At 47.2% G+C, this 57,671-nt stretch carries 56 protein-coding genes and 1 other annotated feature (1 of these 57 only partly in view); of the genes, 12 read left to right on the forward strand and 44 right to left on the reverse strand.

Features of this window, described 5'->3' with window-relative positions:
• The 9 genes from BLQ32_RS00590 to BLQ32_RS00630 form a co-directional block, all read right to left on the reverse strand.
• On the reverse strand, positions 1-34 hold the 5' portion of the coding sequence (locus tag BLQ32_RS00590) for a sugar ABC transporter ATP-binding protein (protein ID WP_074508691.1). Its footprint begins 1,469 nt before the window's first position; only the first 34 of its 1,503 coding nucleotides appear in the window; its start codon is at positions 32-34; its stop codon lies off the left edge, out of view.
• Between the two features lie 17 nt (positions 35-51).
• Positions 52-438, reverse strand: a complete 387-nt coding sequence (gene rbsD / locus BLQ32_RS00595; RefSeq protein ID WP_074508692.1) for a D-ribose pyranase — start codon at positions 436-438, stop codon at positions 52-54.
• Positions 435-1,316 carry a ribokinase gene (gene rbsK, locus BLQ32_RS00600; protein ID WP_074508693.1) on the reverse strand — a complete coding sequence of 294 codons (882 nt, stop codon included), beginning with the start codon at positions 1,314-1,316 and terminating at the stop codon, positions 435-437. Before rbsK ends, rbsD begins: the two co-directional genes overlap by 4 nt.
• Entirely contained in the window at positions 1,313-2,296 is a 984-nt protein-coding gene (locus BLQ32_RS00605; RefSeq protein ID WP_074508694.1) for a LacI family DNA-binding transcriptional regulator, read from the reverse strand. The genes rbsK and BLQ32_RS00605 overlap by 4 nt, the downstream gene beginning before the upstream one ends.
• 173 nt (positions 2,297-2,469) lie before the next feature.
• Positions 2,470-4,098, reverse strand: coding sequence for a M4 family metallopeptidase (locus BLQ32_RS00610; RefSeq protein ID WP_074508695.1), 1,629 nt, complete (start codon positions 4,096-4,098; stop codon positions 2,470-2,472).
• A gap of 262 nt (positions 4,099-4,360) precedes the next feature.
• Positions 4,361-5,611, reverse strand: coding sequence for a dicarboxylate/amino acid:cation symporter (locus tag BLQ32_RS00615; protein ID WP_074508696.1), 1,251 nt, complete (start codon positions 5,609-5,611; stop codon positions 4,361-4,363).
• A 250-nt stretch (positions 5,612-5,861) separates the two neighbouring features.
• A complete protein-coding gene (locus BLQ32_RS00620; protein ID WP_074508697.1) occupies positions 5,862-6,848 on the reverse strand; it encodes a quinone oxidoreductase family protein in 987 nt (328 codons plus the stop codon).
• Between the two features lie 39 nt (positions 6,849-6,887).
• Positions 6,888-7,472, reverse strand: a complete 585-nt coding sequence (locus tag BLQ32_RS00625) for a TetR/AcrR family transcriptional regulator (protein WP_074508698.1) — start codon at positions 7,470-7,472, stop codon at positions 6,888-6,890.
• A 140-nt stretch (positions 7,473-7,612) separates the two neighbouring features.
• The gene (locus tag BLQ32_RS00630) at positions 7,613-8,329 is read right to left on the reverse strand and encodes a YebC/PmpR family DNA-binding transcriptional regulator (RefSeq protein WP_036801785.1); all 717 of its coding nucleotides are present in this window, start codon (positions 8,327-8,329) and stop codon (positions 7,613-7,615) included.
• A gap of 195 nt (positions 8,330-8,524) precedes the next feature.
• Here BLQ32_RS00630 and BLQ32_RS00635 point away from each other — a divergent pair, with 195 nt between their 5' ends.
• Positions 8,525-9,268, forward strand: coding sequence for an SDR family NAD(P)-dependent oxidoreductase (locus tag BLQ32_RS00635; protein WP_074508699.1), 744 nt, complete (start codon positions 8,525-8,527; stop codon positions 9,266-9,268).
• Between the two features lie 50 nt (positions 9,269-9,318).
• On the opposite strand, the gene BLQ32_RS00640 is transcribed toward BLQ32_RS00635, so the two are convergent.
• Complete coding sequence (locus BLQ32_RS00640; protein ID WP_074508700.1) at positions 9,319-9,558, reverse strand: hypothetical protein; 240 nt, start codon at positions 9,556-9,558, stop codon at positions 9,319-9,321.
• Positions 9,559-9,571: 13 nt separating this feature from the next.
• Positions 9,572-10,675, reverse strand: a complete 1,104-nt coding sequence (locus tag BLQ32_RS00645; RefSeq protein ID WP_244890296.1) for a nitric oxide synthase oxygenase — start codon at positions 10,673-10,675, stop codon at positions 9,572-9,574.
• A gap of 137 nt (positions 10,676-10,812) precedes the next feature.
• On the opposite strand from BLQ32_RS00645, the gene BLQ32_RS00650 reads away from it, so the two are divergent.
• The gene (locus tag BLQ32_RS00650) at positions 10,813-11,598 is read left to right on the forward strand and encodes an HAD family hydrolase (RefSeq protein ID WP_074508702.1); all 786 of its coding nucleotides are present in this window, start codon (positions 10,813-10,815) and stop codon (positions 11,596-11,598) included.
• A gap of 496 nt (positions 11,599-12,094) precedes the next feature.
• Here BLQ32_RS00650 and serA read toward each other — a convergent pair whose 3' ends face one another.
• On the reverse strand, positions 12,095-13,681 hold the full coding sequence (gene serA / locus BLQ32_RS00655) for a phosphoglycerate dehydrogenase (protein ID WP_074508703.1): 1,587 nt from the start codon (positions 13,679-13,681) through the stop codon (positions 12,095-12,097).
• Positions 13,678-14,841, reverse strand: a complete 1,164-nt coding sequence (locus BLQ32_RS00660) for a pyridoxal-phosphate-dependent aminotransferase family protein (RefSeq protein WP_074508704.1) — start codon at positions 14,839-14,841, stop codon at positions 13,678-13,680. Before BLQ32_RS00660 ends, serA begins: the two co-directional genes overlap by 4 nt.
• A 66-nt stretch (positions 14,842-14,907) precedes the next feature.
• Positions 14,908-15,136: a binding site (T-box leader), on the reverse strand.
• Positions 15,137-15,373: 237 nt separating this feature from the next.
• Between BLQ32_RS00660 and BLQ32_RS00665 the strand changes: the two genes are divergently transcribed.
• Complete coding sequence (locus BLQ32_RS00665; protein ID WP_074509084.1) at positions 15,374-16,804, forward strand: M20 family metallopeptidase; 1,431 nt, start codon at positions 15,374-15,376, stop codon at positions 16,802-16,804.
• A gap of 249 nt (positions 16,805-17,053) precedes the next feature.
• Here BLQ32_RS00665 and BLQ32_RS00670 read toward each other — a convergent pair whose 3' ends face one another.
• The 15 genes from BLQ32_RS00670 to BLQ32_RS00740 all read right to left on the reverse strand — a co-directional run bounded on the left by BLQ32_RS00670 (position 17,054) and on the right by BLQ32_RS00740 (position 31,595).
• The gene (locus BLQ32_RS00670; RefSeq protein WP_074508705.1) at positions 17,054-18,229 is read right to left on the reverse strand and encodes an acyl-CoA dehydrogenase family protein; all 1,176 of its coding nucleotides are present in this window, start codon (positions 18,227-18,229) and stop codon (positions 17,054-17,056) included.
• 38 nt (positions 18,230-18,267) lie between these two features.
• Entirely contained in the window at positions 18,268-19,452 is a 1,185-nt protein-coding gene (locus BLQ32_RS00675) for a CaiB/BaiF CoA transferase family protein (RefSeq protein ID WP_074508706.1), read from the reverse strand.
• Between the two features lie 38 nt (positions 19,453-19,490).
• Entirely contained in the window at positions 19,491-20,912 is a 1,422-nt protein-coding gene (locus tag BLQ32_RS00680) for an SLC13 family permease (protein ID WP_074508707.1), read from the reverse strand.
• A 62-nt stretch (positions 20,913-20,974) separates the two neighbouring features.
• Positions 20,975-21,667 (reverse strand): class I SAM-dependent methyltransferase, encoded by a 693-nt coding sequence (locus BLQ32_RS00685; protein WP_244890297.1) that lies wholly within the window; start codon positions 21,665-21,667, stop codon positions 20,975-20,977.
• A gap of 265 nt (positions 21,668-21,932) precedes the next feature.
• Positions 21,933-22,997, reverse strand: coding sequence for a tartrate dehydrogenase (locus BLQ32_RS00690; protein ID WP_074508708.1), 1,065 nt, complete (start codon positions 22,995-22,997; stop codon positions 21,933-21,935).
• A 34-nt stretch (positions 22,998-23,031) separates the two neighbouring features.
• A complete protein-coding gene (locus tag BLQ32_RS00695) occupies positions 23,032-23,697 on the reverse strand; it encodes a GntR family transcriptional regulator (protein ID WP_074508709.1) in 666 nt (221 codons plus the stop codon).
• Positions 23,698-23,785: 88 nt separating this feature from the next.
• Positions 23,786-24,673 carry an NAD(P)-dependent oxidoreductase gene (locus BLQ32_RS00700; protein WP_074508710.1) on the reverse strand — a complete coding sequence of 296 codons (888 nt, stop codon included), beginning with the start codon at positions 24,671-24,673 and terminating at the stop codon, positions 23,786-23,788.
• Between the two features lie 36 nt (positions 24,674-24,709).
• Positions 24,710-25,264, reverse strand: a complete 555-nt coding sequence (locus BLQ32_RS00705) for a Fe-S-containing hydro-lyase (protein ID WP_074508711.1) — start codon at positions 25,262-25,264, stop codon at positions 24,710-24,712.
• Positions 25,265-25,279: 15 nt separating this feature from the next.
• Positions 25,280-26,122: a fumarate hydratase gene (locus BLQ32_RS00710; protein ID WP_074508712.1), complete on the reverse strand. Its 843-nt coding sequence runs from the start codon at positions 26,120-26,122 to the stop codon at positions 25,280-25,282.
• Positions 26,119-26,646: a PaaI family thioesterase gene (locus tag BLQ32_RS00715; RefSeq protein ID WP_074508713.1), complete on the reverse strand. Its 528-nt coding sequence runs from the start codon at positions 26,644-26,646 to the stop codon at positions 26,119-26,121. Before BLQ32_RS00715 ends, BLQ32_RS00710 begins: the two co-directional genes overlap by 4 nt.
• A gap of 29 nt (positions 26,647-26,675) precedes the next feature.
• A complete protein-coding gene (locus BLQ32_RS00720) occupies positions 26,676-28,016 on the reverse strand; it encodes an MmgE/PrpD family protein (RefSeq protein WP_074508714.1) in 1,341 nt (446 codons plus the stop codon).
• A gap of 47 nt (positions 28,017-28,063) precedes the next feature.
• Positions 28,064-28,858 (reverse strand): enoyl-CoA hydratase/isomerase family protein, encoded by a 795-nt coding sequence (locus tag BLQ32_RS00725; RefSeq protein WP_074508715.1) that lies wholly within the window; start codon positions 28,856-28,858, stop codon positions 28,064-28,066.
• Between the two features lie 41 nt (positions 28,859-28,899).
• Positions 28,900-29,826, reverse strand: coding sequence for a hydroxymethylglutaryl-CoA lyase (locus BLQ32_RS00730; protein ID WP_074508716.1), 927 nt, complete (start codon positions 29,824-29,826; stop codon positions 28,900-28,902).
• 241 nt (positions 29,827-30,067) lie between these two features.
• On the reverse strand, positions 30,068-30,463 hold the full coding sequence (gene pcaC / locus BLQ32_RS00735) for a 4-carboxymuconolactone decarboxylase (protein ID WP_074508717.1): 396 nt from the start codon (positions 30,461-30,463) through the stop codon (positions 30,068-30,070).
• 106 nt (positions 30,464-30,569) lie between these two features.
• Complete coding sequence (locus BLQ32_RS00740; RefSeq protein ID WP_074508718.1) at positions 30,570-31,595, reverse strand: DctP family TRAP transporter solute-binding subunit; 1,026 nt, start codon at positions 31,593-31,595, stop codon at positions 30,570-30,572.
• Positions 31,596-32,003: 408 nt separating this feature from the next.
• Here BLQ32_RS00740 and BLQ32_RS00745 point away from each other — a divergent pair, with 408 nt between their 5' ends.
• On the forward strand, positions 32,004-32,510 hold the full coding sequence (locus BLQ32_RS00745) for a TRAP transporter small permease (protein WP_074508719.1): 507 nt from the start codon (positions 32,004-32,006) through the stop codon (positions 32,508-32,510).
• Positions 32,498-33,760 carry a TRAP transporter large permease gene (locus BLQ32_RS00750; protein ID WP_074508720.1) on the forward strand — a complete coding sequence of 421 codons (1,263 nt, stop codon included), beginning with the start codon at positions 32,498-32,500 and terminating at the stop codon, positions 33,758-33,760. The genes BLQ32_RS00745 and BLQ32_RS00750 overlap by 13 nt, the downstream gene beginning before the upstream one ends.
• Before the next feature lie 51 nt (positions 33,761-33,811).
• Here BLQ32_RS00750 and BLQ32_RS00755 read toward each other — a convergent pair whose 3' ends face one another.
• The 12 genes from BLQ32_RS00755 to BLQ32_RS00810 form a co-directional block, all read right to left on the reverse strand.
• On the reverse strand, positions 33,812-35,110 hold the full coding sequence (locus BLQ32_RS00755) for an amidohydrolase (protein ID WP_074508721.1): 1,299 nt from the start codon (positions 35,108-35,110) through the stop codon (positions 33,812-33,814).
• 29 nt (positions 35,111-35,139) lie between these two features.
• Positions 35,140-36,669 (reverse strand): AbgT family transporter, encoded by a 1,530-nt coding sequence (locus tag BLQ32_RS00760; RefSeq protein ID WP_074508722.1) that lies wholly within the window; start codon positions 36,667-36,669, stop codon positions 35,140-35,142.
• 117 nt (positions 36,670-36,786) lie between these two features.
• Entirely contained in the window at positions 36,787-37,959 is a 1,173-nt protein-coding gene (locus BLQ32_RS00765; protein ID WP_074508723.1) for a M20 metallopeptidase family protein, read from the reverse strand.
• A 768-nt stretch (positions 37,960-38,727) separates the two neighbouring features.
• Entirely contained in the window at positions 38,728-39,306 is a 579-nt protein-coding gene (locus BLQ32_RS00770; RefSeq protein ID WP_036804945.1) for a TerD family protein, read from the reverse strand.
• 20 nt (positions 39,307-39,326) lie between these two features.
• A complete protein-coding gene (locus BLQ32_RS00775) occupies positions 39,327-40,409 on the reverse strand; it encodes a toxic anion resistance protein (RefSeq protein ID WP_074508724.1) in 1,083 nt (360 codons plus the stop codon).
• Positions 40,410-40,430: 21 nt separating this feature from the next.
• Positions 40,431-42,044, reverse strand: a complete 1,614-nt coding sequence (locus BLQ32_RS00780; RefSeq protein ID WP_074508725.1) for a YceG family protein — start codon at positions 42,042-42,044, stop codon at positions 40,431-40,433.
• A gap of 12 nt (positions 42,045-42,056) precedes the next feature.
• The gene (locus tag BLQ32_RS00785; protein WP_074508726.1) at positions 42,057-42,869 is read right to left on the reverse strand and encodes a hypothetical protein; all 813 of its coding nucleotides are present in this window, start codon (positions 42,867-42,869) and stop codon (positions 42,057-42,059) included.
• Positions 42,866-43,975, reverse strand: coding sequence for a cysteine protease StiP family protein (locus tag BLQ32_RS00790; RefSeq protein WP_074509086.1), 1,110 nt, complete (start codon positions 43,973-43,975; stop codon positions 42,866-42,868). Before BLQ32_RS00790 ends, BLQ32_RS00785 begins: the two co-directional genes overlap by 4 nt.
• A 5-nt stretch (positions 43,976-43,980) precedes the next feature.
• Positions 43,981-45,345 (reverse strand): phosphoribosyltransferase domain-containing protein, encoded by a 1,365-nt coding sequence (locus BLQ32_RS00795; RefSeq protein ID WP_074508727.1) that lies wholly within the window; start codon positions 45,343-45,345, stop codon positions 43,981-43,983.
• Positions 45,278-46,423 (reverse strand): HpcH/HpaI aldolase/citrate lyase family protein, encoded by a 1,146-nt coding sequence (locus tag BLQ32_RS00800; RefSeq protein ID WP_074508728.1) that lies wholly within the window; start codon positions 46,421-46,423, stop codon positions 45,278-45,280. The genes BLQ32_RS00795 and BLQ32_RS00800 overlap by 68 nt, the downstream gene beginning before the upstream one ends.
• 112 nt (positions 46,424-46,535) lie before the next feature.
• Complete coding sequence (locus tag BLQ32_RS00805; protein ID WP_036804956.1) at positions 46,536-47,114, reverse strand: TerD family protein; 579 nt, start codon at positions 47,112-47,114, stop codon at positions 46,536-46,538.
• A 14-nt stretch (positions 47,115-47,128) separates the two neighbouring features.
• The gene (locus tag BLQ32_RS00810; RefSeq protein WP_036804958.1) at positions 47,129-47,743 is read right to left on the reverse strand and encodes a TerD family protein; all 615 of its coding nucleotides are present in this window, start codon (positions 47,741-47,743) and stop codon (positions 47,129-47,131) included.
• Positions 47,744-48,090: 347 nt separating this feature from the next.
• On the opposite strand from BLQ32_RS00810, the gene BLQ32_RS00815 reads away from it, so the two are divergent.
• From BLQ32_RS00815 to BLQ32_RS00840, 6 genes are all read left to right on the forward strand, one after another.
• On the forward strand, positions 48,091-49,029 hold the full coding sequence (locus BLQ32_RS00815; protein WP_036804960.1) for a glycosyltransferase family 2 protein: 939 nt from the start codon (positions 48,091-48,093) through the stop codon (positions 49,027-49,029).
• Positions 49,019-49,429, forward strand: a complete 411-nt coding sequence (locus BLQ32_RS00820) for a GtrA family protein (protein WP_074508729.1) — start codon at positions 49,019-49,021, stop codon at positions 49,427-49,429. The genes BLQ32_RS00815 and BLQ32_RS00820 overlap by 11 nt, the downstream gene beginning before the upstream one ends.
• Before the next feature lie 4 nt (positions 49,430-49,433).
• Positions 49,434-52,022, forward strand: coding sequence for a YfhO family protein (locus BLQ32_RS00825; protein ID WP_074508730.1), 2,589 nt, complete (start codon positions 49,434-49,436; stop codon positions 52,020-52,022).
• Between the two features lie 114 nt (positions 52,023-52,136).
• Positions 52,137-52,718, forward strand: coding sequence for a superoxide dismutase family protein (locus tag BLQ32_RS00830; RefSeq protein WP_074508731.1), 582 nt, complete (start codon positions 52,137-52,139; stop codon positions 52,716-52,718).
• A gap of 117 nt (positions 52,719-52,835) precedes the next feature.
• Complete coding sequence (locus BLQ32_RS00835) at positions 52,836-53,714, forward strand: SDR family oxidoreductase (protein ID WP_074508732.1); 879 nt, start codon at positions 52,836-52,838, stop codon at positions 53,712-53,714.
• A gap of 120 nt (positions 53,715-53,834) precedes the next feature.
• Entirely contained in the window at positions 53,835-54,230 is a 396-nt protein-coding gene (locus BLQ32_RS00840; protein WP_051413759.1) for a DUF2512 family protein, read from the forward strand.
• A gap of 46 nt (positions 54,231-54,276) precedes the next feature.
• Here the strand turns inward: BLQ32_RS00840 and BLQ32_RS00845 are convergent, their stop codons facing one another.
• From BLQ32_RS00845 to BLQ32_RS00860, 4 genes are all read right to left on the reverse strand, one after another.
• Positions 54,277-54,969, reverse strand: a complete 693-nt coding sequence (locus tag BLQ32_RS00845; RefSeq protein WP_074508733.1) for a YqjF family protein — start codon at positions 54,967-54,969, stop codon at positions 54,277-54,279.
• Between the two features lie 56 nt (positions 54,970-55,025).
• On the reverse strand, positions 55,026-55,850 hold the full coding sequence (locus BLQ32_RS00850) for a manganese catalase (RefSeq protein ID WP_036804970.1): 825 nt from the start codon (positions 55,848-55,850) through the stop codon (positions 55,026-55,028).
• Between the two features lie 23 nt (positions 55,851-55,873).
• Positions 55,874-56,143, reverse strand: coding sequence for a hypothetical protein (locus BLQ32_RS00855; protein ID WP_053165134.1), 270 nt, complete (start codon positions 56,141-56,143; stop codon positions 55,874-55,876).
• Between the two features lie 159 nt (positions 56,144-56,302).
• Complete coding sequence (locus BLQ32_RS00860; RefSeq protein ID WP_036804974.1) at positions 56,303-56,722, reverse strand: organic hydroperoxide resistance protein; 420 nt, start codon at positions 56,720-56,722, stop codon at positions 56,303-56,305.
• Positions 56,723-56,907: 185 nt separating this feature from the next.
• Here BLQ32_RS00860 and BLQ32_RS00865 point away from each other — a divergent pair, with 185 nt between their 5' ends.
• A complete protein-coding gene (locus BLQ32_RS00865) occupies positions 56,908-57,612 on the forward strand; it encodes a type 1 glutamine amidotransferase domain-containing protein (protein WP_036804976.1) in 705 nt (234 codons plus the stop codon).
• Positions 57,613-57,671 lie beyond the last annotated feature (59 nt).

The raw sequence follows: 57,671 nt of genomic DNA on the forward strand, positions 1-57,671 counted from the left end.
TGAAAGATTTTGATATATTGGTCATTTTAATCATGGCGGCTCACCTCCCAGTTAAAAAATCACGCCAGAACGAAGGACAATATTGGCATAAGGCGTCGCTTCTCCTGTACGGATAATCAATTTTGCTTGTTTGCTTTGTTCTTTAAGTTCTTCGTGTGATATATAGTCTGCTTTAAGCTGCTCCAGAATCTTGTTCTCCACTTCCGGATTGCCTTCGGTTATTTCCCGGGCAATGAAAGCCGCTTCCGCTTGAAAATCGTCCAGCACCGCCTCAAGAACCGTTAGGAACGAAGGCTCGCCAATGCGGTAAGACAAATCGATGCATGGCACGCCTTTTGGAATTGGCAGACCGCAGTCGCCAATGACCAGCAAATCGGTATGGCCGAAAGAAGCAAGCGAAGCTGCGATATCCCGGTTGATCATTCCCAGTTTTTTCATAGCCCTCTTCCTCCTAAACGCGCCAATACTTCTTGCCGCTTCGGCATGCCGCCTTGAGCGCCAAACTTTTCTACCGACAAGGAAGCTGCAGCGTTGGCAAAGCGGACAGCTTCTTCAAATGGCATGTCTTCAGCCAATGCCACGCCGAGTGCTCCATTAAAGGTATCGCCTGCGCCCGTTGTATCAACTGCCTCGGTAGCAAATCCTTCTACAGTCACGTGGCGGGAGCCATCAAAATAACGGGCGCCTTTTTGGCCGATTGTGACGATCAGCCGGTTTGGGTACTGTTCAAGCGCCGCTTCCCAGTCCTTCCCGAACATTTCCTCGGCTTCGGTTTCATTTGGTGTTAAATACGTCGCATAAGGCATGAATTCATCTGTAAAAGCTGTAGCCGGAGCCGGATTTAAAATCGTCGGGACTCCGTGCTGATGGCAGATTTCCAAAGTACGCTGAATGACCGGAACCGGAATTTCAAGCTGCATGATCACCATTTGGCTGTTCGCCAGCCGGGATTCAAACGCTTCCATTTCCACTGCTGTCAATTGCTGGTTTGCACCTGGCACGACGATGATGCGATTGTCGCCTTCAGACAACAAAATGTTGGCGATGCCGCTTGTGCCTTCCACCCGCTTCACGCTATTTGCCTGAATGGATTCTGCTTTTAACCCCGCAAGAAGTTCATCTCCGAAAGCATCTGTCCCAACTGCTCCGATCATATGGACTTCACTACCGAGCCGAGCGGCTGCAACAGCCTGATTGGCGCCTTTGCCTCCAGGAACTGTTGTGTACAAATCGCCGAGCGCCGTTTCGCCTTGTTTTGGAAAACGGCTTGTCCGTACGACGAGGTCCATATTTATGCTTCCTACTACTGTAATCATTTTTCCACGCTCCTTGTGGTTCCACGGATTTTCAACTGGACCGGCACTTCAAAGAAGTGCTGCTCTTCCACTTGATTTTCAATCCGTTTGATCAAAACTCGGGTGGCAATGGCCCCCATTTTATAGACATCCTGAGCAACCGTCGTCAAGCCTGGCGTCAGCATTTCACCCATCGCGATTCCATCAAAGCCGACAACCTGCAGCTCATCCGGCACCGCGATTCCAAGTTTGGCTGCGGCTTTTAAAGCACCTGCCGCCGACACATCGCTGCTGGCAAAAATGCCGTCGATGTTTTTCTGCTCCCGCAGCACCCGGTCGACTATTTTTTCCGAATCGGCAAAATGGAACGGGCAAACCACTACATCATATTCAACACCCGAATTGCGGATGGCATCCATGAAGCCTTCATAGCGGTCATTTGCCGGATTCAATTCTTCCGGGCCCCGCAGAAAGAGGATTCTTTTGCAGCCCCGCTCTAAAAGAACACGGGTGCCCATCGCAGCGCCTTCTCTGTTATTCGATGCTACTGTCGGAATGTGCTCATTGATCGCCCGGTCAAGCGCCACGATCGGCAGCGCCATATTGGCGTAATGCGGAGCATCGAGCTGGTTGGATGTCACAATAAAACCATCAATGTATTTTTTCTTTAACGTCTCAAGGTAATTTTTTTCTTTTTCTGGGTTTTCATCCGAATTGCACAAAATGACGGTATAGCCATAGGTCAAAGCAACGTCTTCCACGGCCCGGGCCAATTCCGGAAAGAAGGGATTGGTGATGTCCGGCACGATGAGACCGATTAAATTGGTTTTTTTCGTGTTAAGAGACCGGGCAACAGGATTCAGCTCATACTTCAATTCTTTTACAGCGGCAGCCACTGCTTTCGCTGCATCTCCGCTGACATATCCGCTGTCGTTCAAATAACGGGACACTGTCGCTACGGAAACCCCTGCTTTTTTCGCCACGTCTCTAATCGTCGTCATACATATGCTCCGTTCTGCTCGAATGTGTAACCGGTTACACAAAATATACAACGCTGTTCCACCCCTTGTCAATGTGAAGATTTTCCATATTAAAAGGATTTTCATCGATAGATGAAAATCCTTTTGGGAAACTGTTTACCATATTTTAAGCAGGTACTTGTAAGATGATTGATTTATTCGTAAATGCCGACACTGTCAAACCCTTCAGCAGTGGCTTTCGCTTCAGCGCTCGCTTCCCCGTAGATATCAGCTGCGGACTGGACAATGGCCCGGCGTGCATCGCTGAAATCGGAAGTCGGCGTCAAATATACCGTCAGCGCCCGGTAAAAAATTTGCCCCAGCTTTTCTTTACCGATTTTTTCGCCGATCAAATACGCTGCATGGTTGGTTATAGACGAGTTGATATGCACACCGCCATTATCAAGGCTTCTTGGCAAATCATAGTATTCGTCCATATGCGCAGGGTAATTGCCTTTTCCATCTCCGTAAGGAACGTAGTCCGCCTTAACCGGGTATTTGCCCGGATTGCTCAAACTGCGGAGCGATACACGGCCGTCCGCTTTTGCCCCTGGACCCATAATATCTTCTCCGACTTCCCAGTCCTCACTGTCGATCAATGCCCCGAAGATGTCGGCGAACGATTCGTTCAATGCACCTGACTGGAAGCGGTACTGAAGGTTTGCAGAGTTTGTGATTACGCCATGCGTCATTTCATGGGCAGCTACATCAAGCCCGGCAGACAGGGGCACCATATAAGAGCCGTCTCCGTCTCCGTATGTCATCTGGCGGCCGTTCCAGAAGGCGTTATTGTACTTTTCTCCGTAATGAACGTAAGAGACGATCGCCATTCCTTTATCATCGAGTGAATTTCGTCCATGTTCCTCCAAATAATAATCATAGACGACTTCCGAATTGTAATGTGCGTCTACAGCGGCGTGCTGATATTCGTCTTTCCATGATGCACTGTTGTTCGAAAAGATCTTGCCGTCTTTTGCGTCATAAGTGAAAATCCCTTGAAGTCCAGCATGGGAAGTGTCCGATAAACTGAAAATCGTTCCCTGGCTTGGCAGTTGAGTCCGCGTAGTATGTATTTTCCGCTGCGCGCCAAGGACACCTGTTCCAACCGATTCATGATGGTTATCCACATGCATCAATGCATTGTACTGGTCGATGGTTTCCCCACTTTTTGCATCAATAAAGGCAAACCAGTTCCCTGGTTTTTCCCCGAGGAAGTTAACATTCACTTTATAAGCCAAATGGTTGGTTCCTTCAAAAGGATAAATCACCAATTCCGCTGAAGGGGTTTCTTCCAGTTGAGCCGGAGCGTTTACTGCCTGCTTGGCTGCTTCCACCGCTGCCGCTTCACTGACAGCCGCTGATGTGTCGATCTCCTCTGTTGCTTCCGGAACATGGCTGCCATTTACCGACACCAGTTCCTCTTGTTTGTTATAATGGACGACCACTTCGGCTCCTTCTACCGGAATGCCTTTTACGGTCTGGTTAAAGCGGACATGCTTCATGCCAAGTGAATCTTTCTGGATGTTTTTCACTTTCAAGTTTTTATCCGGATTGGCTACGCCAATCTGCTTTTCATTCTTTTTTAAATAATCCAGAGCATGGGCCGCTGTACTGCCAACCTGTTTTTCACCAAATTTCTCTTTTACAAAAACCGGTACGCTGCTCGTTTCATTCCACGGCTTAGCGGACTGGTCTGGTGGCGCAGCCAATACATTGGCTGCGGAAAATGAACTAAGTACAAGAGCCGAAGATAATAAGACTGGAACAAAATAATTTTTCTTCAAATTTATTCCTCCCTTTTCAATCTGACATTAGTATAGAAAAGAATTTCTCTTCTAACAATAATAAACTGAAAAGTTTTAATATTTGAATTATAATGCCTATTAATTCGAGATCCGAATTATATCCATCCACTCAATCCAAAAAGCTGGCAGTTTAAATTTACGGAACAATTGGGCCGTTACGCCTACTTCTTTCCATATAAAAACCTCCTTCTCGCTGCCCGGTAATCCGGAGCAGGAGAAAGAGGTTTTTTATTCTTTAAGCTTAAGCGTTCGCTTCTGCTTCTTCCGTTTTCAATATGCGTTTGCCTTCAGTTTCTGCTACATACACTGCACATGCTGCATCGCCTGTAATGTTAACAGCGGTTCTAGTCATATCAAGCAAGCGGTCAATACCAATAATCAAACCAATTCCTTCAACCGGCAAGCCTACGCTGCCAAGCACCATAGCAAGCATAATAAGGCCAACGCCCGGAACTCCAGCGGTTCCCACACTTGCCAATACTGCGGTCAACACAACTGTGGCAAGTTCCATGAGTGTTAACTCTATACCGAAAGCTTGTGCAATAAACATTGTTGCAACACCCTGCATAATTGCAGTACCGTCCATATTGATAGTCGCTCCTAAAGGCTGAACAAATGAACTGATGGATTTTGGCACGCCAAGTTCTTTCTGTGCTACGTCCATCGATACCGGCAACGTTGCGTTACTGCTTGATGTACTAAAAGCTACACTCATTGCAGGCGCAAATTTCTTGAAAAACCAGATTGGGTTTTTCTTCGCCAATACTGCAACTGTTCCTCCGTATGTAAACACCGAATGAATGAAAAGTGCCGCTAAAATGACAACCATATAAGAGCCCATAGCTTTCATAGCGGAGAACCCTTGAGACCCTACTGCTGTCGCTATTAATCCGAATGTACCATAAGGCGCAAACTTCATGACCAAGCCTACCAGGTACATCATAATTTCGTTTCCTTGCTCAACCAGATTAAAGATTCCTTTTGTCTTTTCGCCAAGAGCAGTCAATGCAAGACCAATGAATACGGCAAATACAATGATTTGAAGCATATTGCCTTCCGTCATAGCTGCCAATGGATTATCAGGAATAATATTTAAAAGAGTATCTGCCACAGAAGGAGCTTCTTCGCTCTCAAATGAAGCACTTCCAAGATCAAACTCGCCCGCAAGACCTGGCTGAATTAAGGCGGCCAGCCCAAGGCCAATGATAATAGCAATTGTTGTAGTTACTAAGAAGTATGTAACCGTTTTAAAACCGATGCGACCTAACTTAGCTGGATCGCCAAGTCCTGCTGTTCCCAAAATGATTGAAAACAGTACAAGAGGCACTACGAGCATATTAATCATACTTAAAAATATTTGGCCAAGTGGAACAAATAAGAATGTATTTAAATTTTCGAAAGCTCCAGGCGCAAATAAATTAATTAGTAAACCGACAATTGCACCGAGGACAAGTCCAGTTAATACCTTCACAGTCAAACTAGTTTTTTTCATGCATCTCTTCCTTTTTCTTCAGACTTAAACAATAGTTTAACCGAAATCTAAAATGATATACAAGTTTTAAATTTATTCCAATATAATGATAAGTCTTTATATTTAAAAAGAAAAAGTCAGTCCAGGTACTTTTCTACTGCAGCCAGCACTGCATTTAGTAAAATTATCGGGCTTGTAGTTCCTATTACTGAAATAACAAGTTGCGCTCTATTTGGCTTCGCTAATGAAGCAACACGAAAGCCGGAACTCTTTACGGCATCAGCAAAATCTTGCCAATGCTTTTCCGGCTTTCCATATGGGCATGGGCTTGTGCGGCTTCCGCCAAGGGAAAGCGTTTGGAAATGGCCATCTCCAATTTTTTCTCCAGCATCAAGTCTGTTATTTTTGCCGCTGCCTCCTGCAGAAACTCGGGACGCTGTTTCCGGTACGTCCCGGTGCTGTAGCCAAGGACGGACCGGCAGCTGGAATGCAGATCAGCGGTGGTAAGGGCGCCTGGTACAGAGCCCGTATTGCCGTGGCCGAATGAAACAATCCGGCCAAACGGCGCCAGACAGTTCATGCTTTTTTCGAAATTTTCTCCAGCGACTGTATCCAAAATGACGTCTGCTCCTTTGCCGCCGGTCATTTGCTTCACTTCTTCGACAAAATCGCCTGATACGTAATTAATGACGTGGTCTGCTCCAAAGCCCTTTGCGGCTTCTTTCTTCTCATCGCTTCCTACTGTTCCGATAATTTTGCCGGCGCCAAATAGCCGGGCCAGCTGGATGGCCGTCGAGCCGATGCCGCCCGCTGCTGCATGGATCAAGATGGTTTCTCCCGGAGCGAGGCGCGCCATTTTCTGAATGACATTATACGCTGTAATGCCCACCGTCAATGAAGCCGCCGCTGTTTCAATATCCAATTCGTCCGGAACCGCATAAGCCAACGCTTCATCCGCTGCCACATACTCGGCGTAGGACCCATTTTTCGGAAAAGCCATCACCCGCTGTCCTGCCTTGAACTTCGTCACTTCGCTGCCCACTTCAATGATTTCCCCAGCACAATCCAATCCCGGTGTGAATGCAGTTCCTGCCTCAGCCCCGTGATATTGCCCCTGGCGCGCTTTGATATCGGCAAAATTCACACTGATCGCCTGTACTTGGATCAGCACTTGATGCGGGGCAATTTCCGGTTTTTCCACTTCCTGAAGCTGCATTACTTCCGGCGCTCCCAGTTCCTTTACGACGATTGCTTTCATTTGCCCATCCTCCTCCGCTTAAAAAATTCAACTGCCTTTTTACGTTAAGATTTTCAATAAATAATCCGCGTAAACTTGTTCGATTTCCTCTTTGCTGAATTCTCCTTCGGGTGAATACCATACTTGAATCCAATTGGCTGCTCCTAAAATAATCATCCGGGCCATTTTCTTCTGGCTAACCGAAAATTCGCCTTTTTGGACCCCTTGGAGAATCAGCTGATCAAAAAGCTCCGCATATTCATCCAGCTTTTGGACAATAACATCTGCATAATCACCAGAGAAAATCTGTTCCGGCTTTACTGCCAGGTTGAATATTTCCCGTTCGCGGATAGCGGTATCCAAATGGATTTTGATGGCGGCTTTCATTTTTTCGCTGGAAGAAATGTCTTGTTGTTTAATTTTCCTCAGTTTGTCCAAAACAGTTGTCAAAATCTGTTCATGGCAATAAAACAGCAATTCTTCTTTGTTTTTAAAATAATAATACAGGGAACCTTTTGTCATCAGCAGTTCGGCTGCAATGTCTTCCATTGTAGTCTGGCGGAACCCTTTCCTCGAGATAACCAAACTGGCGGAACGAAGAATGTCTTCTTTTTTCTTGGCCGTTTTTCTTTCCCTCAGGTTCATCTCAACACCTCATACCATCAATTTTCTCGTCACTTGCTTCTTAAGCTTTTTCCCTAATCTAAAATCCCTAAAACAATTTCGAAATCTTTAGCGCATAAAAAAAGGCTCTTCATTTTAAAATGAAGAGCCTTCCGTTGCTATTAAGCTAAATCAACATTGTGGTAAACCTGCTGCACATCTTCCAAATCTTCGATGGCGTCGATCATTTTTTCAAATTGGGCTTGTGCATCTTCCGGCAATTCCAATTCGTTTTGTGCAAGCATCGTCAGTTCAGCCACAGTAAACTCCGTGATGCCGACATTCTTGAACGCTTCCTGGACAATATGGAATTGATCCGGTTCTGCATAAACGATCACTGAATCTTCTTCTTCGCTGATATCCCGTACATCCACATCTGCTTCCATCAGCAATTCAAGCACTTCATCCGCTGTTTTACCTTCGATGCCGAAAACGGCTGTATAGTCGAACATATAAGCAACCGAGCCGCTGACGCCCATGTTGCCGCCGTTCTTGCCGAACGCCGCGCGGACATCTGAAGCAGTACGGTTTACGTTATTTGTTAATGTGTCTACAATCACCATGGAGCCGTTCGGCCCGAAACCTTCGTAGCGCAGTTCATCATAGCTTTCTTCCGAACCGCCTTTTGCTTTTTCAATCGCCCGGTCAATGATAGCTCTTGGCACACTGTATGTTTTGGCGCGTTCAAGCACGACTTTCAGCGCCTGGTTCGATTCAGGATCCGGTTCGCCTTGTTTTGCGGCAACATAGATTTCCCGTCCGAATTTTGCGTAGATCCGGCTTGTATTTGCGTCTTTGGATGCTTTTTTCTCTTTAATATTGTTCCATTTGCGTCCCATTGGGTTTCCCACTTTCTTTCAACTTTGAATGTGAAGAACGTTCACTATCTCCTATTATATATAAACTCCGCTTTTCTATCGACTTATATACTCAAAAACTTCATCGCTTGTTTTAAATCGGGGCCTTTAGGGCAAGTATCTATTATAGAAGGAAATCTTTTTTAAATGCAGCAAAATCAAAAGGAGGACGTTAAAATGGACGAAAACAAAGTAATCATTATTACAGGCGGAGCCAGCGGCATCGGACGTGAAGCAGCATATCTATTAGCGGAGGCTGGCAATGCCATTGTCGTAGCCGACTTTAACGAAGAAGGTGCTAAAGAAACTGCTTCGAATATTGAAGCGCAAGGCGGCAAAGCGGCAACGTTCAAAGTGGACGTTTCCAAAGCGGAAGAAGTAGAAGCGATGGTGGATTTTGCGGTCGACACATTCGGTACATTAAACGGCATTTTCAACAATGCCGGCATCGGGCTTGTGAAGCCCTTGCTTGAAATGGATCCCGCTTCTTACCATAAAGTAATCGATGTCGACCAGCACAGCGTCTATTACGGCATTTATTACGGCGCAAAGAAAATGGTGGAACTTGGAGCCAAAGGCACAATCGTCAATACCGCTTCCATTTACGGATCTATGGCGGCAAAGGGCAGCTTCAACTACAACGCAGCAAAAGCCGCAGTGGTGATGATGTCCAGATCCGGCGCGCTGGAACTCGCCGAACACGGCATCCGGGTAGTCGGGGTCGCTCCCGGATTTATCGATACGCCGATTCTCGGAGAAGATGAAGAAATGAAAAAAGCCTTGTCTGCACTTCATATGCACAATAAACTGATTCAGCCTGAGAAAGTGGCCAGCGTCGTGAAGTTTCTGTTCTCCGAGGAAGCTGCAGCCATCAATGGATCCACCGTTGCTGTTGACGATGGATTCCTGAGCTTTAAATAAGAAGAAACTCCATTCAACGGGTTTTAATGAATAATCGAAAAAAGCCGCCTTCAATCCATGGCGGCTTTTTTGGCTTTGCTTTTATCCACTCGGAAATATTCCGAGATCTGGACGACGCGAACTTTTCCTGTATGCAGCTCATGGTAAATTCCTCTGCTGTCGGTAAACGAAATGTACTGATCCCGCTCACTGCGGATTAAGGCCTCTGCTTTTTCCTGCGACTCGACGTGGATAAAGCGGCGGATGTAATGCTCTTCATCAAAAAAATACGTGACCTTGAATTCTTTCATACTTTCTCACTCCTTACAAAGAATAGGGAGCCTTTTGGTAGAAGTAATTCGGTTTTACGACATCGTTTTTGTAAGGTTTATGGAAAATATGCGTCGTTGCCGGGGACATCGGCGGAATCAGCCAAGCCCAGTTGCCGGTCAAGTCCCGTCCGGCCGTTTCCTCTTTTTTCTCGAAGCTTTTGAATTGTTTTGCAGCGGTATGGTGGTCAACAATGGTGACGCCCGCTTTTTGGAACGAATCCAGCACCGCAATATTCAATTCCACCAAGGCTTTGTCTTTCCAAAGCGAACGGTTGGAATCGGTATTCAACCCCATGATTTCTGCTACAGCCGGCAGCAGATCATAGCGGTCTTCATCCGCTAAATTGCGCGCCCCGATTTCCGTCCCCATGTACCAGCCATTAAACGGCGCCATTGTGTAATGGATGCCGCCGATTTCCAATTTCATTTCTGAAATGATCGGCACACCGTACCATTTGGCTTTCAGCTCTTTAAATCGGCTGATTTCCGGGTGTTCCAGTTCCACTTCAATGACGGATTCTTTCGGAACCTCAAAATAACGGGGTTCTTCCCCTTTCACTTGAATGACCAATGGCAAAACATCAAAATGAGTGCCTTCCCCTTGCCACCCCAATTTTTCACATTGCCTCGTGAACTCCAAGGATGTTGAATCTCCAATAATTTCTCCACCCTTTTCGTAGCCCGCGTAGCGGATCAATTGATGGTTCCAGATGCGCATGGCATCTTCCCCGTTTTGCGACGGCCGAAACACCGTAATCGCCGGGCGGATTTTACCGCCATTCGATGCAAATTCAATGTGGTTTACCAGGGCGTCAAAGGCGCCTTCGGCAGTAGATTGTTGGCGTTCATCAAAGACGGCCAACGAATTCCAGAACAATCGGCCAATGCAGCGGTTGTTATTGCGCCAAGCCATCCGGGCGCCATGTTCAAGTTCTTCAAAGGTATGTGTATACGTATTTGTCTGTTCAATTTCCTTGGCAATTTCAGCAATACGGGTTTCTATTTGTTGTTCCTTTTTCCCTAATTCATAGTAGCAGACGGACAAAAACTCTATTGCTTCATCGAGTAAAGCATTGGGTGTCCCAACGGCAGTCAAGTTCATCACTCCTCGCCCATATCATATCATCCCCTAACCGGAATTTTCACTTCCCAACCTTTCGCCTGCTTTGTTTTTCGCGGCAGGTGCAGTACACTTGAATTGAGTGAAAATACAGTCACGAGGAGGCGGCACTGATCGTAAAAGCTATTTTTTTTGATTTGGACGATACTTTATTATGGGATAAGAAAAGTGTGGCTGAAGCGTTCCGTAAAACTTGCGAGCGGGCAGCGGATAAGAGCGGACAAGATTGCACAGGTCTCGAAGCAGCCGTCCGCACGGAAGCGACCGCGCTTTATTCTGCCTATGCCACTTACCCTTTCACCCAAATGATCGGCATCAATCCTTTTGAAGGATTATGGGGAACGTTTGATGACGAAGGCGCTGATTTTCAGGAAATGAAAATAATCGTTCCTGACTATCGGCGCGAAGCTTGGACACGGGGCTTGAAAAAAATCGGCATTGACGATCCGGAATTGGGCCAGGAACTGGCTGATTATTTTCCTGAAGCCCGCAGGCAAAGTCCGATTCTTTATGAAGAAGCGCTCGACGTGCTAGAAGAGCTGAAAGGGAAATATGAGCTTCTGCTGCTGACGAACGGTTCTCCTGCCCTGCAGAACATCAAACTTGAAATCACACCCGAAATTGCGCCTTATTTCGACCATATCGTCATCTCTGGGACATTTGGAAAAGGAAAGCCGGCTCCTGAGATCTTTGAACACGCCTTGGCGAAATTCGGCTACCGGGCAGATGAGGTTTTAATGGTCGGCGACAACTTACTGACGGATATCATCGGCGCCGAAAGAGCCGGCATCCGCTCCGTCTGGATCAACCGAGAACAAAAAGCTTCGCACGAAAGCATCACCCCTACATACGAAATCAGCCACCTGGAACAACTGCTTCCGATCTTGGAAGGGTTGTAAACTAGGAAGATACCCTCATTGTGGGCATCAAACTGTAAATAAATTTTAAATAAAATGAATACCCATGCATAAATCCAACCGGACCGGCCACTTCGCTTTCCGTGGGCTCAGCTTCAGTCTCCTCGTCGCTCTGCTCCTGCGGGGCCTTCAGCTTTCGCTAGTCCCACAGGAGTCTTCGTGCCCGGTCCGGTTGGGCATCTCTTTTGGATGTGAAAGTGAACAATCATCCAATCAAGCCCAACTATATGTTGTCGAAGAAAAGTGACACCTCCAGGCAGCCTCCACTTTGAGAATCCGAAGTGGAAGCCGGCGACTCCAGCGGGACAGCGAAGTGCCGAAATCCACTCGGGACGCAAGTCCCGAGTTAGTTCGGCGCGAGCCCGCGGAACGCGTCCGGCTGTAACGAAGGATTCGGCTTTTCCGGTTGTCTGTTTATTTACCTTTCACACCAAATTGAAAAAGAGACCCTTTTTGAAGGGTCTCTTTCAATTTCCACTTACATATTAATCGCCGTTACATGTTCAATTTCAGCTAGGCTTTCCAGTTGCGCCAGGCCGCTGTCTTCGGCTACTTTGTCGATTGACAGCATCATGATGGCGTCTCCCCCGGCATTCGAACGGAATACCTGCATCGTCGCAATGTTGACGCCTTCTTCGCCAAGCAAAGTCCCGACTCGTCCGATTACACCCGGACGGTCATTATGCCGGATGAAAACCAGATGGCCTTGGGGAACGATGTCCACCAAATAATTGTCCACTTTGACAATGCGTGCGCCTTGCCCGTTCAACAAGGTGCCCGCCGCTGTCCGGGTGCCGTTGGAGTTCTTCACTTCCATCGTAATCAAGTTCGTGAAGCCTTTGGCGGTAGTGGACTTGCTTTCATTGACCGTAATGCCTTTTTGATTGGCCAAATACAGGGCGTTCACGTCATTGACGTTATCCCCAAGATGGCGCTTCAGCAAACCTTTCAATGCATTGCGCGTCAACGGCCCGACTTCTATATTCGCCAATTCCCCTGAATACTGGATGTTCACTTCTTCGGCTGTCCCGTCGCTCAAGTCGGTCAGGAATCGGCCAAGGCGTTCCGCAAGATCGAAATACGGTTCGATTTTTGCCATGACTTCTTTCGGTACAGACGGCAAGTTGACTGAGTTGCGGACAGTGCCCGTCGTGAAGTAGCTGATGACGTCATTGCTGACATCCACTGCGACGCTTTCCTGCGCTTCAATCGTGCTGGCGCCCAGGTGCGGCGTTGCCACCACTTCCGGCAAGTCGAGCAAACGGAAATCGACCATCGGCTCCTGTTCAAACACGTCGAGCGCTGCACCGGCTACTTTTCCTGCTTTAATGGCGTCATACAGGGCGTTTTCGTCAATGATGCCACCTCGCGCGCAGTTGATGATCTGGACGCCGTCTTTCATCAGCTTGAATGCTTCCGCGTTGATCAAGTGGCGGGTTTCCTTCAACAGTGGGGTATGGACAGTGATGAAGTCCGCCGCTTTTATGACGTCTTCCACTGAACCGAAGTCGACGCCCATTTTTGCCGCCTTTTCAGCGGTCAGGAAAGGATCGTAAGCGATAACGTTCATGCGCTGCCCTTTTGCCCGTGCCGCTACTTCTGTGCCGATCCGGCCGAGTCCAATGACGCCGAGCGTCTTGTTTTTCAGTTCCACCCCAACATACGACTTGCGGTCCCAGTTCTGATTGCGCAGTGCATAGAAAGCTTGCGGAATCTTACGGGCCATTGACATCAGCATCGCAATGGTATGTTCAGCAGCAGAGTTCGTATTGCCGTCCGGCGCATTGACGACGATGATGCCGTGTTCCGTTGCCGCTTCCAAATCGATATTGTCCACTCCGACGCCGGCGCGGCCAATAATTTTCAAATGCTGCGCTTTTTCGATAATGTCCCGCGTCACCTGCGTCTGGCTCCGGACAAGCAAAGCATCAAAATCTTTGATGCGCTCTCCCAGCTGCTCGGGCGTCAAATTGGTTTCCATCACGATATTAAAGCCGTCCGCTTGGCGCAGCGGATAAATGCCATCTTCACTTAACGGATCACTGATTAGGATATTGTAAGTCATTGTGCCAACTTCCCTTCATTTAAATAGATTTGCTGGGCGGCTCTTACACCTTTGCCGAGTTCGATTTCTTTGCCGGCTTTCAGGACGCCAATTTCCATGATTGCAATGGCCTGCAGCATATCCGCCGGTGAACAATAGCCCATATGGCCAATGCGGAAGATGGTTTTCGCCAAATGCTGCTGGCCCCCTGCCACTTCAAAACCGAATTCCTGTTTCATGATTTTCCGGAACGCTTCTGCATCGAAGTCTGCCGGCTTAACCGCCGTAACCGTCGGAGAAGCGGCATCGTCTGTGGTCAGCAGCGGCACATCCAAAGCCTGGAATGCGGCTCGTGTCATCTTCATCATCAACTGGTGCCGCGCATATACTTGAGCGAGCCCTTCTTCCTCCATCAACTGCAGTACTTGCTGCAAACCGAACAGGATGGACAACGCCGGCGTAAACGGCGTGGTGTCTTTCAGGATATTGTCCCGGTGCTTTTTCAAATCGAGATAAAACCGCGGCTGCGGATTTGCTTCGATTTTCGCCCATGCGCGTTCGCTCGCCGCTACAAACGCGAGCCCTGCAGGAAGCATGAACGCTTTTTGCGAACCGGTGACGACGACATCGATTCCCCAGTCATCCATTTTCGTTTCGGTTCCTCCGACGCAAGAAACACCGTCGACAATAAACAAAGCATCCGATTCTTCTTTTACAGCTGCTGCAAGTTCCTGCACCGGATTCAGCACGCCGGTTGAGGTTTCGCAAAATGTAGAGAACACCGCTTTCACTTCCGGGTGTTCTTTCAGGAATGCTTTGACTGCTTCAGGGTCTGCTGCTTGCCCCCATTCCACATCCAACACATGGGTTTTTATTTCATAAGCTTTGCAGATTTTCGCAAACCGCTCACCAAAAGCACCGGTCACAACCACTAATGCTTCTTCGCCTGGCGCTACGGTGTTAACGACCGCCGTTTCCAGCCCCGCTGTTCCGCTGGCAGTTAAAATCATCACTTCCTGCTGTGTGCCGAAAACGCGTTTCAATTTCGGACGGATGTCCTGGATCATCGCGGAAGTGCTCTGTCCTCTATGGCCGATCATCGGTTGGCTCATCGCCCGGTTGACGCTCGGCGGGATGGGTGTAGGTCCTGGAATTCGCAAAATTTGTTGGTCAGTCAGCATATTGGTTTCCCCTTTCGTGTTTAGAAGCAGCAATTAAAAAAGACTCCACGCCCCTCACATAAAAATGCAAGGGGCGAAGAGTCTTTCGATTCGCGGTACCACCCTAGTTCACTGCCTCAAGATTAGATGCAGTCTCATTGGTTCACATGCGTAACGGGCACGAGCCGGATGAACCTACTGAATTTCAGTCCATCTATTCAGGAGTGCTGCAAAGGACCGGAACCGCTGATTCTCACCACCCATCAGCTCTCTTAAGATTCCTATGTGCTTCGCCTATCTCCATCGAAATAGTTTTTTGATATTTGAGTTGAATCCATCATATCAAATCCGAAAAAGTTGTCAATATAGAATAAATATTCAAACTAATTTGCAACCGTTTTCATCTTTAGCGATGCCAGTAACCATGCGCTTTTAAAAATTTTTAATATTTTTTTATTTCTTAACCGGAATTCAGAAAAAAACAATGATTAAAAATTTTTACGTTTTTTTTTGATATACTGAAGGTAAGATTTTTAAAGGAGGCTGCAATGTGATTAAAAGTTTTTCTGTAGAAGATTACTTATCAGCGAATAGAGAGCGCTTTGAAGCAATCAGCACCTACATATGGGAACATCCGGAAACGCGCTATCAGGAGTTCGAATCTGCCCGCTTTTTAGCAGATGAACTTGAAAAAGAAGGGTTCCACGTGGAACGCGGTGTAGGCGGGATTGAGACCGCTTTTATTGCAACATACGGTGAGGGCAACCCGGCCATCGGATTTTTAGGGGAATTTGATGCATTGTCTGGACTTAGCCAAAAAGCCAATAGCACCGAACAGGAAGCTTTGGCTCCGGGCGGCGTCGGCCATGGCTGCGGCCATAATTTGCTTGGCACCGGCTCTCTTGCTGCCGCTTATGCGGTAAAAGCTTATTTTCAGGAAAACGGCATCAAAGGCACATTGAAATTTTATGGCTGCCCCGCAGAAGAAGGCGGTTCCGGCAAAACATTTATGGTTCGGGAAGGCGTTTTTGAAGGGTTGGATGCGGCATTCACCTGGCACCCATCCTATTCAACTACCATTATGAGCTTATCAAGCCTTGCCAACTACCAGGTCTATTTCCGTTTTAAAGGCATCGCTTCCCATGCTGCCAACTCTCCTCATCTTGGCAGAAGTGCGCTGGACGCAGTGGAATTGATGAATGTCGGCGTCAATTATTTGCGGGAACACGTCGTGCAGGAAGCCCGCATCCATTACGCCATCACCAATAGCGGCGGCATTTCGCCGAACGTTGTCCAATCGGAAGCAGAAGTTCTGTATTTGATCCGGGCACCGAAAGTGGCACAGGTTGATGAAATCTACAAACGCGTCTGCAAAATTGCAGACGGGGCGGCATTGATGACGGAAACTGAAATGACGATTGTCTTTGATAAAGCTTGTTCGAATTACGAACCAAATCGTACGTTGGAAGAAATTCTGTATCAAAAACTAAAACAAGCCGGTCCGGTTCAGCCGACTGAAGAAGACATCGCCTTTGCCAAAGGCATCTGGGACTCTTTGTCCGACGGTGAAAAGAAAAACTTTGTCTCCGGAATGGAAAGCTTCGGCTATTTCGGCGACGGCAGCGAATTCGAAGGCAAATTCCTTTCGGATATTATTTCAGACTACGTCGCTTCCGACAAAGTTATGCCGGGATCCACTGACGTGTCCGATGTCAGCTGGGTCGTCCCGACTGCACAGTTAACGGCTGCCACAAGCGCTATCGGCACGCCGCTTCATACTTGGCAAATGGTGACGCAGGGCCTCAGCCCATTCGCCCACAGCGGCATGCTGTTGGCTGCACAGTCCATGGCAGCTGCTGCCATTCACTTACACGAAAACGAAGACGCTCTGCAGGCGGTAAAAGCTGAACACGAAAAGAAACGGGCAAAAGAGCCTTACTTCTGCCCAATTCCAAAAGACGTCAAACCTTCTGCTGTGAAGTAAATAAAGCCGCTTAGAAAGAAGGCCGTGCTTAAACTCATAAAAATAATAACAGGCAGAGAAAGATTTTTCTTTTCTCTGCCTGTTATTATTTTATCTAAAATTGTATGGACTAATTAGAATGAAGGCGGCGGCTCCAGCGGGAACAGTACGAGCTGAAGGCCCTGGAATGAGCAACGCGAATGAAGCGGCTGAAGCCGTACCCGAGGAAAGCGTCCGCCGGAATGGAGATTAGCCAAATCTCTTTTTACTTTAGTAAGATCTCGGCATGCCCAGCACGTTCTGTCCAAGGAAAGCCAGAATCATATTATTGCTGACCGGCGCCACTTGGTACATGCGGGTTTCTCTGAACTTCCGCTCCACATCGTACTGGTCCACAAAACCATAGCCTCCGTGCGTATCCAGGCAAACGTTCGCAGCCTGCCAGCTCGCTTCACTCGACAGATACTTAGCCAGGTTGGCCTGCTCTCCGTATTTTTCCCCTTCATCGTATTTCCGTGCCGCTTCGTAGCGCATCAAATCAGCTGCTTTGATGGCTGCATAAGCGCGGGCAATCGGAAACTGGATTCCCTGGTTCGTGCCGATTTTGCGGTCAAAGACTTCGCGTTCGTTGGCATAGCTGGTTGCCTTATCGATGAAGAAATAGCCATCTCCAATTGCTTCTGCTGCAAGCAAAGTACGCTCGGCGTTCATGCCGTCAAGTACGTAACGGAACCCTTTCCCTTCTTCTCCGATCAAGCATTCCGAAGGGATTTTCATATTCTTATAAAACACCTGGTTGGTGGCATAGTTGAACATCGTGCGCACCGGCTCCACGACAAAGGTTTCCGGCTGCTTTTCGCGGATTTCGCGCAAATCGACCAGGAACAAGCTGAGTCCCTCCGTTTTCTTTGCGCCCACTTGGTCCGCCGGAGTCGTTCTGGCAAGCAGCATCAATAGATCTGACTGCAAAACGCGGCTTGTCCAGTTTTTATGCCCATTGACGATATAACCCTCTTCCGTTTTTTCCGCAAAGGTCTCGATTGCCGTTGTATTGGAACCTGCTGATTCTTCGGTCACTGAAAAGGCTTGGAAGCGCAGGCTGCCGCTCGCAATTTCTGGCAGATACTTGCGTTTTTGCTCTTCGCTGCCGTGCTTCAGCAAAGCACCCATTGTATACATCTGGGCATGGCATCCGGCGGCATGGCCGCCTGAACGGTTGATTTCCTCCAGAATGATGGTAGCTTCTGTCATGCCGTAGCCTTTCCCGCCATACTCTTCGGGAATCAATGCCGACAGGTAGCCGCTTTTCGTTAAGGCATCCACGAATTCATAGGGATATTCGCGTTCGATGTCCAATTGTCTCCAATACTCATTTGGATAATCCGCACATAATTTCCGGATTTCTTCTCTTAACTGTTCTCTCTCCTGCACATTTAACTTGGCCACAAGCTTCTCCGTCCTTTCAATTTCGATTCAATCTTATTTTAGTTTTCAGCAGCATCTATCGATGTAAATGCCTGCATTTTCTCCGGATCAAATCCAAACTCTTTTAAAATGGCTGCTGTATGCTGCCCCACTTCCGGAATCGGTTTCATCACTGAACTGATTTCATCAGACGTGACTGGCGGAATCAAGGCTTTTAGCGGTCCTACCGGCGAATCCACTTCGCTCCAGCGGTTGCGTGCTTCTAATTGAGGGTGATCAACCAATTCCTTCAATGTGTTTAAGCGGGCATTGGCAATTTTCGCGCTTTCGAGAAGCTCGATGATTTGAAGGGACTCGCTTTGCTGAAAGACGTCTTCGATGATCTCTTTCAACGCCTCTTTGTTCACCACCCGCTTGGAGTTATTGTCAAACCGGCCGTCTGCCGCAACTTCAGGTTTTTTCAGCACTTCCTTGCAGAAACGCACCCATTCCCGCTCGTTCTGGATACCCATAAAGACGAACTTCCCATCTCCGGCTTTGAACGGACCGTACGGATAAATGGTGGCATGGCTCGCGCCGGTCCGTTTCGGTTCCTGTTCTCCATAAGCGGAATAATACAGCGGAAAGCCCATCCATTCCGCAAGCGCTTCAAGCATCGACACTTCGATGACGGCGCCTTTGCCGGTTTTCGACCGGGCAATCAATGCCGTTAAAACGCCGGTATACGTATACATTCCCGCTGCAATATCCGCAATGGAAATTCCTGCTTTCGACGGCGTGTCTTCAGTGCCGGTAACCGACACCAAACCCGCCTCGCATTGAATCAGCAGATCGTACGCTTTTTTGTTCGTGTAAGGCCCAAATGTCCCGTAGCCGGAAATGGAGCAAATAATCAGCTGCGGATATTTTTCTTTCAGTTCCGCCGCACTGAAACCGAGCCGGTCCACGGCGCCCGGTGCCAGGTTATGGATAAACACATCCGCTTTGGACAGCAGTTCCTCCAAGACTTTTTTCGCTTCTTCATGCTTTAAATCCAAGGCAATTGATTCTTTTGACCGGTTCGCCCAGACAAAGTGGCTCGACATTCCCTTCACCGTTTGGTCATAGCCGCGGGCAAAATCCCCGGGTCCCGGCCGTTCCACTTTGATGACGCGCGCTCCTAAATCTGCAAGCTGGCGTGTAGCAAAAGGCGCTGCCACAGCCTGTTCCAATGACACAACCGTAATCCCTTCTAATGGCAACATAACAGTCCCTCCTTCTATATTTTTCTTTAAACCGCTATTTAAACCAATCCGATCCAGGTCCACCAAGTCGATGCAACCAAGACAGTAGCTGCTATTGAAATGATGGTGGCGTATAAACCGGGTTTCAAAAAATCTTTTTGGGTGATCATGCCCGTACTATGTACAAGCAGATTCGGCATCGATTCCACAATCAACATGAAACCGAACAGGCAGCTGAGCCCTGTCGCAAAGCCGGTGACTGTCGGGTCGATACCGGCATTTTGCGCCACACTGATAATGATAGGTACCAGTACCACCACGGCTGTCGCCACATTTGAAATCAGTTTATGGAACACCTGCGCCAGGAATGTCACGATAATGACTGCAAGCAGCGGATTTTTGATCAGTGACATAAACCAGCTGACGCTTAAATACTCACTGATGGTGTCGGCTGCCCCTGAGTCAACAAAGGTATAGCCCATCGATAAGGTAACGCTAATTAATAAAATTGTATTATAATTGATCCTCACCACCGGCTCCCAGTCGGCAACACCGATTTTTGGCAATGTCATCAATACGACGCCGATCAATGCCGGGATGCTTGGATGCATGCCATGCAGCGGTTCGGCCAACCATAATGCAACAATAAACAGCAAAATGGCAAAGCAGCGGACTTCCCGCCGGTTGACTGGGCCAAGTTCCGCCAGTTTCTCCTGCATTTCGTCTTTGATCTTGGGAAAGTATTGCTGTTCTTTCGGCAAGGGAAAAATTTTAATCAGCAATAGCCAGATAGTCGGGATTAAAATCACCCATAGGGGAAAGGTATAGTAAAACCATTGAAAATACGTAATCTTAATTCCGGCAAACTGGTTCAGCAGTTCGACAGTCAGGATATTTCCAATTGCCGCAGTCATCACCGACGTGCCGCTGATGACGCCGCCGTAAGCCACGCCGAGCATAATCATTTTCCGCAGATTGCTGCCCGCTTTGGCTCCAGTCGTTTCGATAATCATACTGGAAACCGGCAAAATCAGAGCCGAACGCACCGCCGTAGAAGGAATAAAGAAGGCCTGCAGCTGCTGAATCATGATAATGCTGCCAAGCAGCCCTTTTGAATGGCTTCCCCATCTTTTCAGAATGATATAAGTCATTCTTTTGATAAGGGAAGTTTCATCAACCGCAGTTGCCAGCATCATCCCCCCGACAATCAAATAAGTGGCCGGCGAAGCAAAACCGCTGAAAACTACCGACGAATCAGCGACATTAAACAGCAGCATTGCCAGTAAAATCAGTAAAGCCGTCAGCCCCAATGAAATCGGTTCTAACGCCCAAAGAATCACTCCGGAAACGATGATTGCGGTCATGATTTTTCCTGAGTAGCTGAAGGCATCCGGCAATCCATAGTAAACAGCGATAAAGGCAAGAACAGCAAGTGCAAAAGAGCCGTATACTTTTATATCTTTACTGTCGAATCGTTTCATGCTCCCTGCCCCCTGTCTCAACCTCTTATTCGCCGCATATCATAGCAGAATCCGAACCGCTGTTACTTGGCGTAGCAAATCCAGCCGCCAAAATGATTGGTTTTGAAAAAGTTGGCAATCCGGTGGAATCCGGCTTCTTCCATCAATTCCCTTAGCCTTTTTTCGGGAATTACCGACTCTGTCAATGTCCCCTTCATCAACTCTTCCACTTTTTCTTCGGTCATCCGTGTATGATCCAGCCAGTAATTTTTCCAGAGCGACACCAACTCCTTAAATTCGGGGTCAGTCGGATCGCCAACTTTTGAAACCAGCACAAACGGCGACCCCGGCTTTAAATGAGAACGCACTCTCTTCAATAGTGCCAATTTGTCTTCCGCTTCAGCAATAAAGTGGAGCACCAGAATGCACGTCGCGCCGTCGTAAACCGATTCAGCAGGCACATTTACAATCGTTCCGCGGATAAATTCCACCCGGTCCTGCATTTCCAATTCATTTGCTTTCATAGCTGCCACTTCAAGCATGGCTTTTGAAGGATCCACTGCTGTGAACCGCCAGCCTGGATTTTCCGGGCCAAATGCTTTCAGTTCGCCCCCTCCGCCGCCTCCGACAACTAACAAAGAGGCTTCCGAATCCAAGTTGAAACGTAAAAATGTCTTCGCCAGACGGAGCATCGGATCGTAAGTCGGCAGTGTTCGCCGCACGCCTTTGTCATATTCTTTCGCAAGTTCCGTATCAAATTCCATCTTTTCGGCCATCATTTCAGCTCCTTGCCTTCCTCATTTGCTCTTTTCCATATATGGCAGCAATTCGTATATATTCTTCCTACTCGAATTTATTGAAACCGCTTTTTTCCAACGGTTCTTTAAACATCAACCAATCGATCAAACCACATAGGATATTGGATACAATATTTAACCAATTTAAACTCTATTAAAAATTCAGATAAAGGAAAGCGTAGGGAAGGGAATCTGAAGCAAAAAACAAAAACTGATCACCTTTTACTCGATCCCCAACTATTCATTATCTTATTTGTTCTTTCATAGCGGCAATAATGGCATCTGTCACTTCACCCGTTGTGGAGCTGCCGCCGATGTCCCCGGTTTTAATATTTGCTTCCAAGGTACGTTCAATTGCTTCTAAAACGATAGCTCCCATTTCCGGTTCACCTAAATGGTCCAGCATCATTTTCGCTGTCCAGATCTGGCCGATTGGATTGGCAATGCCTTTTCCGTAAATATCCGGAGCTGAGCCATGGACCGGTTCAAACATCGACGGATATTTCCCGTTAAGGTTGACGTTCGCTGCCGGTGCAATGCCGATGCTGCCCATGATGGCCGCACCTAAATCACTTAGAATATCGCCAAACAAGTTGCTCGCAACAACGACGTCCAGCGTTTCCGGACGAGTGACAAAAAAGGCAGAAAGCGCATCAATATGTTCGCTCCTTGTTTTGATATCCGGATAGCTTGCAGACAACTCGTTGAACACTTCATCCCAGAAAGGCATGGAATGGGCGATGCCATTCGATTTTGTCGCACTTGTGAGATATCCGTTTCTTTTCCCTGCTATTTCAAAGCCGTATTCCATGACACGGGACACACCTCTTTTTGTAAAGACGGCGTTCTGGACGACAATTTCATCTATTCCATTATGGACTCTGCCCCCGCTGCTGCTGTACTCACCTTCGCTATTTTCCCGCACGATTAGAATATCGAAGTTTTTGGGATTCGATAACGGCGATACCATCCCTCTAAGCTGCTTTGCTGGACGGACATTGATGACCTGTTCAAACTCCCGGCGGATTCTTAACAATAACCCACCCAACGAAACATGGTCCGGCACAAGATTTGGATCTCCGACAGCTCCCAAAAAGATGGCGTCACTCCCTTTGATCAGTTCAAGCCCATTTTCAGGCATCATCGTTCCATGTTCTACGTAGTATTCGGAACTCCAAGGATAATGAGTATAGTTAAACTTTAAGCCTCCATGAATATCAGCAATTGCATCCAATACACGAAGCGCTTCCGGTACCACTTCTTTCCCGATTCCATCTCCCGGTATGACGGCTATTTCCAATGTCTTCATGAACTGATCTCCCTTCGTTTTCCACTGTCAGCAGCTATTTGTTCCCAATCATTTGAATCAAATTTTCTTTTGTGCGAAGAATATGTTTGATGGTCACTTGTTTCAGTTTTTCCGCGTCTTTTTCTTTGATATATTGCAGCATCAAGCCATGCTCTTTATGGGACTCTGGCAAATGATTTGCAAGAAGGCTCGGTGTATACGGCGGAATGCCTTTCCATAAGGTTTCGATGAATCCCTGAATTCTTCTCCACGGACAACCTTCCCGAATAATCCGATGGAATTCCGTATTCAGCTTCATATAGGCTTCCATATCGGTCTCATCCGCTTTCAACTGAAGCATCTTATTGTAAATCGTTTCAAGCTCCTGGATCGTTTCTTCATCCAAAAATGGAAGGGATTTGACGACCGCCTCTCCTTCCAAAAGGGCCCGCAATTGATAGATCTCTTCAATGTCTTCCGTCGAAACTGGTGTTACGACTGCGCCTCTTCTGGGCTCGATACGAACCAGGCCTTCCACTTCCAGCTGCCGCAAAGCTTCGCGGAGCGGCATGCGGCTTACTCCTAATTTCTGTGCCCACTCTTCCTGCATCAGGCGTTCGCCCATTTTGAATTCGCCCTTTAAAATCAGTTCTCTTAGTTTGGTTGTGACTTTGAACTGCAAAGTGGCTCTGTCTTGTTCGGTCAATCTGATATTCTCCATGCTGCACCCCTTAAATACTTTTCTCTCAACAAAAGAAAGATGAAGTAATTTTAGCATTCTTTCGAAAAATCCGGTACGGATGAGGTGCTCATCCCTTTATTTCGACACCAAACATTTCTTCAATGTATTTGACGATGGCCGTATGGTCCTCGCTGCCGCCTCCCTGTGACCAGGCATGCTTCCACAGCTGGAAGGATGCGCTGGAGATAAACATCGGCACTTTTTCTTCTTCTGCCATGCTCATGGCAATTTTCAAATCTTTCACCATCAAATCCAGCGTAAACCCGACTTCGAAATTCCTCGTTAATACTTGGTTCGGAAATTTAAAGTCGCTTGAAAAGCTTCTTCCTGTACTGGAATTGATGACATCGAGCATTTTATTCGGATCCAGCCCTAGTTTCACGCCAAGCGCCATGGCCTCACCCGTAGCCGCTAAAGTTGTCGCAGAAATCATATTGTTGAGCGCTTTGATCGTATGGCCAGCCCCTGATTCTCCAACATGAAAAATACTCTGGCCGAGCAATGAAAGCAGAGGCTTCGCTTCTTCGAAATCATCTGCTTCGCCTCCTACCATAATCGACAAGCTTCCGTCTTCCGCTTTTTTCACGCCTCCGCTTACCGGAGCATCAATCATCCGAAAACTTTTCGTTTTCATCATTTCATTTAATTCTTTCGTAACAGAAGGGATGGACGTCGTCATTTCGATTAACAGGCTATCCGGTGTCATGCCTTCCATCAATCCGTTTGCTCCTGCCAGCGTTTCTTTGACGATAAACACATTCGGCAATACGGTGATGATGTAGGGAAACTTTTTAGCCAGTTCTGCGGGGCTTCCGGCTTCTTCAGCTCCCAATTCTACAAAAGAACGGACAAACTCTTTATTCACATCGAAAACGCCGACTTCAACCCCTTGTTCCAGCAGCCTTTTAGCCATTCGGCCTCCCATATTGCCAAGCCCTATAATTCCTGCTTTCATCCGTCATTCGCCCCCTTTTGTAATGGTCCGTTCATGCTAATGGTCTTGCCTGAATTGGGCAACGCCTTGTTCGTAAATATCGCCGCCGTGCACGTCATTGATGACAAACACCGGGAAATTCTCAATCGTCAGTTTGCGTATGGCTTCCGTCCCAAGGTCTTCATAAGCAATCACTTCCACCGCTTTTATTGAGCGTGCAATCAATGCTGCGGCGCCTCCCACCGCACCAAAGTAAACTGCCCGGTGCTTTTTGATGGCCGCCTTTACTTCTTCGTTCCGGTAGCCTTTCCCAATCATGCCTTTTAAGCCCTTTTCCAACAGCCTCGGCGTGTACAAGTCCATTCTTCCGCTTGTCGTCGGCCCCGCCGAACCAATCACTTCGCCCGGTTTAGCGGGCGTCGGTCCTGTGTAGTAAATCACTTGATCCGCTACATCAATCGGAAACGGAATGCCTTCTTTTTCCTGGTCCACCATCCGTTTATGGGCGGCGTCTCTTGCGGTATAAACCGTGCCGGACAATAACACCCGGTCTCCTGCTTTCAATGAGTCCAGGTCAGCATCCGTTAATGGCAGTATTATTTTCTTTTGCACAGTTGGCCCTCCTTACTATAATGTAGTCGTTTGGTGGCGGCTCGCGTGGCAATTCAAATTGACAGCCACTGGCAATGCAGCAATGTGGCAGGATTCCACTTCCACTTTCACGTCCAATGCCGTTGTGCTTCCGCCCATTCCTTGAGGACCGATTCCAAGCCGGTTAATTTCGTTCAGCAACTCTTCTTCAAGCTCTGCAACAGCCGGATCTTCATTCCGTTCACCTACAGAACGGAACAATGACTTTTTCGCCAAATACGTACAGCGCTCAAAGTTTCCGCCAATCCCGATTCCGACGACCAGCGGCGGGCAGGCATTCGGGCCTGCCACTTTGACGATGGATAAGATATAGTCTTTGACGCCTTCCATGCCGTCCGAAGGCTTCAACATTTTCATCGCGCTCATATTTTCTGCACCGCCGCCTTTTGCGGTCATGTGGAGAGTCAACTCGCTGCCTTCCACCAATTCGATATGGACAATGGCCGGCGTATTGTTGCCGGTATTTTTCCGGTTCAACGGATTGTAAATCATTGACCCCCGCAAGTATCCTTCGCCGTAGCCTTTTGATACGCCTTCGTTAATTGCATCGATTAAGCTTCCGCCTTTAATATGGCAATCCTGCCCCAGCTCGACGATAAAGACAGCCGTTCCTGTATCCTGGCACATCGGCACCCGTTCGGCTTTTGCGATATCGGCATTGTCGATTAATTGGGTTAAAACTTCTTTTCCGGTTTCCGACTTTTCAGCAGACAAGGCTTTTTTGAAAGCCGTGTACACGTCATCCCCCAGATCGTAATTGGCTCTCTTGCACATTTCGCTAACTTCTTCAACAATCGCCTGGTAGTGAATTTCTTTCATGATGTCTCCTCCTCACGAGCTTTCCGGGAGCTGGTGATATAAAAAGTGCCAAGTGCTTTTGCCACTAATCTTCCTTGTTCATCCATTACTGCACATTCCGAAACCACGGTGCTCCTTCCGCGGCGCAAAATGATTGGAGAAGCAATCAGCCGGGACCCTTGCCCTTTTTCGATAAAGTTGACTTTCAGTTCCAGCGTCAGCACTTTTTGCCCCTCTTCTACATCCTGCAAAATGCTAAACCCAATTGCGACATCTGCTAATGTATAAATGGCGCCTCCCTGGGCAACCCCGTACGTATTGGCGTTTTGCAGCCCCAGTTTCATTTCGGAAGTGCCGTCCTGATTTTGGGTAATTCCTAAAAATCGGCCCAAGAAATGCATCGGCACTGCATTGGGATGGTCTTCTGTAACGGTTTGATCTTGATAAAGGGACAGAAAATGCTCCATTTCTTCAAGTTCATGGTCTTTTAATGCATGAAGCTGTTTCTGGATTGCCTTTATTTGCTCAGTTCTTTTTTCAATCATCGTTTCTCCCTCTTTGCTATTGGGATAAGTTATAAAGCCACCATTACTTTTTCAACGGTTTCAAGCTTTTCCAGCTCCAGCAAATCATCAGCCAATTGTTGGCGCTGTTCTGTCGGGTACTTGCCTGTCATGTTCAGGAATTTGTCCCGGAGTTCTTCCGCCGTTACTGCATTTTCCGGGTCTCCTTTTGGAAAATCCGTTTGCTTTTTGATGGTTTCCCCGTCGGCAAAGCGGACTTCGACTGCCGCCCCCCATTGCTTCGGATACCCCGCGTCGATTTTCGGATCGGTGACCACTTTCACCTTTTTCAATAACTGGCGTATTTCTTCATCCCACAGCATTGATTCATTAAAGTCGTCCAATGTCGCACTGCCTTTCAATAAAGCAAGCGCCGAACAAAATTGCAGGCTGAATTTCGCGGCGTACTGCGTTTGCGGATTATCGTTGTCTGTAATATTCAACGCCACCTGGTAAGACTCGACCGTAACCGATTCAATATCCTCAAGTGCCGGATGCCGCTCATTGAAAATATCAATCAACAAATCGACTGCATGATGGGTATGCCGGCAGGAAGCATGGATCTTGAAGGAGTTCTCCATAATTTTAAATTCACTGCCAAGCCCTTCCGTAACACGGGAAACATCGTATTCTTCGCTCATCGCCTTAAAAAAGCCGCGATTCCCTTCCAGAATTTTTTGTGGCCCGGTAAAACCTTTTTGAGCAAGAAGCGCAGCCAATAATCCGTTCATAGCGGCTTTTCCTGTGTGCAGCTGTTTCGTCATTGCCCCGTCTTCGATAAATTCCCAAAGACCGGCCGCCTGCGTGCCGGCATTGCCGAGCGCTGCAATCGTTTGTTCCGTAGTCAAGCCAAGCAGTTTTGCTGCGGCAATGGCAGCACCGAATGTTCCGCAAGTTGCTGTGTTATGCCAGTAATAATAGTGGGAAGGCGAAACGGCTTCGCCGATTCTGTAGCATACTTCATACCCCGCAACGACTGCCGCAATCAATTCTTTTCCGGACAGCCCTTTCCATTCCGCTACGGCCAGTGCTGCCGGAATGACGACCGTTGCGGCATGGATAATCGATCCCTTATGGATATCGTCCAGCTCCACTACATGGCTCGCTGCCCCGTTCACCAAAGCGGCGTTTAAGACGGACGATCGCCCGCCGGTTACCAGATGCGCTTGTTCCGCTCCGCCCATTTCTTTCGCCAGCTCGCTGATCATCTGGACCGGCACTTTTTCCGAACCGGCAATCGCTGACCCGAAATAATCCAAGATGCAGAGCTTTGTGAACTCCACTACTTCTTTTGGCAAGTCTTCATAAGACAGCCCTAAGCTGTATTGTGCTAATTTTTGGCTAAGCTCCATCGTTTCCGCTCCTTTTCTAAAAAAATCCCGCTCTTTCTATCCCTTGCTTACTTTCCTTGCCACTGCGGTTTCCGCTTTTCATTGAACGCCAAAACGCCTTCTTGGCGGTCTTCCGAGTTTGCGCATTTATAATATTGGTCCAGTTCAATCGTCAAAGCGGTATTGAGATCGGTCTCCAAACCGGTATTGATGGATTTTTTAATGGATTTCAAAGAAAGTGGTGCGTTTTTCGCAATTTCCTTGGCAACTTCCAAAACGCCCGGCAGCAATTCTTCTTTCGAAAAAACGCCGTTTAGTATTCCAGCGGATAAGGCTTTTTCAGCCGGTATCTTATTCCCTCTGAACAGGAACTCTTTGGCCAATCCGACCGGAATGGCTCTTGGCAGCAGCTGCGTGCCGCCGACGCCCGGAATAATGCCGAGCGTCACTTCCGGCAGCCCCATTTTTGCATGGTCTGCAGCATAACGCAGGTCACAGCTCAACAGCATTTCCATGCCCCCGCCTAAAGCAAAGCCATTCACCGCAGCGATGACCGGAAACGGGAAGTTTCGAAGCTGCTCGTAAGCCTCTTCAAAAATGTCATGCTGCTCTTTCCATTGCTCATTGGTCATGCCTTTTCGTTCTTTTAAATCGGCCCCGGCACAAAAGCTTTTCTCTCCGGATGCCGTTAACACCAAAACCCGCAAGTCCGGCTTTTTCTGCAGGGATTTCAGGCATTCGATCAATTCAATGCCCATTAAAGTGTTCAAGGAATTCATCGCTTCCGGCCTGTTCAATTCCAGGATGTATACATTATCGGAAACGTATTCCTCATTTACTAAAATCGTTTGCCATTCTGCCATGATTCAGCCTCCATTTTGTAGGATTCAATTTATTTTTCTTTTTAACCGGCCGGCACCGGGTATTTGCGGTCAGAGGGCCCAGCCTTCAATAGGTAGCTCGGCGTTCGGTGTTCGACGATTTTTTCAAGCGCTGCCGATGCTTTTAAGAGCCCTTCCAGCGACAGGCCGGTATCAATGCCCATATTATGAAGCATATGAACAACATCTTCTGTGCAGACATTCCCGGTAGCGCCTGGGGCAAACGGGCAGCCGCCAAGCCCGCCAAGCGATGTATCGAAGCTGTCGATTCCTGCCTGCAGGCTTGCCAGGATGTTGGAAAGGCCCATCCCTCTTGTGTTATGGAAATGCAAATTGAATTTTTGTGATGGGAATTCACCTCGCAGCAATGAAAGCAAGCCGTAGACTTGTTTGGGATTGGCCATTCCGGTGGTGTCCGCTAATGTAATTACATCGATCTTCATCTCCACTAGCCGGTGCACCAAATTCTGAATCCTTGCCACCAGCACTTCGCCTTCAAACGGGCAGCCAAACGTTGTCGCGATGGAGACATTTAAGGTGATGCCATGCGAGTTGCAAAATTCCAATATGGTTGTTAGTTCGGTTAGTGATTCTTCTGTGTTTTTTCGCACATTTTGCTGATTATGGGTATCACTGGCAGAAAAAACAAAGTTGAGCCGGCTGACGCCATGCGACTGGGCATTTTCCGCTCCTTTTAAATTCGGGATCAGGGCGATTAAAGCGGGGCGTTGGATTTCTGCAGCAACAGCGTCAAAAAGCTCTCCGCTATTGGCCATTTGGGGAACTAGTTTAGGATGCACGAACGAACCGAATTCAAGAGTCTGTATATGAGCATTCACTAGCAGTTCATACAATTCCTTTTTTTCTTCCAAAGGAACGATTTTGGCTTCCAGCTGCAGGCCGTCTCTTAAGACCACTTCGTTTATTTGCACACGTTCAGGGAAATTCATGAAAATCCTCCTCCACTTTGATGAAACTATGCGACTTTCGCTCAAAAGATTCGTCTCTTCGACTGCGCCTGTTTTGTGTTTCTTTTTTACTCAAGCAAAGCTGTAAACAGAGTCTGGTTTGAATTACTCCTGCATCATATCTTTTCGTATTTTGTATCCAAAATTTGCGAAAAAATTTATATACGTATTTCCTTCAACCCAGATTCTGTTTCTTTGCTCCAACGGCTTGCCAATGCCGCGATTAGGACGGATTAATTTCTTCTTGGTCCATCTCGTCCAATACTTCTTTTGCTGTTCTAAAACTGTCGATAGCCGCCGGTACGCCGCAGTAGATGGCTGTTTGCAGAAACACTTCCTGAATTTCTTCCCGGGTCAGGCCGTTATTGATGGCCCCTCGGACATGCAGTTTCAGTTCGTGCGGCCGGTTTAATGCGGTGATCATCGCCAAGTTGATGATGCTGCGTGTTTTTCTTGATAAACCAGGACGTGACCAAATTTCTCCCCAGCAATATTCGGTGACTAATTCCTGCATCGGCATATTGAAATCTGTGGCATTTTGAATGGAGTTTTCAACGTATTCCGCCCCTAACACACTTTTGCGGATTTCCAGCCCTTGCTCAAACTTTTCTTTGTTCATCATCATTCTCCTTTTTAAAGCGGATGGATGCTGCGTTTTCATTAAACTGAAAAAGCCGGCTATGTACACAGCCAACTTTTTCAGTTAAAGATTTATGAAGAAATGGTTATTGGCCAGCTGCAGCCCGGGCTGCCTCGTACACATCTGCACCGATTTCATCTTCGAACTCATCGTAGATCGGCTCCAACGCCGTTCTGAATTCCTCGATTTGCTCTGGAGTCAATTCCGTGATTTCTGTTTCACCGCGTTCTTTGATCAGATCATAAGCTTCTTTATTCAAATTGATTGCTTCCTCGCGAGCCACTTTTGTTCCTTCTTCCAAGCCGGCTTCAACGATTTCTTTGGTTTCGGCATTCATGCCTTCCCAGAATTCCGTGTTGGTGAACACTGCATAATCAACGCGCGTATGGTTCATAACGGTCATATACTTTTGGACTTCATCGAATTTCTTGGACTCGATATTACTGAAGGTGTTTTCTTGTCCATCTACTACCCCTTGGTCAAGAGCTGTGTACAGCTCAGAGAAAGGTATCGACTCGGAGCCCGCTCCAAGCTCAGAGTAAAGAGCTTCCAGGACCTGTCCGCCTTGTGTACGGAATTTCAAACCTTTCAAATCATCCGGAGACTCAATCGGTCGTTCGTTGTTTGTTAAATGCTTTCCGCCGTTCGGCCACATTTTCAAGCCAAGAACACCATCGCCTTCAAGGCTGCTCAAGATTTCCTGCCCTTTTTCGCCGTCCCAGAAGGCAATTGCTTCTTCATCGTTTTCAAACATGAACGGAAGTGCTGGAACGTTAAACTGCGGGTTATTCCCTACAAACTTCGTCAAATCCGGTGCAATGAACTGCACATTGTTGGAAACTAAGTTCTGGTATTCATCCTGATCTCCGAATAACGAAGAGTTCGGATAAATTTCCACTTCAATCTTGCCGCCCGACTCTGATTCAATATACTCTTTCATCGCCAGGGCCCCTTGGTGCTTAGGTGTATTTTCTGCAACTACGTGAGAGAATTTGATGGTCATTTCCTCAACGCCGTCTGCACCCCCACCGCTTGCTGGTTCGTCACTGCCGCAAGCAGCCAAGAAAGCACTGGACGTCAGTAAAAATAAAGATAAGGCAAACTTCTTCATACACGATTTCCCCCTTAATTTGTTTTTGTGCATAAAACTAATCCAATACAGACGCTGCGTTTTGAAAGGGCTTTCATTCCAACTCGCATCCCTCCTGCTAAATTGAATTTTATGGCTGAATCAGAGTCGAATTCATCCATCTTGATTTTTGGATACAACTCACCCCAAAATTAGCACAGAAAAAACTTAATGTAAAGAAAAAATTTTAATTTTCTAACTATTAAATAGACTTAAAGATTTTGTTTTCTAAAACATTTTATAGTAGATTTCTGTCGATTAACCCAATTTTGTTTTTCTGTTTTTAGAATTATTTAAATATTTACTCTTGTTATCCTTTTCATCTTATATTATGATTTAGCTAATAATCTCGTATCCAAAATACATTGATAATGTAAGGGAGGAAAAAAGATGAAAGTTTTACGAGTTTTAGATTTGATTGAAAGCGCTTTCTCTTCTTTGTTTTTTTTGGTCGGCATTGGCATCAGTCTCTATTCCGTTTTCATGAGATATGTTTTAGGCAACTCTCAAAGCTGGGCTACGGAAATTTATACAATGCTTCTGGTATGGGCAATCTTTATCGGCTTTTCTACTGCATTAAAAGAAAACAAACACATTGCCATCGATATTCTGTATGACAAATCAGGGCCTGCTTTCAGGAAGTTTTCTCAGGTCATTACCCTTTTAGTAGGACTCTTTTTCAGTGCATTTATTTTCTGGACAGGCATGGATATGGTGATGACCGCCTATGATCAGCAAATCAAAACGATCGACCTTGGTTTCCCGATCTGGATCAACTACTTGATCATGCCGCTCGCCGGTCTACTGCTGTTCATTCGTTTTTGCGAAAAAGCTTATCGGTTCTTTGTTAAAAAAGAAGATGATACCGGGGGGGATGACATTCTATGGAAACAGTAATCGTAATTGGTTTATTATTCATTCTTGCTTTATTGCGGGTACCGATTGCCATAAGTTTGGCGGTTTCAAGTATTATCGGACTTTACCTGGTGGACTTTTCGCTTAATACGGTTATCCAGAGAATGTTTACTGGCGTCAACAGCACCACCTTAATGGCTATTCCCGGCTTCGTATTCGCAGGATTGATCATGGCGCAAGGCGGGATTTCGAAGTACCTGATTGAAGCCATCCGTTCATGGGTCGGCCATACAAAAGGCGGATTATCCGTCGTTACGGTTCTCACCTGTATGGTTTTTGCCGCGATTTCAGGTTCGAGCCCGGCAACTGCCGCTGCCATTGGCGCTATCATGATCCCAATGATGGTCAAGGCCGGCTACGATAAGAAATATTCCATGGGCTTGGTTGCCTCAGCCGGAACACTGGGAATTTTGATTCCCCCTTCTATTCCTTTGATCCTTTATGGATCTGTATCGGAACAGTCGACAGGAAAACTGTTTTCTGCAGGTATCCTGCCGGGCTTAGTATTAGGGTTTGCATTAATCATCTATGCCGTGATTGTTGCCCACAGAAAAGGCTATGGCGGACTGCCAAAAGTTCCAATAAAAGACCGGATCAGACCGACGATCAAATCCATTTGGGGTCTGATTATGCCCGTTGTTATTTTGGGCGGAATTTACAGCGGGATTGTCACACCAACTGAAGCTTCTTTCCTTGCTGTACTGTATGCGCTCATCATCTCTGTTTTTGTATACCGCGAACTGAATTTATTCCAATTCAGAAATATTCTTACCGAATCCATTAACACAACAGCCATGATTTTCCTGATCATCGCAGCAGCTCTTGTTCTCGGGACATTCTTAACTACCGAACAAGTGCCGCAGGATTTTGCCCAGTGGGTCAGCGACAGCGGGTTTAATAAGTGGACCTTCCTGCTGATCGTTTCGCTGCTATTCTTTGTTCTCGGCATGTTCCTTGAACCGACAGCCATCATTTTGATCACGCTGCCGATTCTCTTGCCGATCATTACAGCATTGGAAATCGACGTCATCCATTTTGCCATCATCATGGTTGTCAACATGGAGCTCGGGATGATTACTCCGCCGGTCGGTCTGAATCTCTTTGTTGTAAGCGGGATATCAGGCGAAAAGGTGGAAGAAGTCATCAAAGGCGTTGTTCCGTTTTTCGCGATCTTCATTATTGTGCTGGTGATTGTCATTATCTTCCCGCAGATTTCTTTATACCTCACGTAAACTAACTCGATAGACAGCAAAAAGACGGAGAGCTGAGCCTCCGTCTTTTTCTTATGAATTGCTTATTTTTACGGCCGACCGGTACAGTACATCAACCGCTGCGAGCATTGAATCTTCATCAAAATCGAAACGTTCGTTATGGTGCCCGGCCGCTAAATCGCTGCCGACGATGCAGTAAGTCGCAAGCCCGCCGAGCTCTTTTACGCGTTCCATGTAATAAGTCGCGTCTTCAGAGCCTGCCGAATCCGTCGACCATTCGACTGTTTTCTTCATCAGCGGCGACTTTTCCGCAGCCCTTGCTAAAGTTTCCACCAATTCTTTGCTGGGCATACTGCTTTTCGCTTCGCCGACAATCTCCACTTTGACTTCCACTCCGTACATTTTTGCAGCACCTTCTAAAACATTGAGGGCTTGAGAACGGATGTAGTCATTGATTTCCGAAGTTTCTCCGCGTGTTTCCACTTTCAGTTCCGCCAGTGAGGGAATGATGTTGCGGCCGGTTCCGGCATTCAAAACGCCGACATTCACCCGTGATGCGCCTGCCGAATGCCGCGGAATTCCGTATAAGCCGAGTACCGCTGAGGATGCTGCCATTAACGCATTGCGTCCTTCTTCCGGCTTTCCGCCGGCATGGGCCGCTGTTCCTTTAAAGGCGATATCCATTTTAGTCGTTGCCAAAAACCCGGAATTTCCAGCTACAAACTCACCGGATGGCACTCCGATGCCCAAGTGCATGGCGATAAAGAAATCGACGTCATCTACAACTCCCGCTTCCACCATCGACTTGGCTCCGCGCGTCCCTTCTTCAGCCGGCTGAAAAATCAGTTTGATCGTCCCGGCCAGCTGTTCTTTATTGTCCATTAGGGTTTTCGCAAATCCAAGACCAATGGAAGTATGGCCATCGTGTCCGCAGGCATGCATCTTAAACTCATTCAACGAAGTGAAACCTTTTTCAAACGGAATGTGGCCTGCAGACATGTCTTCCTGAATATCAAGCGCATCCATATCAAAACGGTAAGCAAGAACGGGACCTGGTTTGTTGGTCTTTAACGTCGCAACAATTCCTGTCATGCCATTTTTGAATTTCGGCAGCCAGTCGATATTGGCACCATTTTGTTCAGCCCACCTGTAATGCGCATCCAAAATATCTTGTGTCGGCACACCCATGCGCGCTTCTGCTTTCATAACTTCTTCCGCAGTGCTCAAGCCATAGCCAAGTGAGTCTAAATACGCTGCGACAAGAGAAGCTGTACGCATTTCCAAAAATCCGGATTCGGCATGTTTGTGCAAATCGCGGCGCCAGCGAGTCATCTGATCCTGCAATTTTTCATCCAAAAATTGCTCTGCCATCTTTTCTCCTCTTTTCCATTAATGATTGTTTAGAGATAAGGGGTAATTCCCGGTCCAAACTGAAGTTCCGCAAAGAAGAAGATCAGGAACATAATGATCCAGACGGCCAGGAAAGACAAGGTATAGGGAATCATTAAGGAAATCAACGTTCCCATTCCTGCTTTTTTATCGTATTCGCGCATGAAAGAAAGCACGACAATAAAATAGGGATTTAACGGCGTCACGATATTGGTCGAGGAATCCCCGATCCGGTAAGCCATTTGTGTGAATCCTGGATGATAACCGAGCTGCATAAACAGCGGTATAAACACCGGTGCTTCCAGTGCCCATTTCGCAGAACCGGAAGAAATCAGGAAGTTCAGCATTGCAGTAAAGAGAATGTAGCCGACAATCAGATAGATTCCTGTAAAATTGATTTGCGTCAACAACTCAGCGCCGTTTACAGCTACCCAGGTGCCGATATTGGTCCATGTAAAATAAGCGATAAATTGCGATGCAGCAAAAATCAGAACGATAAATCCAGACATATCTTTGATGGACTCACTCATAAATCCGACAGCATCTCTTGAACTTTTGATAGCTCCGACGGTTTTTCCGTAAGCTACGCCGAGTACGATGAAAAGACCGAAAATAATAGGTACGATTCCTGTCAAGAACGGCGAAGGAATTAAGCCGCCTTCTTCATTCCGAAGCGATGAACCCGGCAGGAAGATAAGCAATGCAAGCACCGCCAGATAAGCCAATGCGGCAAGGCCGGCGTTGCGCAGGCCCTTATTGGCTTTTGGATGCTCTTCTGCATCCACGTCAATGACCATATCGCCTTCATATTTTCCTAATTTAGGCTCGATGATTTTTTCTGTGATGAGTGCAGCAACTATGGTTAGAACAAAAACAGAAATCATATTGAAATACCAGTTGTCAGCCGGTGTGACAATAACAGAAGGATCAAGGATTGCAGCAGCTTCCGTTGAAATTCCCGAAAGCAAGGCGTCTGTTCCAACAATCAGCAAGTTTGCCGTAAACCCGGCGCCGGCACTTGCGAAACCTACTGCCAGACCCGCTAGCGGATGGCGTCCAATTTTATAGAATACCATTGCCGCGAGCGGCGGAATCAAAATCTGGGCAGCATCCGATGCGATATTCCCCATGATTCCGACAAAAGCAATGGCGTATGTAACAAGCGCAGGTGGTGCTTTTAAAATAGTTTTACGAATGGCAATTTCCAATAATCCGACTTTTTCGGCCAAGCCGATGCCAAGCATGATTGCCAATACCGTTCCAAGCGGTGCAAAGCCTGTAAAGTTTTCAAGCATGGAAGTTATGATGTATTGCAGCCCGGCCCACGACAGCAAATTTTGGATTGCCAGCGTCTCTCCAGTGCCTGGATGAACTACCGAAGCATTGAACATACTGAAAATAAAGGAAGCAATCATAACGGCGACTGCCAAGTACACAAAAATCATAAAAGGGTCGGGCAGCTTATTCCCTAATTTCTCGACGACGTTCAAAAAGCGTATAAAAAATCCCCGCTTCTCCACGTTCTGTTTTGGCTGTTTCATCTTTCTCCTCCTCTGATTGCATAATTACACAAATACCTTAATATTATATTCATAAATACATCGTTTTTTCAAGATATTCCGATAATTTTTAATAAAGTGACGTCTTAACGTTCGGAATTAACGTAATTCCTTCAATTTTTCCAAAGCATTGATCGTAACTTTCACCATTGTATCGACGCCGATTTCAATTGCATCTTCATTAAAATAAAATTCCGGATCATGGAGCGGTTTCGGAATTTCTTCTCCTTCTTTGGCACAGCCCAGCCAGTAAAATGCACCGGGATATTCTGCCAGAAACCGCGAAAAATCTTCTCCTGCCATGGAAGGATCTACTGTTGGCAATGCTTCTTCGCCGAGTGAGGCAATGGCAGTATCCCGGACCAGCTCTGCCCATTCCGGCGTATTGACGGTGGCATCATAGCCTTCAATATAGTCGTAAGCAATTTTGACTTCGTATGCAATTTCAAACCCTTTGACCAGATTTTCAATTCTCCGTTTAATGGTTGCCTTCGCTTGTTTACTGTAAGTCCGAACCGTGCCAGTCAGTTCTACATGGTCGGCAATCACGTTGTAGCGGTATCCCCCATTAATCGTGCCAATCGTAATAACTGCTGACTCCAATGGATTTGTGTTGCGGCTAACAATCGACTGAAGCGAAGAAATGAATTCTGCAGTGACCACAATTGCATCTTTTCCTTGATGCGGCATACTGGCATGCCCCGCTGCGCCTGTAATGGTAAACGATAGTCTGTCGGATGCCGCCATCATTTCTTTATCGCGAACCCCGATTTTCCCGACTGGCAAGTCCGGCCATACATGCTGTCCAAAAATGACATCCGGTTTGTATTCATCAAAAACACCGTCTTCCATCATCGGCCTTGCACCGCCAATTGGCGTCGACTCTTCATTTGGCTGGAAGACAAGAAGGACACGGCCAGGCAATTGATCCTTCATTTCCTGCAGCTTGAATCCTGTACCAAGCAGCATGGAAGTATGTGCATCGTGTCCGCACGCATGCATTTTTCCTGCGACCGCCGATTTGAATTCGACATCCGTTTTTTCGGTAATCGGAAGCGCATCAATATCTGCACGCAAAGCGACAGTCCCGCCGCTTCCGCTCCCCTCAATTATTCCGAGGACCCCTGTTCTGGCAAAACCGGTTTTGAAAGGAATGCCGGCTTTCTCCAATTCGGCCTGAATGCGTTTAGAAGTTTCCCATTCCTCGCCGCCAAGTTCCGGATTCCGGTGCAAATCTCTTCGAATCTCTTTGACACGTTCAGTGATTGTCATGCGTATTCATCCCTTCTATGTATCAACTTTTCTTTTCGAGCTTAGCATAAAATAAAAAGCGGATGTCGAATTAATGAAATAAAGAGAATTTTTTGATACTATAGTATGATAATTAAATTCATCGTAAATTGGTTTTTGTAAAAATTTATTATCCTTCCCTTGAAGCCATATCCAAGCATAGAATTCCTTCGCTTCTTCTTCCTCATCTATATCCAACCGTTAAATTGCAAACAAAAAACGTCCATCAATTTCTTGATGGACGTTTTTGCAGGCTGTCGAGAAACCTTGACAGTCCTCTTTATTCCGCTTCAGGCGGACGCTTTTCGCGGGCTCGCGCCGAGCCGCTTCGTCGCTTTGCGACTCCAGGGTCTCGGCTGCTTCGCTTTCCCGCAGAAGTCGCCGCCTTCCGCTTCATTCCGTTTTCCAGCTTCTTTACAAGGATTGTTTGAAAAGTGAGAACAAAAATGAAGCGCACACTGGGTTCATGCCTTCTCTTGATATGGAGCAAAACAGCGGAGACTCCCGTGGGACAGCGCCGTGCCGAAATCCACTCGGCTGCCGGGCCGAGTTAGTTCGGCGCAAGCCCGCAGGAAAGACATTAGCCGAAGCCTGCGAGGCTAAGTCTTTGCGATGAAGCTAGCGAAGCGATGCAGGAGCATATGTTTTCAGCGGAGCTATTTTGCGGAATATCAGTTTAGATAATTTTCTTTCTCAACAAGCTGAAAAAACGTCCATCAATTTCTTGATGGACGTTTTTGCGTTCATTTATTAGCTTAAGCCAAAGTCGCTGACAAGGGCTGCTAAGCCGCCTTGGTAGCCGCTTCCGATGGCGTTGAATTTCCATTGGCCTGCATGGCGGTATAATTCGCCGACGACAAGCGCAGTTTCAATCGAAAAATCTTCGCCTAAATCGTAGCGCAGAATTTCTTCGTTGGTGCTTTCGTTCAATACACGGATAAAGGCGTTGGATACCTGTCCGAAGTTTTGGCCGCGGCTTTCGCCTTCGTGGATTGTTACCGTGAAGACCACTTTGTGGACATCCGCAGGAACATTCGGCAAATCAACGAGCACTTGCTCGTCGTCTCCGTCGCCTTCGCCGGTCAAGTTATCTCCAGCATGGACAACGGAACCGTTGCCGCCTGACAGGTTGTTGTAGAAGATGAAATCTTCCGGGCTGCGGGATTTCCCATTTTCCGCGACTAAGAATACAGATGCATCCAAGTCGAAATCTCCGCCGCCGCTGTATTTGTTTGTATCCCAGCCAAGGCCGACAAGCACTTTTGTCAATCCCGGGTTGGTTTTCGTTAAATCGATTTTCTGGCCTTTTGTTAAGTTAATTGTAGACATATACTGATTTCCTCCTCCGATTAATTCGCTTTTCGTTGGGTGTCTTCGTATTTCTTCTGCAATTCCTCAATGCGCAAACGCCCTTGCTCACGCATTTTGCGGTTTTCCGCTTCGATTTCACGCGTGTCGTTCATGCCTTGCATAATCGTTTCCCATGTCTGTTCGATGGTCTCGATTTTGATGCTTGGCTGGCCGGACATGCGGGCAATATCCACGCTTTGGCGCGAAATATCGTTTGCGTTATTCAGCAGCATTTCATTGGTGCGGCGATCCAGTTCATTCATGCCTTCAGCCACCAGGTTCTGGCGTTTAGCCGCAATGGCATTGATCAAGCCGGTTTTAAAGATTGGAATCGTTGTGACAAACGCAGAATTGATCTTTCCGATCAATTTGGTGTTCCCGCGCTGCAGCATACGGATTTGCGGAGCCGACTGATAGGAAACCTGCTTCGCCATTTCCAAATCATAGACGCGCTGTTCCAGCAATTCGATGGCATTTTGCAGGGAATTCAATTCCATTAAAGCCATCTGGTTGCCGGATTCCGCCCGTTTGCGCACTTCCGGTTCTTGTGCTTTCAGTTCCTGGACTTTGATGTCTCCAGCGGCGATGTACTTTTCCAGTTCCATGAAATAATTGAAGTTCTGGTCGTACAGCTCTTCCAAAGTCGATGTCGACTTTTTCATTTCGGTTTCGTATTTTGTAATTTCGACGTAGACTTTGTCGATTTCCGTCCCCATGGTCTGGTACTTATTGAACAATTGTTCAATCACTTTATTGCCTTTATTGAAGATTTTGTTGAGGAAGCCTTTCTTTTCAACAAAATCTTTTTTGTCGAATTTGTCCATGATTTTGCCGAGCTGCTTTAAAAGTTCACTTGATTCTTCCATGCTGTTGGCCTGGACCGAATTCAAGACTTTGCCGGTGAAAGCGGAGATTTCATTTGCGGGTTCACGCCCGAACTCCAGCAATTCAATCTGGTTTTTCGGGTTGATTTTTGAAGCCAGCGCCAGCACTTCAGGGTCTTTCTTCAACTGGACTTTCAAGTTGTTTTCATCTTGCATGACCAGTTCTTGCTGCTCGATTTGATTTGGCAATGTACTCATTGGTATCCCTCCCTGTAATGGTTAAAGCCATTTTCTGAATAACTTTTTGACCACTGACGGTTCACGGTATGGCTCGTTGTAGCTGCGGTCATCCAGCCAGTGTGTATCGATCGATTCGGCATCGATCCAGCGTTCAATGTCCTGATGCCCTTGCGGATTAATGATGATGACATCGAGTCCGAATATATGGATGAGTGCAATGGCATTGGCATCCGCACGGCTCAATTCGCCGTCTTTTTCTTCATTGTAAAACAGCAAAGTCGGCACAAACTGCGGATAATCAAACTGCTGGATCAGCTGAATGACAGCGTCCGGCATCGACATCGACTGGGAAAATTGATAAAGCTGGAGGTCTTCAAATGATTCTCCGTTCTGCGGAGTGAGCATCGGCTTTTCAACAAGCCGCGCAATCGCTTCGCAAAGGGCCGTTTGCAGGCCGTCCGGCAAGCGTCCGTATTTCCACCAATTGGCCGTTTTCATCTTCTCGGGATCCAGCCGTCCATTTTTCCCAAGCGCTGCCCGGTAATGGAATTGCTGGTTCCCTTTGCGTTCTTCGATAAACGGAAAACTCCGGATCAATAGCGTGTCCTCGCGTTCGGTCAATCCATGGATATTATCCCAGAAGCGCTTCCGGTCTTTTTCAATGCCCATGATTTTGGCAAACACAACCGGGATGTTGACGCTTCCCCGTTCCACGCCAAATGATGGGCGGACCATGGCCCGTTCTTTTGCGAGCATGAATGCTTCATCAATGGTCGTTTTCAGCCGGATGGATTTGGTTAAATAGGATTTAAACTGATAAGGCTTATACAGGCCCGAATCATCATGGTGCAGCAAGCGGTCCACTTCCTGTGTCGCCCGGTATGCAACCGTTCCGACCCGCTCCGGCTTTTCTTCCGGAAACGGCAGAACCGCATCCCCTGTCACCTGAAAACTGTGGGTCGGCAAATCTTTTTCTTCCAGTACTGTTTCCAGCCAATGCTTTCCGGTCGGATCAAAAACGATGACATGAAAACCGAAAGCCGCAGAAAATTTGAGAAACCATTTTTCGCTTTCTGTCGTATCGCCGTACCAGAGGAAGGCAGGCAGCCCTTTTTCCAGGTCCAGCTTTTCCAGCTCCGGCTCGATGTGGTTGAACGTCCATTTGACCAAGTCTGTTGCAATGCGGCGGAAAGAGGAATGGGTTGTGCTTCCGCCGGATTGGGTTTGGAAAGCTTTCAATATATCGATCATGACCAGGCGGATCCGCCGATTCAGCCCTGCGTCTTTCAATCTTGGCAGCAAGCCTTTGCCGTCAAGAAAAGCCACAATCCGGTTTGGAGACAGCCCCCGCTCTTTATTGTTCATTTCAAACAAATCCTGCAGGCTGCGCAGGCGTTCAGCCGCAATCTGCTTGTTCAAGCGGTCGGATAGCCGTATGAGCCGCCCCTTTGACTCTTCCAACAGATCGTAAATTGAAGCAAAATAATCGTCGGCATCGAGCGGCATTCCGACAAATTGGCCGAGCAGCTGCGGATAAGTGATGGCATCTTCTTCGACTTTCGTTTCCGGGTGATTAACAAGCGGCTTCGTCAGCCAGTCGCCCAGTTTTTCCGGATCCCACGTTCTCACGCGGACCGGATGCAGTTGAACCATGGGATTTCCTCCTTATTCAAACTCCCGGGAAATACTCATCACTTTCTCCAAGATTTCTTCCCCGGCTTTGATTCCTTTTTTCTCGGTTATTTCAATATGTTCAGAAAAAGAATCGCTTTGGACCGCTTCTCCGTGGGCAGGCAGCAAGCTCAGATCTGCATTTTCAAGCAGGCACATATCCAAAAGCGAATCCCCTGCCGCTACTACATAGGTCGCATCGATGCGTTTTTTGACGTATTCCATTGCCGCCGCTTTCGTGATGCTTTCCGGCATAAAATACAGCTTTCGCCCTTGGAGCGACAGCGACCAGCCGATTTCACGGAATGTCCTTTGGTAAAGTTCCATATTCTCTTCCGGGAAACGTTCCCGGTCCAAAATCATGTAAACGAACCAGTCATCCGCTTCGCGCACGCTCACTACCCAGTCTTCTGTGAAATACCGCTCAATTTCCGGCTTCAGCTCCTGAATGATCGTTTTCCGGCTGACACAACGCTTACGGATATCGTCCGACCATTCTTTTATGGGTTCCCCGTTTTCCAGGATGACAGCCCCGTTTGCAACAATCGCAAAACGCGGGCGTTCATTCCCTTCATATATGCCGGTCACCCGCTCATACTGTGCCTGGGTTCTGGTGGTTACCGGCAAAAAGCAGACGGAAGAATCGAGGTTCCACAGCGCCGATTGGCTTTTTGCCGTCATAAACGAATGCGGTTTCCCGTCAATCCGCTCCGCCTCTCTCAGTTCCTCTTCCGAAACACCCGAGCCCATTGTGCGGCGTGAATAGATCAACGTCTGGTCCAAATCGCTGGCAAATAAAATCGTCATATTTCTTTCCCCGAACGGATCAGCCCGATTGCCCGGTAGAATAACCCCGGCACCACTTCAACGGGCACGTTCTTTTCCTTTGCTAAAACCAGTAAGTGCTGGACATCCGAATGCGCTGGATCTTGGACGAGCACTTTCCACGGACTGCGCCGAAGCAGAACACGGGTCGTTTCCCCAACGCCTGGTTTGATTAACGTATAGTCTCTTTCATTATACATCTTTTGACCTATTTCTTCTACTTCTTTCATGCCTTCCCAGGTGCGTTCAGCCGTAACTGGATTCGCTGCAACTGCATCTTCCACTGCTTTTAGCGTTTCCGAAAAGCTGGCGGTAACCCGGTCGACAAAATCATTCGACAAGTCTTCTTCGAGCAAGTCGCTGTAGAATTTAGCGCCGTGGAAATCTTCCGCGCTTATAAATTGGTCGTTCAAGATGGTCCGGCTGATCAGCCCTGATACTGTTGCATTTAAACAGGCACTCGGAATGAGAAAATCTTCGCGTGTACCAAATAATACGGCACACGCTCCAGGATCCGCGAGCACTGCCAAATCATCATAAAGTTCCAACGCTTTTTGTTCGTTCAGCAAACGGACCGAGCGGGTCAGCTCTTTTTGGATTGCCCCTTTTCCGGTCCAGCCGTCAACAAACTGGATGCGGCTTTCGGGATGCCGGCTCCGGATGGCTTCCATCGCGTTTTCATCGATTCCTTTTCCGCGCAAAATCGACACACTGTAATGCGGCCAGTCCACATTGAGCACTTGCCGGGCGTAGCGTCGGACCAAGATGCCAATCGGGCTCCCCGCTCTCGCCAAAGAAACGAGCACGACGTCCTCCGTTTTAGCATTCAATGCAATGCGGCGGGTCAAAATCCCGATTAAAAAGCCTAGCCGCTGCTTCGCCGCCTCCACTGTTTCGTGGTACAGTTTTGTATATTCTGCAGAGGGACGGTATTCCATCGGCAAGCGTTCTGCGTAATGGCCTCCCGCCCGTACTGCATTTTCACGTTCCTCGAGCGTACTTTCCCCAAAAACTTCCGAGACATCTTTTAATAAAAACGTGATGTCTTCTTTCGGATAACTTGTTTTCACCAATCCGGTCGCAATCATCAGGCTCAATCTCCCTTTTTTGCCGCTGTCAATGAAATCCATTCAACAGGCGCTTTTTCTTTAAGGTACGTGATTAATGGCCGCCATGCGGCTTCGTCCACCACCGATTCGGCGATCAAATAAATCTTATTGATATCCAGTTGCTTTAAATTGTACAGAAATTGATCCACGCCTTCTGCATCAGGCAAGCGGAACTTCACTTTTTCTTTGATAGGATACCCTTCTGCATCAGAAGCGAAAATCGGGCTTCTTGTCGCCGTCTGCACCAATGCATCGGCATTTAAGGCATGGGCGAAGCGCAGAGGCAAGTACATATTCTCCCCTATGCCGATGACCAGAGGTTTTTCCCCGGCTTTAGCGACCATGCGGCCGGCCGCCTGTTCTGCCCAGCGGCTGATTTCATCATGTTCCTCGCTTGTCAGGCTGAATCGGCCAGTTAGCGGCACGTAGCGCTGGCCGGTAGCGGATTCGAATGGAAGCTGGTTCGCTTCCGTTATTTCCTGCAGCGGAACTGCACTGCCCCCTGTTAAATAAGGAAGAGGCGCTTCGTCCGGCGCTTCGCTGTGATGCAGTTCAAACTGCCCTTTCATGAGCGACAGAACATCCACTTGAATGTTTCGCGCAGCTGCCAGTTCAGCCGTTTTTTTCTGCTGTTCTTTGCTCCGCCAATCCAGGATGGAAAGTGATTTGTATTTTTTTCCAGGAAACTGCTCATCAAGTGCCTGGATTAAGTTTATTAAGGTATTGCCGGTCGAAATCTCATCATCGATCAAAACAATGGTTTCCGCTTCTTCCAACATTCCTTTAGGAGCATAGACGATATGGGAAGTGGCGTGGGAATGTTCTTCTTCGAAGACAAAAGAAGGGGTCAGTCCATTGACGTGTTCGCGGGTTGTATGGATATAAGCCGCGTCTTCAAAATGCTGGAATACAGCATGTCCAAGCCCTGTAGCGGTTTCAGCCATTCCGATGAAAATGGTTCGTTCTGGAAGCTTCGTTTTATAAGCCAAGGCTTTTTTTATCTCATCCGGATCGCTCTTTCCGGTTTGTATTAATGCCGCGAGTGCATCCGCATAGGATTGGTAATCGAGTCCTGCGTCCTCCATCAACAAATAGGCAAGCAAAGTGCCGGTCCCAAGCGCAATGTCGGGACGGACAGCCAGATGCTTGGCGATTAAAGGGCTGACAAACAGGAACTGCCGCTTTTTATTGACACGTAAAGCCATAGAGAAAAGGGACTCCGGAAGAAGCCCTTTGTATGTTTCATAAACCGCAACCGAAAGGTCCAGGTTTTGCCATAATTTAAAGTTGGTTTGATAATCGGTTTGATCCAATATAGTTGAGGACATCGATTGGTTTATAGTTTTCATTCAGCACCCCATATACTTCCGCCTGGGCCATCACTTTCCGTGCCCAGCTTAAATGCGGTTTTACTTCATTCATTTTGTTGCGTTTCGGGCTTTGCAGGATTCCGTTATACTTGAAGCTTTCAGACATGATCAGCGACGCATCTTCATACGTTTCAAGAGACACGATATGGCCGGCATTGACGATTGAAATCTGGCTAGGATGGATGCATGTTTTGCCCTTAAAGCCGTTTAATACATCCACCTGCACTTCCTGCCAAAGCACTTGTTCCGGCTTGGAAGACATCGGGCGTCCTTGCCCTGAAGAGAAATGCTCGTATACCGGACCCGAGACAACAAAACCGTCTTCCGCCCGGCCAAACTGGTTTAAGATAGCCGTTAAGCCGTCCCGGATCACATGGACCTCGTAAATTGTCCGCTCTGCCGGCCGCCGAAGGCCGTAAAGGCTGGAAAAATCGGTAGCCCCGACACGCACTGTCAACACCCGGTCTTTTTCTGCCAATAAAATCCGGTGGATTTCCTGGAGGTTTTGTTCACGCAGTTCGGAATACAGCACTTCTTTTGTTTCCAGCAAAGGCAAGGCATAGAGCTTGCGCCCTGCCGCTTCGCTCGCCCGGTCTAATGCAGCAAAAAAGCCCGGAAGGTTTTCAACGCTTCCTTTCGGAAAGACGATTCCGGTCAAAACGCCAAAAGCAGTTCCGGCTTCTGCAGTCAACTTATCAAGCTGAGCCGCATTCCGGACACGCAAAAAAAGCGCCGGTCCGGCTTCTGCCTGAAAAAATGCCGCTCTTTCCAGCAGTTTTAACTGCTCGATGACATTGGCTTCCGCCTTCGGCAGTTCGGAATCGGCAACCGCATCTTCCAAACAGATGATCAACGTGGCTAGTCCCGAAAAAGCCCCCCGTCTATACTGCCCCGATAAAATCTTATCTCCAAATTCCGGTCGTGACCCAGGTGTGTAAAGTGCAGCACCCAATGCCAGTCCCAGTGTTTCCCGTTCCGTATCACGGTTAAATTCTGCCGGGGAATATTTAAAAAATGCCTTCAGCTCAGAATCAGTCAATACGTCAAAATGTCTCATAAATTGTTTCCTCCCGGCACGCTCCAAAAGCATGGCCAAAATTAATAACTAAAGTTACATAAAAAAAGGCTAAAAAAGCAAGGAGATATGCTCCTTGCTTTTTTCTTTGCCCTTAAGCGTCCAGTCCGAAATCCTTAACAAGCGAGCCAAGGCCGCCTTGATAGCCGCTGCCAATCGCATTAAATTTCCATTCGTTGTTGTGGCGGTAAAGCTCGCCGACGACAACTGCTGTTTCGATGGAGAAATCTTCCCCTAAATCGTAGCGGATCAATTCTTCGTTTGTGTCGCCGTTTACGATGCGCACGTAAGAGTTGCTGACTTGGCCGAAGTTCTGGCCGCGTGTTTCTGCATCATGGATTGTAATGGCGAATGTCACGCGTTCGATCGAAGACGGGACCGTAGATAAGTTCACTTTCACTTGCTCATCGTCGCCGTCTCCTTCGCCCGTCTTGTTGTCGCCTGTGTGCTCTACTGCGCCAGCTGCACCGATTGTGTTGTTATAGAAAACAAAGTCCGCTTCAGAAGAAGCTTTGCCGCTTGAGTTTAATAGGAAAACAGATGAATCAAGGTCAAAGTCCTGTCCTCCATCGTACTTGTTTGTATCCCAGCCAAGACCGACAATTACATTCGTTAATCCTGGATTTGATTTTGTTAAGTCCACTTTTTGCCCTTTAGATAAATTGATTGCCATTCTTCCTTCACTCCTTATGCGTATTTGTTTGCGATTGAACCGATATCCGGATCGATGGTGCCTTCTCCGACAGCCGAGAATTTCCAATCCGTTCCCTGGCGGTACATCTCACCAAGAATCAGCGACATTTTGCCTGCGTAGTTCTCAGTCAAATTGTAATGGATCATCTCTTCTTTCGATTGGTTGTCCACCAAACGAATAAAGGCATTCTGAATCATGCCAAAATCCTGTTTCTTTTGCTTGGCATTGTAAATGTTTACGACAAACACCAGACGGTGAACCGATGGGGAAATCCGTTTCAAGTCGATTTGAATCGTTTCGTCGTCCCCTTCGCCTGCACCGGTCAAGTTATCGCCGGAATGGACGACGCTGCCGTCTTTGCTTTTTTTGTTACCAAAATAAATGAGGTTTTCTTTCCCACTTAACTTCCCGCTTTCATCAAGCAAGATAACGGAAGCGTCACAATCCACATCAGCGCCGCCGCCACCGCCGCCAAGCAGTCCGCTTAGGAATCCGCCGCTTTTTTTGGTAGTGACCGGGTCCCAGCCAAGGCCGACCATGATGCTTGAAAGCGACGAACGCCCTTTAGTTAAATCAATTTTTTGACCTTTTACGAGATTGATAGCCATTCTTCGCACTCTCCATTCATCGTTATGTACTCTAACTTCAATAGTATTTGTAAATCCGGAAAATTTCAATTATTAAGGGTTATTGCCCCAACATCCTTTATTAAGGAACCAACGCGCCCTAAAAGCGTCCCGATTTAAAATGGGAACTTTTTACTGTGGTAAAATTAAAATTATCCCGATACAAATATATACGATTAATTCGCTTTTAAGTTTCGTTTGTCACAGAAGATACAATTCTTCAATGTTATCCACCGGTTTTCAGCATACTTTTATCAAGCCGCGGGTAAACAAAATCATAGTGTGTATTTTATGAGGACAAAGCATCAAGAAATGAAAGGGGAGTACAGATGAAGCTTATTTCAATTGTGGTTCCGGCTTACAACGAAGAAGCAAATATTCTTAGCATGTATGAAAAGTTGGTCCAGGAACTTCACCTGCTTCCATACCGGTATGAAATCATGTTTATCAATGACGGCAGCAGTGACGGGACCTTGCTGGAAATCCTGAAGCTCGCTGAAAGACATCCAGACGTGAAATACATTTCGCTGACCCGCAATTTCGGCAAAGAGTCCGCCATCCTGGCAGGGCTGCACCGCATTCAGGGCGATGCGGCTATTTTAATGGACAGCGATTTGCAGCATCCTCCCGAATTGATCGGCCAACTGATCGAAGGTTTTGAAGAAGGCTTCCACCAGGTAGTCGCCAAACGCTCCCGGACAGGCGATTCAAAGTTCCGGAGTTTTTTATCTTCCTTCTATTATAAAATCGTCAACGCTGTCACGGATGTCGATTTCGTGGACGGGGAAGGCGATTTCAGGCTGCTTAGCAGAAAAGCCATCAATTCCATCCTTCAGCTCAGTGAAAGCAACCGTTTTTCAAAAGGGCTGTACTCCTGGATTGGCTTAAGCAAAAAAATCATCAGCTACGAAAATGTGCAGCGCGTGAAAGGGACGTCCAAGTGGTCTTTCTGGAGCTTGGTCAATTACGGCATCGATGGTATTATTTCATTTAACTTAAAGCCTTTGCGCGTTTGTTTTTACACCGGTTTCCTTGTGCTCTTCCTCTCGCTCATCTATATCGCAGTGACTTTGTATGAAATCCTGAAAGAAGGCGTAGGGGCACCGGGATATTTTACAACCATAACCGCAATCTTATTTTTGGGGGGAATTCAATTGATCAGCTTAGGCGTGATCGGAGAATACGTTGGCCGGATTTACAATGAAACCAAAAGGCGGCCGAATTTTTTAATCGACATCAGCAATGCGGATGATTACGATGAATCTTAAATCGCTGAATACTGAATTTACCCGTTTCATATTTGTCGGTGTCATCAACACAGCTACGTATTACTCCATCTATCTGATTTTGCATAACCTATTGTCGCTGCCTTATCTACTGGCCCATATCGCCGGTTTTTTCATTTCGTTGAACATTTCTTTTTTCCTGAACTGCTACGTTACGTACAGAATCAAACCGACGTTGAAAAAGTATTTGTATTTCCCGCTGACGCAAGTCGTCAATATGTCTGTTTCCACTCTGCTGATTTTCGTATTTGTAGAATTTTTCAACCTTAACAGCAATATTGCGCCGTTTGCTGCCGTATTGTTTACCATCCCCATTACATTCGCAGTTTCCAGTAAAATTCTGAAAGGATCGGTCCGGACGGCCGGTGCAAAAAGAAGGTGAATTGATGAAAGAAAAACTCCTTAATCTCCCATTCTATTTAATCTGCCTTGGTTTGGCTTTTCTTGCCCATGGAGTCTTTCTGTACCAATGGACCCGGCAGCATTATATGATCGGCATCAATGACGGCGGCTCTCAAATGCTGCCGTTTAAACATTTGCTTTACAATCAGTACACGAACGGCGAGTTTTTCTACTCCTTCGACTTTGGGCTCGGCGCAGGAACCTTCAGCGAGCTGTCCTATTACTTTTCCACGTCACTTGTGTTTTTGGTGTCGGTCGTTATTGTGTTTGCCTTGGAGTCGCTCCATGCCATCGGGTCGCCTGATGTCTTGTTCTGGGCAAATGCTGCTGTCTGGATTAACGTGATTCGGCTGAGCCTGGTGCTGTTCATCACTGCCCGTTTGTTTATGTATATGAAAATCACCCGCTTCCCTGCCCTGCTCGGCGCCAGCATCTACGGAATTTCCGGCATGTATTTCCGGCATGCCACCTATTGGGAATTTTTTGCGGATGCTTTTCTATGGCTGCCGATTCTGATTTTTGGGATTGAGAAAGTGTTCAGAGAGCAAAAGCCTGGTTGGTTTTTGTTTGCCGTCTCGATTTCCTTGATCGACAATTTCTATTTCTCTTATATCAACTTCCTGTTAGCCGGACTATACATACTTGCTCGCTTGGCGATTCGCCAGGAACCAAATGAAACCGGCTGGCTGAAAGCCGTCGCGGTGTTTCTTGTTACTGGGATTATTGGTTTCGGCATCAGTGCCGTGTCTTTTGTGCCGGCTGTTTATGCATTTTTGAACAACCATCGCCCGGATTTTGAACAGGAAATCCCTTGGGTTGATTTGACCGACAACATCCTGTTTACAAGCCGTTTCATTGTGCTGCCAGCTATTTTTGTATTATTTCTTTTTTGCTTTTCGCTGTACCGCCACAAAACGTTCCGGTTGTTTGCCGTTTTGGGCATAGCCGGAACACTGCTTCACTTCAGTCCGGTTGCAGCAAGTGTATTTAACGGCTTTTCAGCCCCTCAATACCGCTGGGAATATTTCCTGTCATTGGTTGCCGGCGGCACGGTCGCGGCCGGTTTCCAGCACATCAAGACACTGACGCGCCGCCAATTCGCTGCGGCAGGTGTTTTGACCGCGGCTGTATATATGTTCGCCGTATGGATGGATCAGACATTTGATTGGGGTGCCCAGTCTACGGCTTTAATTTTGCTTAGCCTGCTGCTTACCTTCCTATTATCACTGGCCGTGCTGCAATTCAAACAGCCATCCGTTAAAGCTTTGCTAGCAGGATTTCTGATTGTTTCCACCCTCGGTTTTGCCAACATCTATCAAGTGGAAAAAATACTGGAGGATGGCCGGATTGAACACGTCAACAAAGATCTGCTGACGAGTTCCGGATACGACACGGCGGAAGTGCGCGGCCTCATTGAAGGCATCCATGAACGAGAAGACGGCGTTTCCTACCGCATCGACTGGATGGAAGGCGTCCGGAACAACACGCCGATTGTCCAGGACTTCCGGGGATTGAGCGCCTATTCAAGCATCCTGAATAAAAACCTGTTGTATTTTTACCTGTATGACCTGCAAATTGATATGGGCCGCGAAAGCGTCAGCCGCTACGCTACTCTTGGCAACCGGGCCAATCTTCACAGCTTATTGCAGGGCAAGTATGCCATCAAAGAAAAGGGCGATCCGAATGTTCCGTACGATTTTACCGAAATGATGTCTTCCGAGAATTACATTGTCTATGAAAACGGCAATCCGCTGCCGTTTGCCCGTGCAGCTTCCGCTGTGTATTCCGAACAGCAGCTCGAGAGCCAGCCGGCCATCGTTCGGGAACATGCCATGCTGACAGGTATTGTCTTAGATGGAAGTGAAGCTTCCGCAGCCCTGCCGGCGGCAAAAGAACAAACCGATGCTTTTGAAGTTCAAGAAGCTGAAGCCATTTTCCGTGATGGGAATTTGGCAGTTTCCGGAGATACCGGTGGAATTGATCTGGTCCGCAGCGATTCGGCTTTTGCCGAAGGAGATTTGTATGTTTCCTTCCGCTTGGAACATATCTCGCCGAATAAAGGCTTTCCACTAACAGTAAATGGCTACGAAACCAGCCGGAAAGCAAATACCTCGATTTACCGGACTTACGTCGACGATATCACCGTGCGGATTCCGGCTGAAGATACCATCAAAATCCGTATGCCAAAAGGCGTTTATCAACTTACAAACCTTCAAATCTTTGAAGAGCCTTATACCGTTCTGCAGGAGCAAAGCCAAAAAAATACCGGCTTGCAGGCATTATCTATTGATGGAAGCCAAGTAAATCTTTCGTATGACAATTCGGCTGATGAAAAGTACCTGGCGGTGAATATCCCATTTGAGCGTGGCTGGAAAGCGGCAGTGAACGGCCAGGAAGCAGAAGTGTTAAAAGCAAACTATGGCTTTGCGGCCATCCTTCTTTCAGAAGGGGCCAATGACATCACCTTTACTTATCGTCCGCCCTTTTTCTACCTGACCTTAAGCATCAGCCTGTTTTCTCTCTTAATCGGCGGCCTGTATGTTTTCTGGAGCAGTCGGAAAACTCGAATCTAATTTAGTTTCCATCGGTTTTCTCCTACAAAAGGTTCCATTTATCTGAATTGAGTTTATTTTCCCACCAAAATGTGTAATGAAGAATAACACGAATTCAAGGGAGGAAATGACGAGATGAAGCGATGGGCGATGCTGATCCTTTCAATTCTACTGCTTTTGATTCTTGCAGCCTGTGGAAATAACGAAGATCCACCTACCGAAACCGATGGAGCTACCGAAGTCGAGGATGAAAATGTAGACGAAGGCAATGAAGACCCGCCAAACGGCGAGGAAGCTGAAGACAACTCAGATGAAGGCTCAAGCGAAGATTTAATGTTTGCAACGGTTGAAATGATGGACAGCGACGGCAATGCTACAGGCACTGCTGAACTGAGCGCAGAAGACAAAGGCGTTAAAGTGGTTCTGCAGCTTGAAAACCTTGAATCCGGCGGCCATTCCGTTGAATTCCGGGATGCCGGAAAATGTGAAGCTCCTGATTTTGAAACGACCGGAGAGCCATTCGGCGGCGACATACCGGATATTGAAGTAGGCGATGACGGCAAAGTAAACGAAGAATTTATGGTGGAAGGCGTCACTATGAAAACAGGAGAAGAAAACTCCCTGCTGAAAGAAGGCGGAGCTTCCCTCTTTGTCCAAGGCAGCGATAACTCGGAATCAGTGGCTTGCGGCGTTATTACGGCAAATCCTCAACAATAAAAAGAGCGGGAATAAACCCGCTCTTTTTTTCATGCCGTTTTCTCTTCTTTTTCTGCGTTTAGCGGCCCCCTTACAGGGAATAAAAAATCTAGACACTATTTTAAGGAGGACGAATGCATGTCAAATGAAGACAAATATGAAAAAATTGATGAAGAAGTGGAGCCCCAGGAACAACCGGAACAACCGGGACACGAATCCGAGATGGCTCCTGAACCTATTTTCGATGACAAAGATTATAAAGGCTCAGGGAAACTTGAGGGAAAAGTTGCATTGATTACCGGCGGCGACAGCGGAATTGGACGTGCGGTCGCGGTGGCGTTCGCAAAAGAAGGAGCAAATGTCGCGATTGCTTACTTGGATGAACATGAAGACGCTGATGAAACGGTTAAAGCCATTGAATCCTACGGCGTGAAAGCATTTAAGTCAGCGACGGATGTCAGCGATGTGGAAAACTGCAACCAGCTGATTGTTGACGTCGTTTCCGAGTTTGGCCAATTGAACATATTGGTGAACAATGCCGGAAAACAGTTCCCGCAGGATGACTTTTTGGCCATTACGCCGGATCAATTAATGGAGACGTTTACCACAAATATATTCTCCATGTTCTATTTATCGCAAGCAGCAATTCCCCATATGCAAAAAGGGGATTCCATCATCAATACTTCTTCCGTTACGGCATACCGCGGCTCATCATCGCTGATCGATTATTCGTCGACCAAAGGAGCCATCACAACGTTTACCCGCTCGCTTTCGCAAAGCCTTGCTGAAAAGGGCATCCGGGTCAACTCAGTGGCTCCCGGCCCAATTTGGACACCGCTGATCCCTTCAACATTCGATGCCGAAAAAGTTGGCAAACACGGCGGAGACACGCCAATGGAACGCCGCGGCCAGCCTGCGGAAGTGGCACCGGCTTATGTGTATTTCGCTTCCAAAGACTCCACTTATGTCACTGGTCAAGCCATCCATGTAAACGGCGGAGACTTTATTTCTTCCTGACAATACCCAGCCAAGGCTCTCGAAGCCTTGGCTTTTTTCATTTCTTACAAAAATACGGTTTCATAGGCTATATTCGGGTATAAGAGTGATAGAAATCTCTTAATTGGGGAGGTGAAAGAGTTGAGATATATCGAAGCATTGCTTATGAAGTTCGCCATGGTATTTGCCGTTCTGTTTGTCATTTTAGGGCTTACGTATGGAGTTGAAGTATTTGATATTTTCCTCCTTAGCCTCGTCATTACACTCGTCGGGTTTATCGGAGACTTGGTTCTTTATCCGCGTACCTCCAATAAAGTTGCAACTGGGGGCGACCTTGTCCTTTCTTTTCTGATCGTGTGGCTCTTGGGGTTGGCCTTGATTGAAAACCCCGACTTCTCGCTTGTAACGGCTGCCATCTTTTCCGCTATTGTGCTTGCAGCCGGTGAGTGGTTTTTCCATATTTACCTTACCAAACGCCTTTGGGAACAGAAGGAAACTTCTAAAACAATAAAACGCGACGCCCCACGGCAATCGTAAATTTAAAGACGCTGAAGCAGCCGCTTCAGCGTCTTTTATCTATGCATCATTCACTAGCAGGCAGGAAGAAAAGAACTTTTTGGGTCCCTCCGTAATGAGCGATGGGCCGCTCGAGGTGAAAGTTTTTTAGCAGAAAACTGGCCATCGTATTTTTATAGATCTCCCCTTGGATATACTGGAGCTCCCACGGAGGATGGGCAATGTCGACGCGCAGCAATCTGTTCTTCGGCTTTGTCCATAAACAATAACGTTCCGTCAGCCATGAATCAAAAACACTCTTTTTGATGGGTTCTGATGCAATTTGATAAGTTAAGCTAAGCGCCTCTGGAAATGCATGCCGGTGTGTTCTGCGGCTTTTAAAAAGACAGGTCCCTTGCCTTCCATCCATTTTCATCCGGGCGTGGCGGTAAGGCAGAAAATCTCCAGTACTTGCGGCTTTTACCGCTAATGCACTGTCAGCATCCAATGAAAAAAAGTAGACTCCAGAACGTCCTTTGTAGTTCACATAAGTTCTGACATTCAACTCGAGATACGGCGGAACGACCGGTATCGGAGAGATACCTCTTAAACTTGTTCCTTTGGCCTTGAATAAGACAACGCCAATCCAGGCGAATCCATCATACAAATCCAGTTCAAGTTCTTCGGGCACACGCTTCCTCACCCATTCTGCCTGGACAGGCCAGTGCAGGAAAACCACTTCATGCCATTCTTGTTTCATTGCCCAGGGTCGATTTGCCATAAATCCACCTCTTTCGCAAAAGAAATAAGCCTCTTCAATGAAGAGGCTTGGTTTTCTTATTTCAGGTCTTCTTCCGGAAGCGTGTTATGGGCTTCAGGAGGAGCTGGTTTCAAAATTGGGCGTTCGCTCAAAGGTTCCGGTTTTTGAACCGTAATCGGATGTCCGTCCGGAGCCGGCTGGCTTACCCACGGCAATTGATCAGCCGTACTTGTTTCTGGATTTACGTAAAGAATATGTGAAAATTCTTGTGCTTCCCATTCAGGCGGAACAGTTGATGGTACAATTGGGCCCTCTTTGGCTTCTAAATCTTTAATTGCCGCAAGCCACTGGTTTTGGTGCATCGTGTCGCGTGCAATCAAGAAAGAGAACAAATCTTTGACGCCTTTGTCATCGGTCATGCTGTACAAGCGCGCCACTTGCAGACGCCCTTGCGACTCCGCGTTGACGTTTGCACGGAAGTCAGCCAATAAGTTCCCGCTGGCTACAATATAGCCTGCGTTCCACGGAACACCGTTGCTGTCTTTAGGAGATGCTCCCAGACCATGAACAATCGCGTGCTGTGGATTCATGCCGCCCATGATAGCTCCGACAATCGGATCCGCTGCCGCTTTTTCCTGTTCATAGACAGGCGCACCTTCTAATAAACGGGCAACGAGGGTTGCCAGCATTTCGATATGCCCAAGTTCCTGTGTTCCTGTATCCATCAATAAGTCTCTGTATTTTTCATTTCCTCTTGTGCTCCACCCTTGGAATAAGTATTGCATCGCTACCGACATTTCACCGAATTGGCCGCCGATCAGTTCCTGGACCTGCTTAGCAAATACCGGATCTGGGCTCTCCGGTTTGACATGGTATTGAAGTTCGCTTCTGTGGAAAAACATAGACATTACCTCCTGAATGATTTTTAGTTTTCTTTGGAGTTCGTTGAGTTGGAGTTCTTACCGCCACCACTGTTAGATGACGCATCTTGCGGGTGGCCGCCATCGTAATCGGAATCATTGCCGCCGCTGTTAAAGGTTTTGCTGCTTGAGTCTTTGCCATCTTTTTGTACTGAAGAACCGGTTGCTGATTGGTTTTCGGCTTTGCCAGAACTGTTTCTGTTGTTGCCCGACTCTCTTTTTTCGCTCTCTTCCTTCTTCATCGCTGCTTCATGTTCCCGTTGTTCTTTATCCATATTTTTTCCTCCTTTCGTTGTTTTGACGGCGTATTATCTGAATACCCTGCACTTTTTACTTAAAACCATTTTTTGTCTTCTGCCAGCTGATTCATACAAAAGTCATATGGCTTTTAGGCATAAAAAAAGAAGAGGCTCATGCCTCTTCTGGGGTATGGATTAAGTTACTTTCAATTCTACGTCAATATTGTCTCTGGTTGCTTTGGAATATGGGCAGACCTGGTGTGCTTTTTCAACCAGTTCGCGTGCTTTTTCTTCATCTACGCCTTGGACCGAGACATTCAAGGTAACGCCGATTTTATAGCCGCCGTCTGATTCATCTTTCAGGAAATGGACATCCGCTTTTACGGATGTGCTTGAAACATCCGCCTTTTCTTTTCGGATGACCAATCCAAGTGCACCGTCAAAGCAAGCAGCATAGCCTGCTGCAAAAAGCTGCTCTGGATTTGTGCCATGGCCCCCTGGTCCTCCCAGTTCTTTCGGTGAAACCAATTGAAAATCGATAATATTGTCTTCAGACACGACTCTTCCTTCTCGTCCTCCGGTTGCTAATACGGATGTTGTAAATAATGCTGCCATCTTTCCAACTCCTTTTCTTATTTAAATTTTCAAATAAATTAGCGAACAATTAAAACGTACTAGTTTTCAGCACACGAGTCAACCGATTTGATTCATCTCTTCCTTCCTTTTTCTTACGTTTCAGGAAGCGGTGAGAGGGTAAATGAACAAATAGACAAGTGAGATACTCTGAGGAGGAAGATACGATGGCAAAAGTAATGGCGGTTTTATCCAGCGGTTATGTAGACGAAGAAAACAATTACGTGACGGGATGGTGGGCAGAAGAATTGTTCGCCCCTGTCCTTGCACTCGAAGCAGAAGGACATATAGTTGGGCTTGCTTCACCGAAAGGCGGAAAACCCGTTGTAGATCCTATAAGCCTGAGTGAAGAGTATGATCCGGAAGGCAAGTACAAAAAATTATACGATTCCGGTGTTGCCGATAAAACAACGCCGATTGTGGATGTTAAAGCGAGTGACTACGACGCCATTTTCATCGTGGGCGGGCACGGTGCGATGTTCGATTTGGCGCATAACGAAGAACTCCATACCTTGATCAATATCGTGTATGGGCAAGGCGGCATCGTCGCAGCAGTCTGCCACGGCCCTGCTCCTCTCGTCTATACGAAACTGCCGAATGGACGAGGCCTTTTGGAAGGCCTGGACGTAACAGGCTACCCTAACAATATGGAGCCAAAAGAAGTGGTGGGCTTACTTCCTTTCAGCCTGGAAGACGAATTAAGCCGCATCGCCAACTACAAAGCTGAAGCAAATGAAAAAGAATATGTGGTCTGGGGCAGTGAACAGATTTTGACCGGACGCGATCCCCAATCTTCTCCGCTTTTCGGAAAAGAACTGGCGAAAAAACTGACAAGCATCGAGCAAAAGCAGGAAGAGAAGTTTTTTGATTAAGCCCATTGGTTTAGGGTATGTAGTTGGTAAAGAGGAATAGCATTAACAGGGAGGCGTAA

This window comes from Planococcus glaciei, from assembly GCF_900099655.1.
Lineage (GTDB): Bacteria > Bacillota > Bacilli > Bacillales_A > Planococcaceae > Planococcus > Planococcus glaciei.

Excerpts from the sequence above, each read along its gene's own strand:
- BLQ32_RS00770 (WP_036804945.1), bottom strand. The coding sequence starts at position 39,306 with ATGTCTACAATTAACTTAACAAAAGGCCAGAAAATCGATTTAACGAAA.
- BLQ32_RS00625 (WP_074508698.1), bottom strand. The coding sequence starts at position 7,472 with ATGAACCTGAGGGAAAGAAAAACGGCCAAGAAAAAAGAAGACATTCTT.
- BLQ32_RS00815 (WP_036804960.1), top strand. The coding sequence starts at position 48,091 with ATGAAGCTTATTTCAATTGTGGTTCCGGCTTACAACGAAGAAGCAAAT.
- BLQ32_RS00620 (WP_074508697.1), bottom strand. The coding sequence starts at position 6,848 with ATGAAAGCAATCGTCGTAAAGGAACTGGGAGCGCCGGAAGTAATGCAG.
- BLQ32_RS00865 (WP_036804976.1), top strand. The coding sequence starts at position 56,908 with ATGGCAAAAGTAATGGCGGTTTTATCCAGCGGTTATGTAGACGAAGAA.
- BLQ32_RS00675 (WP_074508706.1), bottom strand. The coding sequence starts at position 19,452 with ATGTTGCCATTAGAAGGGATTACGGTTGTGTCATTGGAACAGGCTGTG.
- BLQ32_RS00755 (WP_074508721.1), bottom strand. The coding sequence starts at position 35,110 with ATGGCAGAGCAATTTTTGGATGAAAAATTGCAGGATCAGATGACTCGC.
- BLQ32_RS00820 (WP_074508729.1), top strand. The coding sequence starts at position 49,019 with ATGAATCTTAAATCGCTGAATACTGAATTTACCCGTTTCATATTTGTC.
- BLQ32_RS00615 (WP_074508696.1), bottom strand. The coding sequence starts at position 5,611 with ATGAAAAAAACTAGTTTGACTGTGAAGGTATTAACTGGACTTGTCCTC.
- BLQ32_RS00715 (WP_074508713.1), bottom strand. The coding sequence starts at position 26,646 with ATGATTGAAAAAAGAACTGAGCAAATAAAGGCAATCCAGAAACAGCTT.
- BLQ32_RS00730 (WP_074508716.1), bottom strand. The coding sequence starts at position 29,826 with ATGAATTTCCCTGAACGTGTGCAAATAAACGAAGTGGTCTTAAGAGAC.
- BLQ32_RS00830 (WP_074508731.1), top strand. The coding sequence starts at position 52,137 with ATGAAGCGATGGGCGATGCTGATCCTTTCAATTCTACTGCTTTTGATT.
- BLQ32_RS00605 (WP_074508694.1), bottom strand. The coding sequence starts at position 2,296 with ATGACGACGATTAGAGACGTGGCGAAAAAAGCAGGGGTTTCCGTAGCG.
- BLQ32_RS00760 (WP_074508722.1), bottom strand. The coding sequence starts at position 36,669 with ATGAAACAGCCAAAACAGAACGTGGAGAAGCGGGGATTTTTTATACGC.
- BLQ32_RS00805 (WP_036804956.1), bottom strand. The coding sequence starts at position 47,114 with ATGGCAATCAATTTATCTAAAGGGCAAAAAGTGGACTTAACAAAATCA.
- BLQ32_RS00630 (WP_036801785.1), bottom strand. The coding sequence starts at position 8,329 with ATGGGACGCAAATGGAACAATATTAAAGAGAAAAAAGCATCCAAAGAC.
- BLQ32_RS00695 (WP_074508709.1), bottom strand. The coding sequence starts at position 23,697 with ATGGAGAATATCAGATTGACCGAACAAGACAGAGCCACTTTGCAGTTC.
- BLQ32_RS00635 (WP_074508699.1), top strand. The coding sequence starts at position 8,525 with ATGGACGAAAACAAAGTAATCATTATTACAGGCGGAGCCAGCGGCATC.
- BLQ32_RS00660 (WP_074508704.1), bottom strand. The coding sequence starts at position 14,841 with ATGCTGACTGACCAACAAATTTTGCGAATTCCAGGACCTACACCCATC.
- BLQ32_RS00860 (WP_036804974.1), bottom strand. The coding sequence starts at position 56,722 with ATGGCAGCATTATTTACAACATCCGTATTAGCAACCGGAGGACGAGAA.
- BLQ32_RS00835 (WP_074508732.1), top strand. The coding sequence starts at position 52,836 with ATGTCAAATGAAGACAAATATGAAAAAATTGATGAAGAAGTGGAGCCC.
- BLQ32_RS00785 (WP_074508726.1), bottom strand. The coding sequence starts at position 42,869 with ATGACGATTTTATTTGCCAGCGATTTGGACCAGACGTTGATCTATTCA.
- BLQ32_RS00800 (WP_074508728.1), bottom strand. The coding sequence starts at position 46,423 with ATGAGACATTTTGACGTATTGACTGATTCTGAGCTGAAGGCATTTTTT.
- BLQ32_RS00710 (WP_074508712.1), bottom strand. The coding sequence starts at position 26,122 with ATGAAAGAAATTCACTACCAGGCGATTGTTGAAGAAGTTAGCGAAATG.
- BLQ32_RS00750 (WP_074508720.1), top strand. The coding sequence starts at position 32,498 with ATGGAAACAGTAATCGTAATTGGTTTATTATTCATTCTTGCTTTATTG.
- rbsK (WP_074508693.1), bottom strand. The coding sequence starts at position 1,316 with ATGATTACAGTAGTAGGAAGCATAAATATGGACCTCGTCGTACGGACA.
- rbsD (WP_074508692.1), bottom strand. The coding sequence starts at position 438 with ATGAAAAAACTGGGAATGATCAACCGGGATATCGCAGCTTCGCTTGCT.
- BLQ32_RS00640 (WP_074508700.1), bottom strand. The coding sequence starts at position 9,558 with ATGAAAGAATTCAAGGTCACGTATTTTTTTGATGAAGAGCATTACATC.
- BLQ32_RS00855 (WP_053165134.1), bottom strand. The coding sequence starts at position 56,143 with ATGGATAAAGAACAACGGGAACATGAAGCAGCGATGAAGAAGGAAGAG.
- BLQ32_RS00725 (WP_074508715.1), bottom strand. The coding sequence starts at position 28,858 with ATGGCAGAATGGCAAACGATTTTAGTAAATGAGGAATACGTTTCCGAT.
- BLQ32_RS00775 (WP_074508724.1), bottom strand. The coding sequence starts at position 40,409 with ATGAGTACATTGCCAAATCAAATCGAGCAGCAAGAACTGGTCATGCAA.
- BLQ32_RS00795 (WP_074508727.1), bottom strand. The coding sequence starts at position 45,345 with ATGAAAACTATAAACCAATCGATGTCCTCAACTATATTGGATCAAACC.
- serA (WP_074508703.1), bottom strand. The coding sequence starts at position 13,681 with ATGACTTACAATATCCTAATCAGTGATCCGTTAAGTGAAGATGGCATT.
- BLQ32_RS00850 (WP_036804970.1), bottom strand. The coding sequence starts at position 55,850 with ATGTTTTTCCACAGAAGCGAACTTCAATACCATGTCAAACCGGAGAGC.
- BLQ32_RS00825 (WP_074508730.1), top strand. The coding sequence starts at position 49,434 with ATGAAAGAAAAACTCCTTAATCTCCCATTCTATTTAATCTGCCTTGGT.
- pcaC (WP_074508717.1), bottom strand. The coding sequence starts at position 30,463 with ATGAACAAAGAAAAGTTTGAGCAAGGGCTGGAAATCCGCAAAAGTGTG.
- BLQ32_RS00790 (WP_074509086.1), bottom strand. The coding sequence starts at position 43,975 with ATGATTGCGACCGGATTGGTGAAAACAAGTTATCCGAAAGAAGACATC.
- BLQ32_RS00765 (WP_074508723.1), bottom strand. The coding sequence starts at position 37,959 with ATGACAATCACTGAACGTGTCAAAGAGATTCGAAGAGATTTGCACCGG.
- BLQ32_RS00780 (WP_074508725.1), bottom strand. The coding sequence starts at position 42,044 with ATGGTTCAACTGCATCCGGTCCGCGTGAGAACGTGGGATCCGGAAAAA.
- BLQ32_RS00680 (WP_074508707.1), bottom strand. The coding sequence starts at position 20,912 with ATGAAACGATTCGACAGTAAAGATATAAAAGTATACGGCTCTTTTGCA.
- BLQ32_RS00685 (WP_244890297.1), bottom strand. The coding sequence starts at position 21,667 with ATGGCCGAAAAGATGGAATTTGATACGGAACTTGCGAAAGAATATGAC.
- BLQ32_RS00845 (WP_074508733.1), bottom strand. The coding sequence starts at position 54,969 with ATGGCAAATCGACCCTGGGCAATGAAACAAGAATGGCATGAAGTGGTT.
- BLQ32_RS00740 (WP_074508718.1), bottom strand. The coding sequence starts at position 31,595 with ATGAAGAAGTTTGCCTTATCTTTATTTTTACTGACGTCCAGTGCTTTC.
- BLQ32_RS00690 (WP_074508708.1), bottom strand. The coding sequence starts at position 22,997 with ATGAAGACATTGGAAATAGCCGTCATACCGGGAGATGGAATCGGGAAA.
- BLQ32_RS00810 (WP_036804958.1), bottom strand. The coding sequence starts at position 47,743 with ATGGCTATCAATCTCGTAAAAGGTCAAAAAATTGATTTAACTAAAGGG.
- BLQ32_RS00745 (WP_074508719.1), top strand. The coding sequence starts at position 32,004 with ATGAAAGTTTTACGAGTTTTAGATTTGATTGAAAGCGCTTTCTCTTCT.
- BLQ32_RS00720 (WP_074508714.1), bottom strand. The coding sequence starts at position 28,016 with ATGGAGCTTAGCCAAAAATTAGCACAATACAGCTTAGGGCTGTCTTAT.
- BLQ32_RS00700 (WP_074508710.1), bottom strand. The coding sequence starts at position 24,673 with ATGAAAGCAGGAATTATAGGGCTTGGCAATATGGGAGGCCGAATGGCT.